This window comes from Burkholderia sp. BCC1993 (assembly GCF_905339865.1).
In the GTDB taxonomy this organism is placed as follows: Bacteria; Pseudomonadota; Gammaproteobacteria; order Burkholderiales; family Burkholderiaceae; genus Burkholderia.
In genome coordinates this window covers 283,201-339,518 of record NZ_CAJPGZ010000007.1, presented here as the reverse complement: position 1 = coordinate 339,518, position 56,318 = coordinate 283,201, and the positions used below count along the sequence as shown (strand labels likewise).

Annotated in this window: 55 protein-coding genes and 1 pseudogene (2 of these 56 only partly in view); 28 read left to right on the top strand and 28 right to left on the bottom strand. The window is 67.0% G+C overall.

The window, feature by feature from the left end:
- The 8 genes from trxA to U4Y91_RS14245 form a co-directional block, all read left to right on the top strand.
- On the top strand, nt 1-46 hold the end of the coding sequence (gene trxA / locus U4Y91_RS14280; protein ID WP_006402348.1) for a thioredoxin TrxA. It extends 281 nt beyond the left edge of the window; only the last 46 of its 327 coding nucleotides appear in the window; its start codon lies off the left edge, out of view; its stop codon occupies nt 44-46.
- Between the two features lie 195 nt (nt 47-241).
- Nucleotides 242-1,504 (top strand): transcription termination factor Rho, encoded by a 1,263-nt coding sequence (rho, locus tag U4Y91_RS14275; protein WP_006478662.1) that lies wholly within the window; start codon nt 242-244, stop codon nt 1,502-1,504.
- 132 nt (nt 1,505-1,636) lie between these two features.
- Entirely contained in the window at nt 1,637-2,137 is a 501-nt protein-coding gene (locus U4Y91_RS14270; protein WP_321805557.1) for a MerR family transcriptional regulator, read from the top strand.
- On the top strand, nt 2,134-3,690 hold the full coding sequence (locus tag U4Y91_RS14265; protein ID WP_321805556.1) for an MFS transporter: 1,557 nt from the start codon (nt 2,134-2,136) through the stop codon (nt 3,688-3,690). The genes U4Y91_RS14270 and U4Y91_RS14265 overlap by 4 nt, the downstream gene beginning before the upstream one ends.
- A gap of 38 nt (nt 3,691-3,728) precedes the next feature.
- Nucleotides 3,729-4,562 (top strand): M90 family metallopeptidase, encoded by an 834-nt coding sequence (locus tag U4Y91_RS14260; protein ID WP_321805555.1) that lies wholly within the window; start codon nt 3,729-3,731, stop codon nt 4,560-4,562.
- Nucleotides 4,563-4,719: 157 nt separating this feature from the next.
- Nucleotides 4,720-4,980 (top strand): type B 50S ribosomal protein L31, encoded by a 261-nt coding sequence (locus U4Y91_RS14255; protein WP_059233999.1) that lies wholly within the window; start codon nt 4,720-4,722, stop codon nt 4,978-4,980.
- A 225-nt stretch (nt 4,981-5,205) separates the two neighbouring features.
- On the top strand, nt 5,206-6,963 hold the full coding sequence (locus U4Y91_RS14250; RefSeq protein WP_321805554.1) for a glycosyltransferase family 39 protein: 1,758 nt from the start codon (nt 5,206-5,208) through the stop codon (nt 6,961-6,963).
- 2 nt (nt 6,964-6,965) lie between these two features.
- Nucleotides 6,966-8,330, top strand: coding sequence for an MATE family efflux transporter (locus U4Y91_RS14245; protein WP_321805553.1), 1,365 nt, complete (start codon nt 6,966-6,968; stop codon nt 8,328-8,330).
- A gap of 15 nt (nt 8,331-8,345) precedes the next feature.
- Here the strand turns inward: U4Y91_RS14245 and lipA are convergent, their stop codons facing one another.
- The 6 genes from lipA to U4Y91_RS14215 form a co-directional block, all read right to left on the bottom strand.
- Nucleotides 8,346-9,311: a lipoyl synthase gene (gene lipA / locus U4Y91_RS14240; RefSeq protein WP_321805552.1), complete on the bottom strand. Its 966-nt coding sequence runs from the start codon at nt 9,309-9,311 to the stop codon at nt 8,346-8,348.
- Between the two features lie 2 nt (nt 9,312-9,313).
- Nucleotides 9,314-10,429, bottom strand: a complete 1,116-nt coding sequence (locus U4Y91_RS14235; RefSeq protein WP_321805551.1) for an acetoin dehydrogenase dihydrolipoyllysine-residue acetyltransferase subunit — start codon at nt 10,427-10,429, stop codon at nt 9,314-9,316.
- 4 nt (nt 10,430-10,433) lie between these two features.
- A complete protein-coding gene (locus U4Y91_RS14230; RefSeq protein ID WP_321805550.1) occupies nt 10,434-11,438 on the bottom strand; it encodes an alpha-ketoacid dehydrogenase subunit beta in 1,005 nt (334 codons plus the stop codon).
- Nucleotides 11,439-11,508: 70 nt separating this feature from the next.
- On the bottom strand, nt 11,509-12,492 hold the full coding sequence (locus U4Y91_RS14225; RefSeq protein WP_321805549.1) for a thiamine pyrophosphate-dependent dehydrogenase E1 component subunit alpha: 984 nt from the start codon (nt 12,490-12,492) through the stop codon (nt 11,509-11,511).
- A 76-nt stretch (nt 12,493-12,568) separates the two neighbouring features.
- Nucleotides 12,569-13,345, bottom strand: a complete 777-nt coding sequence (locus U4Y91_RS14220; protein ID WP_321800982.1) for an SDR family NAD(P)-dependent oxidoreductase — start codon at nt 13,343-13,345, stop codon at nt 12,569-12,571.
- Between the two features lie 59 nt (nt 13,346-13,404).
- Nucleotides 13,405-14,463, bottom strand: a complete 1,059-nt coding sequence (locus tag U4Y91_RS14215; protein WP_321805548.1) for an ATP-NAD kinase family protein — start codon at nt 14,461-14,463, stop codon at nt 13,405-13,407.
- A gap of 523 nt (nt 14,464-14,986) precedes the next feature.
- Here U4Y91_RS14215 and U4Y91_RS14210 point away from each other — a divergent pair.
- Complete coding sequence (locus tag U4Y91_RS14210) at nt 14,987-16,918, top strand: sigma-54-dependent Fis family transcriptional regulator (RefSeq protein ID WP_321805547.1); 1,932 nt, start codon at nt 14,987-14,989, stop codon at nt 16,916-16,918.
- Nucleotides 16,919-16,964: 46 nt separating this feature from the next.
- On the opposite strand, the gene U4Y91_RS14205 is transcribed toward U4Y91_RS14210, so the two are convergent.
- Nucleotides 16,965-17,399, bottom strand: coding sequence for a carboxymuconolactone decarboxylase family protein (locus tag U4Y91_RS14205; RefSeq protein ID WP_321805546.1), 435 nt, complete (start codon nt 17,397-17,399; stop codon nt 16,965-16,967).
- On the bottom strand, nt 17,383-17,844 hold the full coding sequence (locus tag U4Y91_RS14200; protein WP_321805545.1) for a MerR family transcriptional regulator: 462 nt from the start codon (nt 17,842-17,844) through the stop codon (nt 17,383-17,385). Before U4Y91_RS14200 ends, U4Y91_RS14205 begins: the two co-directional genes overlap by 17 nt.
- 286 nt (nt 17,845-18,130) lie before the next feature.
- Here U4Y91_RS14200 and U4Y91_RS14195 point away from each other — a divergent pair, with 286 nt between their 5' ends.
- The 3 genes from U4Y91_RS14195 to U4Y91_RS14185 all read left to right on the top strand — a co-directional run bounded on the left by U4Y91_RS14195 (nt 18,131) and on the right by U4Y91_RS14185 (nt 20,271).
- Complete coding sequence (locus U4Y91_RS14195) at nt 18,131-18,772, top strand: ComEA family DNA-binding protein (protein ID WP_321805544.1); 642 nt, start codon at nt 18,131-18,133, stop codon at nt 18,770-18,772.
- A gap of 86 nt (nt 18,773-18,858) precedes the next feature.
- Entirely contained in the window at nt 18,859-19,290 is a 432-nt protein-coding gene (locus U4Y91_RS14190) for a YidB family protein (RefSeq protein ID WP_321805543.1), read from the top strand.
- A 381-nt stretch (nt 19,291-19,671) separates the two neighbouring features.
- Nucleotides 19,672-20,271 (top strand): DUF4189 domain-containing protein, encoded by a 600-nt coding sequence (locus tag U4Y91_RS14185; protein WP_321805542.1) that lies wholly within the window; start codon nt 19,672-19,674, stop codon nt 20,269-20,271.
- A 134-nt stretch (nt 20,272-20,405) separates the two neighbouring features.
- Here the strand turns inward: U4Y91_RS14185 and clpB are convergent, their stop codons facing one another.
- The gene (clpB, locus tag U4Y91_RS14180; protein WP_321805541.1) at nt 20,406-23,003 is read right to left on the bottom strand and encodes an ATP-dependent chaperone ClpB; all 2,598 of its coding nucleotides are present in this window, start codon (nt 23,001-23,003) and stop codon (nt 20,406-20,408) included.
- A 197-nt stretch (nt 23,004-23,200) separates the two neighbouring features.
- Complete coding sequence (locus U4Y91_RS14175) at nt 23,201-23,680, bottom strand: Rrf2 family transcriptional regulator (protein WP_415750459.1); 480 nt, start codon at nt 23,678-23,680, stop codon at nt 23,201-23,203.
- 266 nt (nt 23,681-23,946) lie between these two features.
- On the opposite strand from U4Y91_RS14175, the gene U4Y91_RS14170 reads away from it, so the two are divergent.
- Nucleotides 23,947-24,507, top strand: a complete 561-nt coding sequence (locus U4Y91_RS14170) for a group III truncated hemoglobin (RefSeq protein WP_321805540.1) — start codon at nt 23,947-23,949, stop codon at nt 24,505-24,507.
- Between the two features lie 69 nt (nt 24,508-24,576).
- Here the strand turns inward: U4Y91_RS14170 and U4Y91_RS14165 are convergent, their stop codons facing one another.
- From U4Y91_RS14165 to U4Y91_RS14140, 6 genes are all read right to left on the bottom strand, one after another.
- Entirely contained in the window at nt 24,577-25,053 is a 477-nt protein-coding gene (locus U4Y91_RS14165) for a molybdenum cofactor biosynthesis protein MoaE (RefSeq protein ID WP_321805583.1), read from the bottom strand.
- Between the two features lie 60 nt (nt 25,054-25,113).
- Nucleotides 25,114-25,371 carry a molybdopterin converting factor subunit 1 gene (gene moaD, locus U4Y91_RS14160; protein ID WP_321805539.1) on the bottom strand — a complete coding sequence of 86 codons (258 nt, stop codon included), beginning with the start codon at nt 25,369-25,371 and terminating at the stop codon, nt 25,114-25,116.
- Between the two features lie 19 nt (nt 25,372-25,390).
- Entirely contained in the window at nt 25,391-26,638 is a 1,248-nt protein-coding gene (glp, locus tag U4Y91_RS14155) for a gephyrin-like molybdotransferase Glp (RefSeq protein ID WP_321805538.1), read from the bottom strand.
- Nucleotides 26,639-26,927: 289 nt separating this feature from the next.
- Entirely contained in the window at nt 26,928-28,379 is a 1,452-nt protein-coding gene (gene thrC / locus U4Y91_RS14150) for a threonine synthase (protein ID WP_321805537.1), read from the bottom strand.
- Between the two features lie 14 nt (nt 28,380-28,393).
- Nucleotides 28,394-29,722, bottom strand: a complete 1,329-nt coding sequence (locus U4Y91_RS14145; RefSeq protein WP_321805536.1) for a homoserine dehydrogenase — start codon at nt 29,720-29,722, stop codon at nt 28,394-28,396.
- A 54-nt stretch (nt 29,723-29,776) separates the two neighbouring features.
- Nucleotides 29,777-31,015 (bottom strand): pyridoxal phosphate-dependent aminotransferase, encoded by a 1,239-nt coding sequence (locus tag U4Y91_RS14140; protein WP_257771374.1) that lies wholly within the window; start codon nt 31,013-31,015, stop codon nt 29,777-29,779.
- A 314-nt stretch (nt 31,016-31,329) separates the two neighbouring features.
- Here U4Y91_RS14140 and U4Y91_RS14135 point away from each other — a divergent pair, with 314 nt between their 5' ends.
- The 9 genes from U4Y91_RS14135 to U4Y91_RS14095 all read left to right on the top strand — a co-directional run bounded on the left by U4Y91_RS14135 (nt 31,330) and on the right by U4Y91_RS14095 (nt 39,711).
- Entirely contained in the window at nt 31,330-31,704 is a 375-nt protein-coding gene (locus U4Y91_RS14135; RefSeq protein WP_006754746.1) for an Mth938-like domain-containing protein, read from the top strand.
- A 135-nt stretch (nt 31,705-31,839) separates the two neighbouring features.
- The gene (locus tag U4Y91_RS14130) at nt 31,840-33,516 is read left to right on the top strand and encodes a glycosyltransferase family 39 protein (protein WP_321805535.1); all 1,677 of its coding nucleotides are present in this window, start codon (nt 31,840-31,842) and stop codon (nt 33,514-33,516) included.
- 13 nt (nt 33,517-33,529) lie between these two features.
- Nucleotides 33,530-33,901 carry an SMR family transporter gene (locus tag U4Y91_RS14125; protein ID WP_034188675.1) on the top strand — a complete coding sequence of 124 codons (372 nt, stop codon included), beginning with the start codon at nt 33,530-33,532 and terminating at the stop codon, nt 33,899-33,901.
- Between the two features lie 139 nt (nt 33,902-34,040).
- Nucleotides 34,041-35,192: a DegT/DnrJ/EryC1/StrS aminotransferase family protein gene (locus tag U4Y91_RS14120; RefSeq protein ID WP_321805534.1), complete on the top strand. Its 1,152-nt coding sequence runs from the start codon at nt 34,041-34,043 to the stop codon at nt 35,190-35,192.
- A 6-nt stretch (nt 35,193-35,198) separates the two neighbouring features.
- Nucleotides 35,199-36,236 (top strand): glycosyltransferase, encoded by a 1,038-nt coding sequence (locus U4Y91_RS14115; protein ID WP_321805533.1) that lies wholly within the window; start codon nt 35,199-35,201, stop codon nt 36,234-36,236.
- On the top strand, nt 36,233-37,180 hold the full coding sequence (locus tag U4Y91_RS14110) for a formyltransferase (RefSeq protein ID WP_321805532.1): 948 nt from the start codon (nt 36,233-36,235) through the stop codon (nt 37,178-37,180). The genes U4Y91_RS14115 and U4Y91_RS14110 overlap by 4 nt, the downstream gene beginning before the upstream one ends.
- Nucleotides 37,177-38,232 carry a bifunctional UDP-4-keto-pentose/UDP-xylose synthase gene (locus tag U4Y91_RS14105; protein WP_124486274.1) on the top strand — a complete coding sequence of 352 codons (1,056 nt, stop codon included), beginning with the start codon at nt 37,177-37,179 and terminating at the stop codon, nt 38,230-38,232. The genes U4Y91_RS14110 and U4Y91_RS14105 overlap by 4 nt, the downstream gene beginning before the upstream one ends.
- A 12-nt stretch (nt 38,233-38,244) precedes the next feature.
- On the top strand, nt 38,245-39,141 hold the full coding sequence (locus U4Y91_RS14100; RefSeq protein WP_321805531.1) for a polysaccharide deacetylase family protein: 897 nt from the start codon (nt 38,245-38,247) through the stop codon (nt 39,139-39,141).
- Between the two features lie 108 nt (nt 39,142-39,249).
- A complete protein-coding gene (locus U4Y91_RS14095; protein WP_006756046.1) occupies nt 39,250-39,711 on the top strand; it encodes a peroxiredoxin in 462 nt (153 codons plus the stop codon).
- 192 nt (nt 39,712-39,903) lie between these two features.
- Here U4Y91_RS14095 and U4Y91_RS14090 read toward each other — a convergent pair.
- A pseudogene (locus tag U4Y91_RS14090) lies at nt 39,904-40,097 on the bottom strand (hypothetical protein).
- On the opposite strand from U4Y91_RS14090, the gene U4Y91_RS14085 reads away from it, so the two are divergent.
- Both U4Y91_RS14085 and U4Y91_RS14080 read left to right on the top strand, forming a co-directional pair.
- A complete protein-coding gene (locus tag U4Y91_RS14085) occupies nt 40,047-41,855 on the top strand; it encodes a PhoH family protein (protein ID WP_321805530.1) in 1,809 nt (602 codons plus the stop codon). The pseudogene U4Y91_RS14090 and the gene U4Y91_RS14085 sit on opposite strands and share 51 nt — an antisense overlap.
- A 228-nt stretch (nt 41,856-42,083) precedes the next feature.
- Complete coding sequence (locus U4Y91_RS14080) at nt 42,084-43,142, top strand: C40 family peptidase (RefSeq protein ID WP_321805529.1); 1,059 nt, start codon at nt 42,084-42,086, stop codon at nt 43,140-43,142.
- Between the two features lie 120 nt (nt 43,143-43,262).
- Here the strand turns inward: U4Y91_RS14080 and U4Y91_RS14075 are convergent, their stop codons facing one another.
- The 10 genes from U4Y91_RS14075 to U4Y91_RS14030 all read right to left on the bottom strand — a co-directional run bounded on the left by U4Y91_RS14075 (nt 43,263) and on the right by U4Y91_RS14030 (nt 50,904).
- A complete protein-coding gene (locus U4Y91_RS14075; protein WP_321805528.1) occupies nt 43,263-44,273 on the bottom strand; it encodes an inorganic phosphate transporter in 1,011 nt (336 codons plus the stop codon).
- A gap of 10 nt (nt 44,274-44,283) precedes the next feature.
- A complete protein-coding gene (locus U4Y91_RS14070) occupies nt 44,284-44,910 on the bottom strand; it encodes a DUF47 domain-containing protein (protein WP_044847234.1) in 627 nt (208 codons plus the stop codon).
- 146 nt (nt 44,911-45,056) lie between these two features.
- Nucleotides 45,057-46,439, bottom strand: coding sequence for a replicative DNA helicase (locus U4Y91_RS14065; protein WP_044847233.1), 1,383 nt, complete (start codon nt 46,437-46,439; stop codon nt 45,057-45,059).
- Between the two features lie 135 nt (nt 46,440-46,574).
- Complete coding sequence (rplI, locus tag U4Y91_RS14060) at nt 46,575-47,027, bottom strand: 50S ribosomal protein L9 (RefSeq protein ID WP_124661891.1); 453 nt, start codon at nt 47,025-47,027, stop codon at nt 46,575-46,577.
- Between the two features lie 27 nt (nt 47,028-47,054).
- Nucleotides 47,055-47,330: a 30S ribosomal protein S18 gene (rpsR, locus tag U4Y91_RS14055; RefSeq protein WP_004193360.1), complete on the bottom strand. Its 276-nt coding sequence runs from the start codon at nt 47,328-47,330 to the stop codon at nt 47,055-47,057.
- A 4-nt stretch (nt 47,331-47,334) separates the two neighbouring features.
- Nucleotides 47,335-47,634 carry a primosomal replication protein N gene (gene priB, locus U4Y91_RS14050; protein WP_031399239.1) on the bottom strand — a complete coding sequence of 100 codons (300 nt, stop codon included), beginning with the start codon at nt 47,632-47,634 and terminating at the stop codon, nt 47,335-47,337.
- A gap of 40 nt (nt 47,635-47,674) precedes the next feature.
- Nucleotides 47,675-48,049 (bottom strand): 30S ribosomal protein S6, encoded by a 375-nt coding sequence (gene rpsF / locus U4Y91_RS14045; protein WP_006755436.1) that lies wholly within the window; start codon nt 48,047-48,049, stop codon nt 47,675-47,677.
- 241 nt (nt 48,050-48,290) lie between these two features.
- Nucleotides 48,291-49,199, bottom strand: coding sequence for a zf-HC2 domain-containing protein (locus U4Y91_RS14040; RefSeq protein ID WP_321805527.1), 909 nt, complete (start codon nt 49,197-49,199; stop codon nt 48,291-48,293).
- Entirely contained in the window at nt 49,189-49,830 is a 642-nt protein-coding gene (locus U4Y91_RS14035; RefSeq protein ID WP_321805526.1) for an RNA polymerase sigma factor, read from the bottom strand. Before U4Y91_RS14035 ends, U4Y91_RS14040 begins: the two co-directional genes overlap by 11 nt.
- 162 nt (nt 49,831-49,992) lie before the next feature.
- Complete coding sequence (locus tag U4Y91_RS14030; protein ID WP_321805525.1) at nt 49,993-50,904, bottom strand: LysR substrate-binding domain-containing protein; 912 nt, start codon at nt 50,902-50,904, stop codon at nt 49,993-49,995.
- A gap of 171 nt (nt 50,905-51,075) precedes the next feature.
- On the opposite strand from U4Y91_RS14030, the gene gcl reads away from it, so the two are divergent.
- The 4 genes from gcl to lysM all read left to right on the top strand — a co-directional run bounded on the left by gcl (nt 51,076) and on the right by lysM (nt 55,563).
- Nucleotides 51,076-52,851, top strand: coding sequence for a glyoxylate carboligase (gene gcl, locus U4Y91_RS14025; RefSeq protein WP_044843636.1), 1,776 nt, complete (start codon nt 51,076-51,078; stop codon nt 52,849-52,851).
- Nucleotides 52,852-52,895: 44 nt separating this feature from the next.
- Complete coding sequence (hyi, locus tag U4Y91_RS14020; protein ID WP_321805524.1) at nt 52,896-53,705, top strand: hydroxypyruvate isomerase; 810 nt, start codon at nt 52,896-52,898, stop codon at nt 53,703-53,705.
- 39 nt (nt 53,706-53,744) lie between these two features.
- A complete protein-coding gene (locus U4Y91_RS14015; RefSeq protein WP_044843638.1) occupies nt 53,745-54,638 on the top strand; it encodes a 2-hydroxy-3-oxopropionate reductase in 894 nt (297 codons plus the stop codon).
- Nucleotides 54,639-55,092: 454 nt separating this feature from the next.
- On the top strand, nt 55,093-55,563 hold the full coding sequence (gene lysM / locus U4Y91_RS14010) for a peptidoglycan-binding protein LysM (RefSeq protein WP_044843639.1): 471 nt from the start codon (nt 55,093-55,095) through the stop codon (nt 55,561-55,563).
- 209 nt (nt 55,564-55,772) lie between these two features.
- Here the strand turns inward: lysM and U4Y91_RS14005 are convergent, their stop codons facing one another.
- On the bottom strand, nt 55,773-56,318 hold the 3' portion of the coding sequence (locus tag U4Y91_RS14005; protein WP_321805523.1) for an asparaginase. Its footprint extends 477 nt past the window's final position; 546 of the gene's 1,023 nt are visible here — the last part of the coding sequence; its start codon lies beyond the right edge, outside the window; its stop codon occupies nt 55,773-55,775.

Genomic DNA, 56,318 nt, shown 5'->3' with positions numbered 1-56,318 from the left:
GCTGTCGAAGTCGCAACTCACCGCATTCCTGGACAGCCACCTGTAATACCGGCCGTTCCGCGGACGTGTTGTCAACCGACAACACGTCCGCCGTCAAGCCGCTGATCGGCCGCTCAGGCGCGAATCGGCGTATGCTAGAATCAAAAAACGTCTACAAGACGCATTAAGTCTCAGAGCGCCTCCGCTCGCCCCTCCTCCCTTATTTCTTTTCGTCGCTTCTCCTCCCTGGCGGGTTCTCCGTATGCATTTATCCGAGCTCAAGTCTCTGCACGTGTCCGAACTGATCGAAATGGCCAATGGCCTGGAGATCGAAAACGCGAACCGCCTGCGCAAGCAGGAGCTGATGTTCGCCATTCTCAAAAAGCGCGCCAAGACGGGAGAGACGATCTTCGGCGACGGTACGCTCGAAGTGCTGCCGGACGGCTTCGGCTTCCTGCGCTCGCCGGAAATGTCGTACCTCGCGAGCACCGACGACATCTACATCAGCCCGTCGCAGATCCGCCGCTTCAACCTGCACACCGGCGACACCATCGAAGGTGAAGTCCGCACGCCGAAGGACGGCGAGCGCTACTTCGCGCTGGTGAAGGTCGACAAAGTCAACGGGCAGCCGCCCGAGGCCTCGAAACACAAGATCATGTTCGAGAACCTCACGCCGCTGCACCCGAACAAGCCGCTGTCGCTCGAACGCGAAATGCGCGGCGAAGAAAACGTCACGGGCCGCATCATCGACATGATCGCGCCGATCGGCAAGGGCCAGCGCGGCCTGCTCGTCGCGTCGCCGAAGTCGGGCAAGACCGTGATGCTCCAGCACATCGCACACGCGATCAAGCAGAACCATCCGGACGTGATCCTGTTCGTGCTGCTGATCGACGAGCGCCCCGAAGAAGTGACCGAAATGCAGCGCTCGGTCGCCGGCGAAGTGATCGCATCGACGTTCGACGAACCGGCCACGCGTCACGTGCAGGTCGCCGAAATGGTGATCGAGAAGGCCAAGCGCCTCGTCGAAATGAAGCACGACGTCGTGATCCTGCTCGACTCGATCACGCGTCTCGCCCGCGCATACAACACCGTGATCCCGGCGTCGGGCAAGGTGCTGACGGGCGGTGTCGACGCGAACGCGCTGCAGCGCCCGAAGCGCTTCTTCGGTGCTGCGCGCAACATCGAGGAAGGCGGCTCGCTGACGATCATCGGCACCGCGCTGATCGAGACCGGCAGCCGCATGGACGACGTGATCTACGAAGAGTTCAAGGGCACCGGCAACATGGAAGTGCACCTCGAGCGCCGTCTCGCGGAAAAGCGCGTCTATCCGTCGATCAACCTGAACAAGTCGGGCACGCGCCGCGAAGAAATGCTGATCAAGCCCGAGATCCTGCAAAAGATCTGGGTGCTGCGCAAATTCATCCACGACATGGACGAAGTCGAGGCCATGGAATTCCTGCTCGACAAGATCCGCCAGACGAAGAGCAATTCCGAGTTCTTCGACCTGATGCGCCGCGGCGGCTGATCGCCCTCGCCCCGCACCGAACGGCCGCCCGCGCGTTTCGCCCGGCGGCCGTTTTTTCACCCCAACCTGTACGTGAACGTACAGGTTGATCTATAATCGCGCCATCGCCCCGACCGAAGCCCCGCCATCCCGATGCAGAACGACGCCTCCCCCTCGCTGCTGACCGTGAGCGACGCCGCGTCGCGGCTCGGCGTCACGCCGCGCACGCTGAAGTATTACGAAGAGCGCGGACTCGTCACGCCGTCGCGCAGCGGCGGCCGCTATCGCCTGTACGACGAAGCCGATCTCGAACGCTTCGCCCGCATCCTGCGGCTGCGCGCGCTCGGCTTTTCGCTGCACGGCATCACCGAGATGCTCAAGCGCCCGCTGGAAGAAACGGGAGACGGGCGGCGCCGCTATTCGGACGCATCGCTGCGCGACATCCGCGCGGGGCTCGCCGAACAGATCGACACGCTCGACCGGCGGATCGCGGCCGTCCAGCGCGAGTTGAAGGAAGCGGTCGCGCTGCGCAAGGAACTGCAGCACGACATCGACTACGTCGAACGGCGCCTCGCCGGCGAAAACCCCGACGCGCTGATCGCGCAACGGCAGGCCGAAGCCGGCACGCGGCGCACGCGCAAGGACCGGGAATGAACGTCGCGCCGGGTCGCTCGCCGCTCTGGAGCCGCGCGAACCTGCGCGCGGACCTGTTCCCGTGGGCGCTCGCGCTCGTCACCGGCATCGACTATTTCGACAACGCGGCCTTCTCGTTCTTCGCGGGCTACATCGCGGGCGGCGTCAACGCATCGCCCGACGAACTCGTGTGGTCGTCGAGCGCGTATGCGGTCACGGCCGTGCTCGGCATCCTGCAGCAGCAATGGTGGGTCGACCGGCTCGGGCATCGCCGCTACGTCGCCGGCTGCATGCTGATGTTCTCGTTCGGCGCGATCGCGGCCGCGCTCGCCGACACGTCGCTCGAACTCGCGTTCGCGCGCGGCTTCCAGGGCTATTTCATCGGCCCGATGATGGGTGCCTGCCGGATCCTGATCCAGATCAGCTTCAAACCGCAGGAGCGGCCGCCCGCCACGCGCGCATTCCTGATCATGATCCTGCTCGGCAGCGCGCTCGCGCCGATCGTCGGCGGGCTGCTCGTCGCGCATTCGACGTGGCGCACACTGTTCGCGTGCACCGCGCCCGCGGGCATCGCGTTCGCGATCCTCGCGCTGCTCACGCTGCCCGATTCGGGCAGGACACCCGACGACGAACGCGGCTCCGGGCATTTCTGGCCATACGTCGTGTTCGCGCTCGCGCAAGGCGCGCTGCAGATCGTGCTGCAGCAGGTGCACTACCAGCTCTACAGCGGCTCGCCGATGCTGATCCTGCTGACGATCGCCGGCCTCGGCGCGCTCGCGTGGTTCGCCTATCACCAGTGGAACCATCCGACGCCGCTCGTGCGGCTGCACGCGTTTCGCGAACGCACGTTCCAGGTCGGGCTGCTGCTGTACATGTTCTATTACTATGAGACGACGGGCTTCAGCTACCTGACCTCGCGCCTGCTCGAAGGCGGGCTCGGCTATCCGGTCGAGAACGCCGGGCGCCTGGTCGGCACGATGTCGCTGATCTCGGCCACCGCGCTGTTCGCCTACCTGCGCCATGCGAAGCGCGTCACGCACAAGAAGTGGTTCGTCGTGCCGGGGTTCGCGATCGCGATCACCGCCGCGCTGTGGATGACGCGGATGACGCCTCAGGTCGGCGAGGCCGCGCTGATCGTCCCGCTGCTGCTGCGCGGCCTGTTGCTGCTGTTCATCGTGCTGCCGGTCGCGAACCTGACGTTCCGCATCTTCGCGATCGACGAGTACACGCACGGCTACCGGCTGAAGAACATCGTGCGCCAATTGACGATCTCGTTCGCGACGTCGTCGGTGATCATCGTCGAGCAACACCGGCTGGCCCTGCACCAGACGCGGCTCGTCGAGCGCGCGAACGTGTTCGATCCGCTGTTCCAGCAGACCGTCGACGCGCTCACGCGCAGCTACGCGGCCGCCGGCCATGCGCTGAACGAAGCGCACGGCCTCGCGATCGCATCGATCGCGCGGATGGTCGCGCAACAGGCGTCGTTCCTTGCGTCGCTCGACGGTTTCTATTTCCTCGCGGGTGTCGCACTGGTCGGCGGCCTGTTCGCGGCATGGCAAAAAGAGATCGATTGAGTTAAAAGACAGGCTTTGGATTTCCCCGCGCTGCTTCCATGCTCTCGAAACTGACCCGCTGGTTCGACGACCGCCGCCGCGACCGCGCGCTGCGCAGCCATCCGATTCCTGATGCGCTGTGGCAGGACACCGTCGCACGCCTGCCGTTCCTCGATGCGCTGACGCCCGGCGACCTGGGCCGCCTGCGCGAGCTGACGAGCCTGTTCATCGCGAAGAAATCGTTTTCGACCGCGCACGGGCTCGAGCTGACCGACGAGATGATCGTCGCGATCGCCGCGCAGGCGTGCCTGCCCGTGCTGAATCTCGATCTGTCGCTGTACGACGGCTGGGTCGGCGTCGTGGTGTATCCGGGCGAATTCGTGATCCGCAAGACCGTGCAGGACGAGGACGGCGTCGTCCATGAAGTCGAGCAGGACGCGAGCGGCGAAGCGTGGGAAGGCGGGCCGGTGATCCTGTCGTGGGAAGACGCGCAGATGACGGACGGCCGCGACGCGTACAACGTCGTGATCCACGAGTTCGCGCACAAGATCGACATGGTCAACGGCGAGGCCGACGGGTATCCGCCCCTCTTTCGCCGCTGGCACGCGCCGCACCTCGACGCGCAGGCGTGGGCCGACGTGTTCGAGCACGCGTACGACCAGTTCTGCGCGCGCGTCGATGCGGTGCCGGATCGCGCGTGGGCGCGCTTCGAGCGCGACTCGCTGATCGATCCCTATGCGGCCGATCACCCGTCGGAGTTCTTCGCGGTGTGCAGCGAGGCGCTGTTCGTGCGGCCGCGCGCATTCGAGTCCGAATTTCCGGAACTCTACCGGCTGCTCGCCCGCTACTACCGGCAGGATCCGGCCGGTACCGGCGCCCTCGACGCACGATGAAAATTATTCGTCAACCGTCTGATTTTCTGGCATAATCCCCGTTTTTCGACCTTAGGCAAGTGGCTCGCGCCGGGCTTGACGTCCGCTGATCCGCGCAATTTGCGCGATCTGGCACGGCAAGCGGCGGGTTGGCTACCGCTCTCACCAAGGAAAGACCATGAAAGAAGGCATCCACCCGAATTACCGCGAAGTCGTCTTCCAAGACATGTCGAACGGCTTCAAGTTCATCACGCGCTCGACGATCCAGACGCGTGAAAACATCGAACTCGACGGCAAGACCTACCCGCTCGCCAAGATCGAAGTGTCGTCGGAATCGCACTCGTTCTACACGGGTCAGCAAAAGATCATGGACACGGCAGGCCGTGTCGAGAAGTTCAAGAACAAGTTCGGCGTTCGCGCCAACGGCAAGGCGAAGTAAGCTTCGCACCGTTCCGGTGGTTGCAATGCACCGGTACCGCACGAAAGGGCAGCCCAGGCTGCCCTTTTTTGTCGCCGCTCGCCGGGACAACACCACACGGCGGCCGATACCGGGCAATCGTCTGACGCGCAACGGCCGGCACGTCTACAATGCCGGATGCTCGAATCCGGCGCCGTCGGCGCATGACCGCACCGGCCGCCCGCCCATAACAAATCGCTCATCTGCATGAAGCCTGTCGTTCGTCTCACCGCCTCCGCCACGCGCGCGCTGCCGCGCTGGCTGCTGCTCACGCTCTGCCTCGTCTACGCGGCGTTCGGCCTGTTCGGCCGCGACCCGTGGAAGAACGAGGACGCGGCGGGCTTCGGCGTGATGTGGACGATGGCCACCGGCGGCTGGCACGACTGGCTGCTGCCGAATCTCGTCGGCAAGTTCATCACGACCGACGGACCGCTCGGCTACTGGCTCGGCGCGCTGTCGATCCGCGCGCTGGCGCCGTGGGTCGACGCGAGCAACGCGTCGCGCGTCGACACGGGCGTGCTGTTCTGCGTCGCGTGCGCGTTCGTCTGGTACGCCGCCTACCTGCTCGGCCGGCGTGCCGAGGTCCAGCCGTTCAAGTACGCATTCGGCGGCGAGCCGGAGCCGCGCGACTACGGCCGCACGCTCGCCGACGGCGCGCTGCTGGTCCTCGTCGCGTGCTTCGGGCTGGCGGAGCGCGGCCACGAAACGACGCCGCAGCTCGCGCAGTTCGCGTGGATCGCGATGTTCGTGTACGGCATCGTGCGCGGCATCGACAAGCCGATGCAGGGCGCGCTGTGGTGGGGCGTCGCGATCGGCCTCGTCGCACTGTCCGGCAACCCGGTGCTGGTCGTCGCGCTGCTCGCCGGCACGGCCGCGCTGTGGCTCGTCACGCCGGAGATGCGCAACCTGCGCCTGCCGCTGATCGGCCTGCCGCTCGCGGCCGCGATCTTCGCGCTGTGGCCGCTCACCGCCTTCCAGGCGGCGCCCGACGACGCCGCGTGGTTCTTCAACCAGTGGATCCACGGCAGCCTGATGCGCTTCTCGGGCCCGCCGACCGCGGTGCTCGCCTATGCGGCGAAGAACCTGCCGCTGTTCACGTGGCCCGCGTGGCCGCTCGCGATCTGGTCCTGGTGGAGCTGGGCCGGCATGCGCCGCCGCGCGCACATCGCGATTCCACTGTCGGTCGTGGTGCCGCTCGTCGCGCTCGTGATCCTGCAGAGCCAGCAGTCGAACCGCATGTACATGCTGTTGCTGCCGCCGCTCGCGGTGCTCGCCACCTTCGCGCTGCCGACCCTCAAGCGCGGCGCGATCAACGCGTTCGACTGGTTCGCGGTGCTGAGCTTCACGATCCTCGGCACCTTCGTGTGGCTCGTGTGGCTCGCGTCGCTCACCGGCTTCCCGCATCCGCTCGCGCGCAACCTCGCGCGCCTCGTGCCGGGCTATGAACCGCACTTCAAGATCCTGTCGTTCATCTGCGCGGTGATCGTCACCGTGTGCTGGTGCCTGCTCGCGCGCTGGCGCATCTCGCGCCAGCCGAAGGTGCTGTGGCGCAGCGTCGTGCTGTCGGGTGCGGGCACCACGCTGATGTGGGTGCTGCTGATGACGCTGTGGCTGCCGATCGTCAACTACGGCCGGACCTACAGCGACGTCGCGCAACAGATCGCGTCGCACCTGCCGAAAGACTATGAGTGCATCTCGCCGGTGCGGCTCGGCGATGCGCAGATCGCGACCTTCGCGTACTTCGGCGACATGCACTTCGAATTCTCGGGCGACTGCGACGTGATCCTGCGCCAGGACCGCTCCGACTTCGGCGAGCCGAGCGCGATGTCGCAGTACGTGTGGCGTCTCGTGTGGGAAGGCCGCCGCGTGGCCGACCGCGACGAGCGCTTCCGCCTGTACGAGCGCATCGAGCGGCCGGCGGCGCCCGTCAAGCGCCGTGGCCCGCGCCACCGGGCGGTCGATTGACGATGTTCGCCGACATCCGCCGGATCGTCGGCCTCGCGTGGCCGGTGCTCGTCGGCCAGCTCGCGATCATCGCGTTCGGCGTGATCGACACGGCGATGGTCGGCCGCTACTCGGCCACCGACCTGGCCGCGCTCGGGCTCGGTTCGTCGATCTACGTATCGGTCTACATCGGGATGACGGGCATCCTGTCCGCGCTGCAGCCGATCACCGGGCAGTTGTACGGCGCGCGGCGTTACGCCGAGATCGGCGAGGAAGTCCGCCAGGCGCTGTGGCTCGCGCTGATGCTCGCGGTGCCCGGCTTCCTGCTGCTGCATTTTCCCGAACCGCTGCTGCACATCGCCCACGCGCCGCCCGCGTTGCACGACCGCACGGTCGATTACCTGCGAATCCTGTCGTACGGCCTGCCGGCGAGCCTCGTGTTCCGGATCTACAACGCGCTGACCAACGCGGCCGGCAAGCCGCGCCTCGCGATGATCCTGCAGGTCGGCGCGCTGCTGCTCAAGTTTCCGCTCAACGTGTGGTTCATCTTCGGCGGGCTCGGCGTGCCGGCCCTCGGCGGCCCCGGTTGCGGGCTCGCCAGTACGCTGATCAACTGGGCGCTCGCGCTGATCGGCTTCACGCTGCTCGCGAAGCTCGACGTGTTCTCGCCGCTTTCGATCTTCTCGCGCTTTTGCTGGCCCGTCTGGGCGCGCCAGAAGGCGATCCTGAAGCTCGGCGTGCCGATGGGTCTGTCGTACCTGATCGAGGTCACGTCGTACACGTGCATGGCGCTCTTCATCGCGCAGTTCGGCACGACGACGCTCGCCGGCCACCAGATCGCCGGCAACATCGGCGCGGTGCTGTACATGACGCCGCTGTCGATCGGGGTCGCGGCGTCGACGCTGGTGGCCCGCGCACTCGGTGCCGGCCGCCCGGACGAGGCGCGGCTGCTCGGCCGGCACAGCGTGATGCTCGCGTGCGGGATCGCGGCCGCGTACGGCGTGCTCGTGTTCACGCTGCGTCCGCTGATCGTCAGCGGCTACACGCCGAATCCGGCCGTGGCCGCCGCCGCGCTGCCGCTGGTCGCGATCGTCACCTGCTACCACTTCTTCGACGCGCTGCAGATCACGTCCGCCTTCGTGCTGCGCGCGTACAAGGTCGCGGTCGTGCCGACCGTGATCTATGCGGTCGCGTTGTGGGGCGTCGGACTCGGCGGCGGCTACGTGCTCGGCTTCGACGTCGGCGGCCTCGCCCCCGCCTGGCTGACCGGCGCGCGCGGCTTCTGGTTCGCGAACACGATCAGCCTGATGCTGGCGGGCGCGGGCCTCGCGCTCTACCTGCGCCACGTCAGCCGCGCGCAACCGGCCGTCGGCGCATACAGCGCATGACGCACGGCGCACGGCCTACGCGTCCTCCAGCACGTCGGCCGCGTGGTACGAGGACCGCACGAGCGGTCCGGCAACGACTTCCCTGAAACCGAGCGTCAGCCCCTCGTCGCGCCACGCGGCGAACGCATCGGGGCTCACGTAGCGTCGCACCGGCAGATGGTGCGCGGACGGCGCGAGATACTGGCCGAGCGTCAGCACGTCGACCTCGTGCGCGCGCAGGTCGCACAGCGTGTCCCGCACCTCGTCGTCGCACTCGCCGAGCCCGAGCATCAAGCCCGATTTCGTCACGAGCGTCGGCCGCGCGGCCTTCGCCTGCGCGAGCAGTTCGAGCGAGCCGCGATAGTCGGCGCCCGGCCGCGCCGCCCGATACAGCGACGGCACCGTCTCGATGTTGTGATTGAACACGTCCGGCCACGCCGACGACAACGCATCGAGCGCACGCGCGACGCGGCCGCGGAAATCGGGCGTCAGCACCTCGACGCCGATGCCCGGCACGCTCGCGCGCACCGCCGCGATGCAGGCGGCGAAATGCGCGGCGCCGCCGTCGCGCAGGTCGTCGCGATCGACCGACGTGATCACGACGTAGCGCAGCCCGAGCGCCGCGACCGCGGCGGCGAGCCGCGCGGGCTCGTCGGGATCGAGCGGCTCGGGACGGCCGTGCGCGACGTCGCAGAACGGGCAGCGCCGCGTGCACAGCCCGCCCATGATCATGAAGGTCGCGGTGCGCTGCCCGAAGCATTCGCCGATGTTCGGGCACATGGCCTCCTCGCAGACGGAATGCAGCCGATGCTCGCGCAGCACGGCCGCCATGTCGGCGACCGCCCCGCTCATCATCGGCCGCGCCCGCAGCCACGGCGGCTTCGGCAGCGCCGCGCCGCCCGCGGGCTCGACGCGCACCGGAATGCGCGCGAGCTTGTCGCGGCTGCGCGCGCCCGGCTGGCCGAGCGCGGTGAGGCTGGGTCGTTCGAGCGCGGCGGTCATCGTCAGTCTCCGAGAAATGCGACGATCAGGCGGTTCACGTCGGCAGCCGCCTCCATCTGCACCATGTGGCCGCTGCCGGCGATCACCTCGGCCCGCACGCCGTCCGGCAAGCCCTGCGCGTGCTGCGCCGGAATCACCTGGTCGCGCTCGCCCCAGATCACGAGCGTGCGCGGCGCGAGCGACCCGACGCGGTCGCGGAACACGCGCCGCTGGGCCGCACCGTCGAACGCGGCGCTCGCGATCTTCTCCAGCGCGGCCTGCACGCCTTCGAGCCGCTTGTACTTGACGAGGTCCTCGACCAGTTGCCGCGTGACGAGCGCGTTGTCCGCGAACAGCGCGCCGAGGTGCGGCTTCAGCGTGTTGCGGCTGTTGCCGGCGACGAAGCCGTCGATGTAATCGCGGTTGATGTCGGCGCCGAGCCCCGCACTCGCGATTAGCGTCAGCGATGCGACGCGCTCCGGCGCGCTGTCGGCCAACGTCATCGCCACCGCGCCGCCCATCGAATGGCCGATCAGGTGCGCGCGCTCGATGTGCTGCGCATCGAGCAGCGCGAGCACCGCGTCGGCCAGTTCGTCGAGGCTGCCGGTGTCGACTGCCTTGCCCGACTCGCCATGCCCCGGCAGATCGAGCGCCCAGACGGGCCGGTGCGCGGCGAGCTCCGCGTGGTTGAACAGCCAGTTGTTGAGGTCGCCGCCGAAGCCGTGGATCAGCACGGCGGGCGTTCCCGAACCGTCGCCGAGCTTCAGGAACCGGACCGTGCGTCCGCCGATCTGCGCCTTCTCGGGCTGCGGGCCGGCCGCGTCGTCGGCGGCCGCGGCCGGCACGAAATCGCGCTGGAATTCGGCGATCGCCGCGTCGATGTCGGCATCGCTCGCCTCGGCCGCGGCCACCACACCGAGCAGCGCACCGACCGGCAGCGTCTCGCCCTCCTGCGCGACCTGCCGGCGCAGCGTGCCGTCGAACGCGCACTCGACGCCCGACGAAATCTTGTCGGTCTCGACGTCGAGCACTTCGTCGCCCTTCGTCACGCGCTCGCCGATCGCCTTCAGCCAGCCGTTGACCTGCCCCTGCTCCATCGACAGCCCCCACTTGGGCATCGTGATCATGTGAATCGACATCGTGTCAGCTCCTGGTCTTGAGTACCGCCTGCGCGATCGCGTCGGCGGACGGGATGTAAAGGTCTTCCAGCACGCCGGCGAACGGCGCGGGCGTATGCGGCGCGGTGACGAGCTCGATCGGCGCCTTGAGCGTTCGGAACGCGCGTTGTGCGACGAGCGCGGCGATGTCGGTCGCGATCGAGCAGCGCGGGTTCGCTTCATCGACCACCACCACCCGCCCGGTGCGCGTCGCGCTTTCGAGGATCGTTTCCTCGTCGAGCGGCGATGTCGTGCGCAGGTCGATCACGTCGACGTGAATGCCGTCCTTCGCGAGCTTCGCGGCCGCGTCGGTCGCGAGATGCACCATCCGGCCGTACGTGACGATCGTCGCGTCGTCGCCTTCGCGCACGACGTTCGCCTCGCCGAACGGAATCGCATAGGACTCCTCGGGCACGTCGCCTTCGCGCGTGTAGAGCAGCTTGTGTTCGAGGAAGATCACCGGATCGTTGTCGCGGATCGACTGGATCAGCAGCCCCTTCGCGTCGTACGGCGTCGACGGACACACGACCTTCAGCCCCGGAATGTGCGTAAACAGCGACGTGAGCATCTGCGAATGCTGCGCGGCCGCGCGCAGGCCCGCGCCGTACATCGCGCGGATCACGACCGGCGTCACGGCCTTGCCGCCGAACATGTAGCGGAATTTCGCGGCCTGGTTGAAGATCTGGTCGAAGCACACGCCCATGAAATCGATGAACATCAGCTCCGCGACGGGCCGCATCCCGCATGCGGCCGCGCCGACCGCCCCGCCGATGTAGCCGCCTTCCGACAGCGGCGTATCGAGCACGCGGCCCGGAAACTTGTGAAACAGCCCCTTCGTTACGCCGAGCACGCCGCCCCATGCGTCGTCCTCGCCCGGCGCACCCGCGCCGCCCGCATTGTCCTCGCCCATCACGATCACGCTGTCGTCGCGCGCCATTTCCTGCGCGAGCGCCTCGTTGATCGCCTGCGAATAAGTGATCTTCCTTGCCATGTCTGTCTCCTGGGATATTCGGTTCGCCGTGCCGGCTGCGCCGGCCGCTGGCGGCTGCGTCAGATCGCGCTCACGGGTACGACACGTACACGTCGGTCAGCAGGTCGGCCGCGTCGGGCAGCGGCGCGGCCTTCGCCTGCGCGACCGCATCGTCGATCAGCGCCTTCACCTGCGCATCGACCGCGCGCAGATCGTCGGTCGTCAGCACCTCGGCACGCACGACGCGCGCTTCGAAATGCTTAAGGCAGTCCTTCTCGTCGCGCAGCTTCTGCACTTCGCCCGGCGCGCGGTAGGTCTGCGCATCGCCTTCGAAATGGCCGAAGTAGCGCGTGAACTTCACCTCGACGAGCGTCGGGCCGCCGCCGTTGCGCGCGCGCGCGACGGCTTCGCCGAGCGCCTCGTGCACCGCGAAGAAGTCGAAGCCGTCGACGATCACGCCCGGCATCCCGAAGCCGTTCGCGCGATCGGCGATGTTGTCGGTCGCGACCGACCAGCTCGACGACGTCGCTTCCGCGTAGCCGTTGTTCTCGGCCACGAAGATCGCCGGCAACCGCCACACCGACGCGAGGTTCATCGATTCGAAGATCACGCCCTGGTTCGACGCGCCGTCGCCGAAGAAGCACACGCCGACACCGCCGGTCTTCTTGTGCTTGGCCGCGAGCGCCGCGCCGCACACGAGCGGGCCGCCCGCGCCGACGATCCCGTTCGCGCCGAGCATCCCCATCGCCAGGTCGGCGATGTGCATCGAGCCGCCCTTGCCGTGGCAGACGCCCGTCTTCTTGCCGTAGATCTCGGCCATCATCCCGTGCACGTCGACGCCTTTCGCGATGCAGTGGCCGTGCCCGCGGTGCGTGGTGGCGACGTAGTCCGAAAGTCCGAGATGCAGCATCGTGCCGACCGCAGAGGCCTCCTCGCCCGCGTACAGGTGAACGAAGCCGGGGATTTCGCCGGTCGCGAACTCGACGTGCAGGCGCTCCTCGAATTCGCGGATCGTGCGCATCAGCCGGTAGGCGTCCAGCAGCGTGTCCCTGCTGAGCTGTGTCGAAACGGTCATGTGTGTCTCCTGGATAGGTCTGACTGCGAATGCCGCCGCGGCAACGCCCCGGCGACGGATTGCACGGCGTGCGCCGTCAATGGAACGTGAAGCCGCCGTCGACGTTCACGGCCTGGCCCGTCACGTTGTCCATCGTCGCGAAGAACAGCGCGAGCCGGCCCATGTCTTCCGGCGTCTGCGCGCGGCCCTGCGGGATCAGCGTCAACTGGTGCCGCTGCCACGATTCCTCGACCGATTCGCCGTCGGTCTTCCATTCGTCGGACAGCCGGTCCCACATGTAGGTACGGACGATGCCGGGGCAGATCGCGTTGACGGTCACCCCGTCGCGCGCGAGCTCCTTCGCGAGCGCGTTGGTGAAGCCGACGACCGCGAATTTCGATGCGCTGTAATGCGCGAGATTCGGAAAGCCTTCCTTGCCCGCGATCGATGCGACGTTGATGATCCGGCCGCGCCCCTGCGCCTTCAGATGCGGGAGCGCCGCGCGGCAACCGAGGAACGTGCCCTTCGCATTCACGTCCATCACGAAATCCCAGTCGCGCTCGGTCAGCGCCTCGACCGGATGGATGCTGATCACGCCCGCGCAATTCACGAGGATGTCGAGCCGGCCCAGTTCGGCGCGCGCCTGCGCGACCATCGCGTCGACCTGCGCGGCCTGAGTGACGTCGACCTTCGCGATCGCCGCGCGGCGGCCGAGCGCGCGCACCTCGCGGGCGGTCGCGTCGAGTGCGTCGTCGAGCAGATCGGCCAGCAGGATGTCGGCGCCCGCGCCGGCGAGCGTCAGTGCAATGCCGCGGCCGATGCCGCGCGCGCCGCCGGTCACGATGGCGACCTGTCCTTCGAGCGGGTTTGTCATGGCGATGTCTCCTTGATGATCGTTATGAATGTCGAAATGCCGTTCGGGACGGCGAATGCTCAACCGCGCCACGCGCCGGCATCGCGCAACAACTGCCGCGACGACGCGTAACGCAGCGTGCGGCCGACATCGACCGTCAGCGGCCCGCGCCAGTCGAGCGCGATCTCGTAGCGGTCGCCGCGCGCGACCTCGATCTCGCGCTCGCCGTCGAACGCGAGCGTGCCGTGCTCGAACGGGATCGTCTGCCACGCATTCGGCTCGAGCCGCTCGCAGCTGCGCATCACGACGCGATCGACGCGGCCGGGTGCGATCGGCGCGACGAGCGGCGTGCCGGCGGTCTTGCCGTCGGCGGCGAAGCGCATCGCCAGCCCGTGCGGCGCGCTGCGCTCGAGCGGTGCCCACGCGCCGCCGAGCGCGGACAGGCCGATGCCGTCCGGCTCCGCAAACGTCAGGTAGAGCGTGTCGATGTCGTCGGGCCCCGAGATCGCGCGCGCACCGATGAAGCGCTGGCGGGCCGCGCACACGTCGACGAGCGCGATCTCCTCGCGCCCCGCGTTCGCACCCGCCGCGCAGCGCACGACGAGCCGCTTGTTGCGCGTGAACGCGACCTCCGCCGGCACAGCGCCGGTCGCGGCGAGTCCTGCCGCGACGCCCGCGACGGTCGCTTCGCGATGTTCGGGAAACGCATTGTTGGTGCCGGTGGACAGCGCGACGAGCGGCGTCGCGCCGCAATGCGCAGCGACTGCGCGATGCGTGCCGTCGCCGCCGAGCACGACGATCAGCGCGACTTCCATCCGGCGCATGTAGGCGGCACCGGCCTGCGTGTCGGCGACGGTGTCCGAGATCGGCAGGTCGACGAATTCGACGTCGGGCCAGCGCTCGTGCGGCGCGACCGCGCGATGCGTATCGAGCGCACGCATCAGCAGCGTCGCGATGCCCGTCTTGTCGCGCAAGGTCAGCACGCGCTCGACGCCCATCGCACCGAGGCCGGCGAGCAGGCGCACGACCATGTTGGCCTTTTCCGCCGTCGGGAATACGGATGCATGCGTCGTCAGGCGGCGAATGTCGCGCCCCGATGCGGGGTTCGCGATCACGCCGACGGTCACGGGCGTCGTCACGGGCTTGTCTCCATCCAGTGGACCGGCGCTCGCGCGCCGGCCTTGCATGTGTCGTCCGCCGTCATCGAGGGCAGCGGATCGTCGTCGCCGACGCGATTGCGCCGGCTTGCCCGTGACATCTGCAAGTGGCGTGCCACCGTGTGTGCAATGACCGCGAAACCCGCGTGCGAACTGGCTCGGCCGGTACGCCTGGCATCGGCATCTGCTGCCGCGACCGCCCGACGCCCCGCGAAACCGTCCGTGCGTCTCACGCGGTCGATCTCCCGACGCGCCGGTTTCGGCGCCTTCATCCGGGCTGCGATTTCGCCGGCAAGCCACGCGGATCGCGGCGCGGCGCGCACCGCCGTGCGCCGGCCCACCGTCGCGCGCGGCCTGCCCGCGCGTCTCAGCCGCACGAGACCGGCTGAGATACCGCTGAGACGAACGTCTCACGCCGCGCGCGTGCTGCGATGCAATGTGATCCGCGCAAGCGGATGTGCTACAAGAACATCGAATTCCCCGCAGTCCGGAACCGGAGCCGATCATGCCCTATGCCGTCCCCCAGGCCCAGCACGCCGACCGTGTGCTCGGCGCGCTCGCCGGACGCCTGCCCGCGCCGGCCGATTCCGCGCGTCTGGTGTCGTCGTGGCAGCGCTCGCTCGAGCGCTACGCGCTCGACCCGGCGTCGTCGATCGGCCCGCGCGTGCTGACCGCGGCCGAGCTTCGCGAGGTGCGCGACAAGGAGGAGGCCTTCCTGCGCGCATCGGGCCAGTGCCTGACGCGCCTGCACGACATGATTCGCGTCGCCGACTACTGCGTGATGCTGACCGACGCGCACGGCGTGACGATCGACTACCGGATCGACCGCGAACGCCGCAACGACTTCCGTCATGCGGGGCTGCACATCGGCTCGTGCTGGTCGGAAAGCGAGGAAGGCACCTGCGGCGTCGCGAGCGTGCTGACCGATCTCGCGCCGATCACCGTGCACAAGACCGACCACTTCCGCGCGGCGTTCACCACACTCACCTGCAGCGCGGCCCCGATCTTCGCGCCGGGCGGCGAACTGATCGGCGTGCTCGATGCGTCGGCCGTCCAGTCGCCGGACGGCCGCGACAGCCAGCGTCTCGTGTACCAGCTCGTGCGGCAGAGCGCGGCGCTGATCGAGGATGGCTACTTCGTGCACAGCACCGCGCAGCACTGGATATTGTTCGGGCATCCGAATCGTCACTACGTCGAGGCGCAGCCCGAATGGCTGATCGCGTTCGACGAATGCGGCAATATCGTCGCCGCGAACCGGACGGCGCGCGACGCGCTGCCGGCGCTGCGCGAACCGCGCCATATCGACGAGATCTTCGATGCGACCGAGATGCCGCTGCGCGACGCCGCGCGGCTCGATGCGATCGTCGCGCTGCGGCTGCGCGCGACCGGCGCCCCGCTCTACGCGCGGCTGCGCGCGCCGCTACGGCGCGCCGGCCGCGAAACCGGCACGGCACGGGCCGCCCCGGCATCGCGCCGCCCCGGCACCGCGCAGCGCCACGTCGGCGCGCTGACGCCGTTCCTGCACAGCAGCGACGCGCGCGTCGCGCAGCAGGCCGAACTCGCGCTGCGGGTCGCGAGCAAGCGGCTGCCGATTCTCGTGCTCGGTGAAACCGGTGCGGGCAAGGAAGTGTTCGCCCGCGCGATCCACGACGCCGGTGCGCGACGCGCACGGCCGTTCGTCGCAGTCAACTGCGGCGCGCTGCCCGAGGCGCTGATCGAAAGCGAGCTGTTCGGCTATGCGGCCGGTGCGTTCACCGGTGCGCGCAAGCACGGCGCGCGCGGCAAGATCGCGCTCGCCGACGGCGGCACGCTGTTCCTCGACGAAATCGGCGACATGCCGCTCACGCTGCAGACGCGCCTGCTGCGCGTGCTCGCCGACGGCGAGGTCGTGCCGCTCGGCAGCGATACGCCCGTGCGCGTCGATCTCGACGTGATCTGCGCGACGCACCGCGATCTCGCACAGATGGTGGCCGACGGCACGTTCCGCGAGGATCTGTACTACCGGCTGAGCGGCGCGACGTTCGAACTGCCGCCGCTGCGCGAGCGCGCGGACGTGTGCGACGTGATCGCCGCGGTGTTCGCCGAGGAAGCGCAGGCGACCGGCCACGTGCTCACGCTCGACGCGACGCTCGCCGAGCAGCTCGCCGCGTATCCGTGGCCCGGCAACGTGCGGCAGCTGCGCAACGTGCTGCGCTATGCGTGCGCGGTGTGCGACGCCGCACGCGTGACGCGGCGCGACCTGCCTGCCGATCTCGCCGCGCAGCTCGGCGCCGGCCCGGCCGGCACGCTGCCGGACGACGAACGCGGCCGCATCGTCGCGGCGCTCACCGCGCATCGCTGGCGGCCGGACGCTGCCGCGCAGGCGCTCGGCATCTCGCGCGCGACGCTGTACCGGCGGATCGCGAAACACCGGATCGTCGCGCCGCACCGCATCTGAAGCATCTGATGCATCCGGTTCATCTGACGCACCGGCACGCGTCGCATCACGCGGCGTGCGCGACCGCTTCGGTCGTGCCGCCGTCCCGGCCGGCCGCTTCATCGCGCCGCGTGAACACCTCGTGTGCGGCGAACAACGCATTGAGCGCGGCCGGAAACCCTGCATAAACGGCCATCTGAATGAACACCTCGACGATCTCGTCGCGGGTGCAGCCGACGTTCAGCGCAGCCTCGATATGCACCTTCAGCTGCGGCTGCGCGTTGCCGAGCGCGGCCAGCGCCGCGATCGTCGCGATTTCGCGCGACTTCAGGTCGAGCTGCGGCCGGCTGTAGATGTCGCCGAACGGAAATTCGATCACCATCCGGCCGAAATCCGGCGCGATCGACGCGAGCGCGGCGATCACGCGCTCGCCCGCTTCGCCGTCGATTTCCTTCAGCTTGTCCCAGCCCCGCGCATAGCGGTCGTCAACGCGTTGTTCCATGGTGTCCGTCCTGTTCCGATAAAGAGTGAGAAGGGTTCGCCCGTCGTTCCGTCTCGCGTTCCTGCGTCTCGTAGTACGTGATCTTGTCGCTGATCGCGTCGAGGCTCGCCTGCAGCTCCGCGATATGCGCGCGCACCGCGTCGCGATGCGCGACCAGCAAGTGCCGCCGCGCACCGAACGTCGACTCGCCTTGCGCACGCAGCGCCGCGAACTGCTGCATCTGTGCGATCGGCATGCCGGTCGCCTTCAGGCGCATCACGAAGTCCAGCCAGTCAAGGTCGGCCGGCGCGTAGAGCCGGTGCCCGGCCGCCGTGCGCGAAATCGCGCGCAGCAGGCCGGCCTGCTCGTAATACCGCAGCGTATGCGTCGACACGCCGGTCAGTTCGGCGACTTGGCCGATCGTGAGCGGACCGGCGGCGGAAGGTCTGGATACGGTTTTCGACATGGCAGGAACAAGGTTAGGAGTTAGAGTTCACTCTAAGTCAAGCGTTGTCGAACGGCCAAGTACAACAATTTGGAATCACCGCCGCGGACACCGTAAAGAATGGTCAAAACCGCCGCCCGGCGCGGCTTTCGGTCTTTACAGCGACGCAAGCCTTCAGCAAGATTCGGTCAGCCTGTCTCAAAAAGGGCACGCATTTGTCCTATGCTTAACGGCGACGCCCGGCCAGGTCTCGCCCCGCCGTCCGTTGCAACAGCCATTCATCCGTCAGAACCAGGGAGCCTTTGCCATGCTGAAAAAGCTGCTGATGCTGTTCGTCGCGCTATCGCTGTCGCTTGCCGCCGGCCTCGCCGCGGCCGTCGAAGTCAACACGGCCGACCAGACCGCGCTCGAATCGGTGAAGGGCCTCGGCCCCGTGAAGTCGAAGGCGATCATCGACGAACGCACCAAGAACGGCCCGTTCAAGGACGCGGACGATCTCGCGAACCGCGTGAAGGGTCTCGGCACGAAGTCGGTCGGGCATCTCGAGGAAAACGGCCTGACGATCGGCGGCTCGTCGACGCCGCCGAAGGGCGTGAAGCTGTCGAAGCCGGCCGCGACGACCTCGGCGACGACCTCGTCGGCCACGTCGACCACGTCGACCACGTCGGCCACGACGTCGGCAGGCAGCGCTCCGACGTCGACGACCGCGACGGCCGGCACGACGGCGACCGCACCTGCACCGGCCTCGAGCGCTCCGGAAGCGGCGACCAAGCCGGCCAAGAGCAAGCGCGCATCGAAGAAGGACAAGGCGGCCGCAGCCGCGGCGGCATCCGCCGACGCGGGCGCGAGCGCGCCGGCCGCAGCGTCGTCCACGAAGGCGACGAAGGGTTCGAAGAAGAAGAGCAAGAAGGACAAGGCAGCCTCCGCCGCCGCGGCGTCGGGCGCCTGATGTGCGCCGCGTGCGCGATGGCGTGCGCGCGGCATTCGATCAACGGGCGCCGTCGTCACGGCGCCCTTTTCAGTAAAGGTGAAACCATGGGTCTCCTCGATATCGTTGGCGGTCTGCTCGGCGGCCAGGCCGGCGGCAACTCGCAAAGCGCGCTGATCGCGACCGCGCTCGAATTCATCAACAACCAGCCGGGCGGGCTGAACGGCCTGATCGAGAAGTTTCAGAAAGGCGGCGCCGGCGAGGTGATCGGCTCGTGGGTCGGCACCGGCGAAAACCAGCCGATCTCGCCCGACACGTTGCAGAACGTGCTCGGCTCGGACGTCGTCGGTTCGCTCGCCAGCAAGATCGGCATCGATCCGGGCCAGGCCTCGTCGATCCTCGCGCAGGTGCTGCCGCACGTCGTCAACAGCGCGACGCCGAACGGCGAAGTGCCGGCCGGCGGCCAGATCGACACGTCGAACGTGCTCGGCACGCTCACGCAGCTCGCCGGCATGTTCGGCGGCAACAAGCAAGCTTAAGCGCTGCACCGCGCTATCGCGCGGCATGGGAAATGCAGTCGTCGAGCCTCGCCAGCAGCTTCACTGGGCTTGAAACTCGCTGCGAAGCAGCCGAGGACGACTGAACCGGGCGGCGAGGCCGATCTTCCGACATCGCCGCCCGGGCCCGATGCGTGTCCGGTGTATCCGCACCAGTTGCAATTGATGGTCCGTCGCGCGCTGGGACGGGGCGCCGCCGCATGATCTTGTTCAACCTAGGTCGCTGAAGCTCGGATCATGATTGGCATAATCCCCATAATTAGTTAGCAATCCTTTCCACATGGTCGAATGACTGGCGCAGCGCACAGATCGTGCCCCCAGGCATCGACACACCTGGAGGGGCAATGTAGATGGAGATCGGGCATGAGCAAGTATTTGCCAATATCGTTTCTGCTGTTGTTTGGCTCAATCGCGGCACCCGTATATGCGCAGATGGGGATGGCGCCGGGGGGCGGGATGATGCAGTTTCCGGGGTGTCCGCCGGGACTGGCGCCAGGGCAACCGGGATGTGGCGGACAAATCGACGACGACGCTCCCCCTTCGCGCCGTACCGGCCCGACCAACCCTTCCGGGCCCAACCACGGGGATGGCTGGCTTCGTTATGAAACCGGCAGATGGGAGGAGAGCTATGGCGCATATGCTGACAACGGATATGGCGCAAAAGGAGCCGGCGGCAGATCCGAGGACAGTAGAAACGCCGTTGCCGCAAGAAAAGAAGCATTACGCGATTGCGGACAGCCAGATTGCAAGATCAAGGTTGAAGTGCGCAATGGATGCTGGGCGGTGGCATGGGGGAAACGAAATGCATATTACGTTGGGATCGAGGATGTCGACATGAGTCCGGCCGACCCGAAAACGCTAGGTTTGAAAGCGGTCGAAAGCAAAGCGCTAGGCATGTGCAAAAAAGCAGGGGATGTGAATTGCGAAGTCAGAAACACCTCTTGCAGCCTGCCGTCTCCGTGAGTGGGCGCCAGGCCTGCGAATGACGATGCCGAAGTCGTCGTGACATAAAAAAACACCCCGCCGAGGCGCGCCTCGGCGGGGTGTCTGCTGTTGCGCGGGCCCGGCATCGCTGCGCCGAGCCTGACGCATTCGCTTTAGTGCACGACGCGGTCGAACACGAACTGGCCGTCGTTGATGTCGACCGGGATCACGTCCTTCGGACCGAAGCGGCCCGCGAGAATCAGCTTCGCGACCGGGTTCTCGATCTCCTGCTGGATCGCGCGCTTCAGCGGCCGTGCGCCGAACAGCGGATCGTAGCCGACCTTCCCGATCTGTTCGAGCGCCGCCGGCGACACGTCGAGCGCCATGTCCAGCTTCGCGAGCCGGTCGTGCAGGCGCGCCAGCTGGATCTTCGCGATCGACTCGATGTTGCTGCGATCGAGCGCGTGGAACACGACGACGTCGTCGATCCGGTTCAGGAACTCGGGACGGAAGTGCTGCTTCACTTCGAGCCACACGGCGTCCTTGATCTCTTCCTGCGGCGAACCCGTCATCGCCTGGATCACCTGCGAGCCGAGGTTCGACGTCATCACGATCACCGTGTTCTTGAAGTCGACCGTACGCCCCTGCCCGTCGGTCATGCGGCCGTCGTCGAGCACCTGCAGCAGCACGTTGAACACGTCCGGATGCGCCTTCTCGATCTCGTCGAGCAGGATCACGCTGTACGGCTTGCGGCGCACGGCTTCCGTCAGGTAGCCGCCTTCCTCGTAGCCGACGTAGCCCGGCGGCGCGCCGATCAGCCGCGCGACGCTGTGCTTCTCCATGAACTCGCTCATGTCGATGCGGATCAGGTGCTCTTCGGAATCGAACAGGAACGACGCCAGCGCCTTGCACAGCTCGGTCTTGCCGACCCCCGTCGGGCCGAGGAACAGGAACGAGCCGTACGGACGGTTCGGATCGGCGAGACCCGCGCGCGAACGACGGATCGCATCCGCGACCGCGCTGATCGCCTCGTCCTGGCCGACCACGCGCTCGTGCAGCTTTTCCTCGATGTGCAGCAGCTTCTCGCGTTCGCCCTGCATCATCCGCGACACCGGAATCCCGGTTGCGCGCGACACGACTTCCGCGATTTCTTCCGCGCCGACCTGCGTGCGCAGCAGACGCGGACGCGTCGGGTTGTGCTGCTCCTGCTCTTCGGCCTGCGTGACCTGCTTCAGTCGCGACTCGAGTTGCGGCAGCTTGCCGTACTGCAGCTCGGCGACCTTCTCCAGCTTGCCTTCCCGCTGCAGACGCGCGATGTCGGCGCGCACCTTCTCGATCTCTTCCTTGAGCTGCGCGCTGCCTTGCACCGCGGCCTTCTCGGCGGTCCAGATCTCTTCCAGGTCAGCATATTCGCGACCAAGACGCTCGATCTCTTCCTCGATCAGCTGCAGGCGCTTCTGCGACGCTTCGTCCTGCTCCTTCTTCACGGCCTCGCGCTCGATCTTCAGCTGGATCAGACGACGATCGAGCTTGTCCATCTCTTCGGGCTTCGAATCGATTTCCATCTTGATCTTCGACGCAGCCTCGTCGATCAGGTCGATTGCCTTGTCCGGCAGGAAACGATCGGTGATGTAGCGGTGCGACAGCTCGGCCGCGGCGACGATCGCCGGGTCGGTGATGTCGACGCCGTGGTGCAGTTCGTACTTCTCCTGCAGCCCGCGCAGGATCGCGATCGTCGCCTCGACGCTCGGCTCGTCGACGAGCACCTTCTGGAAGCGGCGCTCGAGCGCGGCATCCTTCTCGATGTACTTGCGGTATTCGTCGAGCGTGGTCGCGCCGATGCAGTGCAGCTCGCCGCGCGACAGCGCCGGCTTCAGCATGTTGCCCGCGTCCATCGCACCTTCGGCCTTGCCGGCACCGACCATCGTGTGGATCTCGTCGATGAACACGATCGTCTGGCCTTCGTCCTTCGCGATGTCGTTGAGCACGGCCTTCAGGCGCTCCTCGAACTCGCCGCGGTACTTCGCGCCGGCGAGCAGCGCGGCCATGTCGAGCGACAGCACGCGCTTGCCCTTCAGCGTCTCGGGCACTTCGCCGTTGACGATCCGCTGCGCGAGCCCTTCGACGATCGCGGTCTTGCCGACGCCCGGCTCGCCGATCAGCACCGGGTTGTTCTTGGTGCGGCGCTGCAGGATCTGGATCGAACGGCGGATTTCGTCGTCGCGGCCGATCACCGGATCGAGCTTGCCCGCGCGGGCGCGCTCGGTCAGGTCGACCGTGTATTTCTTCAGCGCCTCGCGCTGGCTTTCCGCGTCCTGGCTGTGCACCTGCGAGCCGCCGCGCACCGCGGCGATCGCGGCTTCGAGCGCCTTGCGCGTGAGGCCGTGCTGGCGGGCCAGCTTGCCGGCTTCGCCCTTGTCGTCGGACACGGCGAGCAGGAACATCTCGCTCGCAATGAACGTGTCGTTGAGCTTCTGCGCTTCCTTGTCGGCCTGGTTCAGCAGCCCGGCCAGCTCCCGGCCGATCTGGATGTCGCCACCCGTGCCCGTCACTTGCGGCAGGCGCGAAATGGCTTCGTTCAGCGCGCCTTGCAGCGCCTGCACGTGAACGCCCGCGCGCGACATCAGCGAGCGGGCGGAGCCGTCCTGCTGCGCGACCAGCGCCGCCAGCACGTGAACGGGTTCGATGTATTGATTGTCGCGGCCCGCCGCGAGGCTTTGCGCGTCCGCGAGTGCTTCCTGGAACTTGGTGGTGAGCTTGTCGATTCTCATTTGGTGAGACCTCCAATTTTTCGATTAACACCAAGATGAGGATGGTTATACGGGTTTCAAGCGAAATTCGGGTTGATTCAACGCAAAAATCGCCGGGCGGCGACGCTGCGGCCTGCGGGCGGGCCGCAGCGCGGACGGCGGGGATGGCGCCCGCGTGTCAGTCGCCCCTCGACGACGATTCGGCGTCCGCCGGCGCGTCATCCCCCGGACGGCTCGGCGCGCACCAGCGCGATCGGACGAATGCCCAGCAGCGCGGCGAGCGGCGACGCGGACACGGTCAGCTCGCCGAGCGTGTGGCGGTCGAGCTCGGCGAAGAATGCGTCGCGCGCGGCCGCCAGCACGCCCTTCAGGCGGCACTGCGGCTCGATCACGCAGCCGCGCGGCTCGTCGCCGTCGGCCACGAAGCAGCCGACCAGCGCGAAATCGTTCTCGGTCGCGCGCACCACCTGGCCGACCGTCAGCTTCAGCGATTCTGGGAACAGCCGCAGCCCGCCGTTGCGGCCGCGCACGGTATCGACCCAGCCGAGCTCGCCGAGCTGCTGCACGACTTTCATCAGATGGTTCTTCGAGATGCCGTAGGCGTCCGAGATCTCCTGGATCGTCGCGAGCCCCTCGCCGCGCACGGCGAGGTACAGCATGACGCGCAGCGAGTAGTCGGTGTAGTCGGTGAGTCTCATGAGCAGATACGGAAAATCGTCGATCGTGCCCCGCTCAGGCGAAGCGGGTCGATCCGAACGCGCGCCGGGGCGGCTATCGAGGCCACTAACGACGCCGGGTTGCCGGGACGGCCTGCGCGCAATAAGATGCATAACATCTACGCATTTTTCAGGCAGGGGTGGACGCTATTTTGCGTCAAAATTCCGTCGGCGTCCTGCGCGTTGCCCACGCTGCCGTTCCGCCGACACGTCACCGATGCCCTGAATTTCCCGGCCCTTTTTTTGCCATGACCGCCCTGCCCGCCTCGCCCGATACCGCCCCGGCCCGCCTGCGCGACGCCGAACCGACCGAAGACAACATCCGCGACCTCGTGTACGCGTTCTACGACCGCGTGCGCGCCGATCCACTGCTCGGCCCCGTGTTCGACGCGAAGCTGGACGGCCGCTGGGACGACCATCTGCCGAAGATGGTGAGCTTCTGGTCGAGCCTCGTGCTCGGCACCAAGGGCTATCGCGGCAACGTGCAGCAGGCGCACCAGCCGCTCGACGGGATCGAGCCCGCGCATTTCAGCCGCTGGCTGTCGCTGTTCCTGAAGACCGTCGAGGGGCGCTACACGCCGCCCGCGGCCATCCGCTTCATGGAGCCCGCGCTGCGGATCGCGCAGAGCCTGCAGTTGAGCCGCTTCGGCTGGGATTACCCGATTCCGCCCGAGCAGCAGGCGCTGCTCGACGCGATCGCGCCGCGCCGCCGCGACACGGGCGACGATCCGCATGCGCTGCCGTCACGCGCCCGCGGCGAGCCGTTTCCGACGAGGATCATCGGACGCGGCACGGATCCGGACGCCTGACACGACGATGCGCAGCGCTCGAACCCTCGAGTGCCTGCGGCACATCGCCGCACGACGCGAACGCCGCGCTCAACGCGGCGTGTTGCCCGATTCGACGCCCCAGCGCGCGAGCGCCGCATCGTCGGTACTGCGGGCATCGACCCAGCGCTCGCCGTCCGGCGTCGTTTCCTTCTTCCAGAACGGCGCCTCGGTCTTCAGGTAGTCCATCACGAATTCGCATGACGCGAACGCGTCGCCGCGATGCGACGCGACCGTCGCGACCATCACGATCTGGTCGAGCGGCAGCAGCCGGCCGACGCGATGCACGATCGCGACGTCGATCCCGGGCCAGCGCCGGCCGGCCTCGGCGGCGATCTTCTCGAGCGCCTTCTCGGTCATCCCCGGATAGTGCTCGAGCTCCATCGCGGCGACCGAATCGCCTTCGTTCAGGTCGCGCACGGTGCCGACGAAGCACGCGATCGCGCCGATCTTCGGGTTGCGCGCGCGTAATGCCGCGACTTCGGCGTTCAGGTCGAAATCGTCGGTCTGGACTCGTATCGTTGCCATCATCTGCCTCTGTCGACCAGAGTTAGCGCTTCAGCGCTCTACTCTGGTCCCATGCAAAGCTCAACCGCCCGTCACCGGCGGAAAAAACGCGACCTCGCAACCGTCGGTGAGCCGCGTATCGGGATCGGTCATCTCGTGATTGCATGCCATGCGCAACGCGCGCCCTTCGGCGAGCGTCTCGGCCCACGCGCCGCCGCGCAGGCGCAGCCAGGCGCGCACGTCGCCGACGGTCGTCACGCCGTCCGGCACGTCGGCCTGCTCGCCGGACACGCCCAGCGCCTCGCGCACGCTGGCAAAGAATTTCAGCTGAATCTTCATAGGTCGGGAAGCCGTCGTATTACGACAGCAGTTCGGAAAACGGAATGAAACGCACGGTCTCGCCCGCGCTGATCGCGTGCTGCGGCGGATTGTCGATCAGGCCGTCGCCCCAGACCGTCGATGTCAGCACCGCCGAGCTCTGGTTCGGGAACAGGTCGAGGCCGCCGGCCGCGTTGACGCGCGCGCGCAGGAATTCGTTGCGCCGGTCGCCCTTGCCTTGCGAGAAGTCCGCGCGCAGCGACAGCGCGCGCGGCGCGACGTCGCGCACGCCGGACAGGCGCAGCAGGAACGGCCGCACGAACAGCAGGAACGTGACGAAGCTCGACACGGGGTTGCCCGGCAGCCCGATGAAATGCGCGTCGGGACGCGCGTCGCCGCGGCGCACCGCGCCGAACGCGAGCGGCTTGCCCGGCTTCATCGCGATCTGCCACAGCGCGAGCCGCCCTTCGGCCTCGACAGCCGGCTTCACGTGATCCTCGTCGCCGACCGATACGCCGCCGCTCGTCAGGATCACGTCGTGATCGCGCGCGGCCTCGCGCAGCGTGTCGCGGGTCGCGGCGAGCGAGTCGGGCACGATCCCGTAGTCGGTCACGTGGCAGCCGAGCCGCTCCAGCAGCCCGCGCAGCGTGAAGCGGTTCGAGTTGTAGATCGCGCCGGGCTTCAACGGCTCGCCCGGCACCGTCAGTTCGTCGCCGGTGAAGAACACCGCGACGCGAATCCGCCGCGCAACCGACAGCTGCGCGCAGCCGACCGACGCGGCCAGCCCGAGCGCCTGCGGCGTGAGCCGCGTGCCGGCCGGCAGGATCACAGAACCCTGGCGGATGTCCGCGCCCTGCGCGGTGATCCATTCACCGGCCTTCGGCGTGTGCAGGATCTCGACCGCGTCGCCGTCGGCCGCCGTCTGCTCCTGCATCACGACGGCGTCGGCGCCGGCCGGCACCGTCGCGCCGGTGAAGATCCGCGCGGCCGTGCCCGCCGCGAGCGGCGCGGCCGGATGGCCGGCCGGAATCCGCTGCGACACCGGCAGGCGCCGCTCGCCGTGCAGCAGGTCGGCGACGCGCACCGCGTAGCCGTCCATCGCGCTCGTATGCATCGGCGGCACGTCGAGCGGCGAGCTCACGTCGGCCGCCAGCACGCGGCCGAGCGCATCGAGCGTGGCGACGGTTTCGGCGCCGGGCAGCGGCTTCGCGGCTTCGAGCAGCGCGGCGAGCGCTTCGGCGGTCGACAGCATCGGCGCGCGCGGCGCCGCGGGATTCGGGTTCGACATCGATGGAATCGGGGAAACGTTGGAGTCAATACGTCATTGTAGCGACGCCGTCGCGCCCACGCGCGATATGCCGGACATGCGGCAACTGTGATCGGCGCGAACGCGCGGCACTGGCACTTGTTTCGATTCGCGCGCCGTCGGCCGACGCGCCCGGGCGTGGCCGCCGCCCAACCAAAACAAAACGGCCGGAACCCCGATCCGTGCGACGAATCGGCATTCCGGCCGTCCTGCGCCGCCGGGCTTGCGACCCCGCGGCACGGTGCTATCCCGGTACTACCCCAATGCTACGTTACGCGCCCGTATGCGCGACGATGAAGTCCTTCACCTGCTGCGCGTCGGCCTTCACGACCTCGAAACGCTGCGGCAGCGCCTCGAGCCCGTCGAATGCGGCCGGCCGCTCGGCCTCGCGATCGAGCGCTTCGCGGATCGTCTCGCCGAACTTGATCGGCTGGGCCGTCTCGAGCACGACCATCGGCACGCCCGCGTCAAGATGCTCGCGCGCGACCTTCACGCCGTCGGCCGTGTGCGTATCGATCATCGTGTCGTAGCGCGAGAACACGTCGCGGATCGTCGCGATACGGTCCGTGTGGCTGCTGCGGCCCGACACGAAGCCGAATTCGGCCACGCGCGCGAAATCGCCGCTCGCCGCGAGATCGAAACCGCCCTTCTCCTCGACGTCGCGGAACAGCTGCATCACGCGGGCCGGATCGCGGCCGAGCAGGTCGAACACGAAGCGCTCGAAGTTCGACGCCTTCGAGATGTCCATGCTCGGGCTGCTCGTGTGATAGGTGTTTTCCGCGCTGCGCACGCGGTATGCGCCGGTGCGGAAGAACTCGTCGAGCACGTCGTTCTCGTTGGTCGCGACCACGAGCTTCGCGATCGGCAGGCCCATCATCCGCGCGATGTGACCCGCGCAGACGTTGCCGAAGTTGCCCGACGGCACCGTAAACGACACGCGCTCGTCGTTCGACGCCGTCGCCGCGAAATAGCCCTTGAAGTAGTACACGACCTGCGCGACGACGCGCGCCCAGTTGATCGAGTTGACCGTGCCGATCTTCTGCTGCGCCTTGAACGCGTGATCGTTCGAGACGGCCTTCACGATGTCCTGGCAGTCGTCGAACACGCCTTCGACCGCAAGGTTGAAGATGTTCGGATCCTGCAGGCTGAACATCTGGGCGGTCTGGAACGCGCTCATCTTCTTGTGCGGCGACAGCATGAACACGCGCACGCCTGCCTTGCCGCGCATCGCGTACTCGGCCGCGCTGCCCGTGTCGCCCGACGTCGCGCCGAGGATGTTCAGCGCTTCGCCGTGCTTCGCGAGCGTGTACTCGAACAGGTTGCCGAGCAGCTGCATCGCCATGTCCTTGAACGCGAGCGTCGGGCCGTTCGACAGTTCGAGCAGCGACAGCGCCGCGCCGCTCTCGGTGCCGAGCGTCTTCAGCGGCGTGATGTCGGACGCGTTCTCGCCGTGGCGCGTGTTGCTGTATACGGCGGCCGTATAGGTGCGGCGCGTGATCGCGCGCAGGTCGTCGGCCGGCACGTCGTCGCAGAACTTCGACAGGATCTCGAACGCGAGATCCGCGTACGGCAGCGTGCGCCAGCGCGCGAGTTCGTCGGCCGACACCTGCGGGTATTCGGCCGGCAGGTACAGCCCGCCGTCCTTCGCGAGGCCGCCGAGCAGGATGTCGGAGAACGTGTGGCGCTCGCCGATGCCGGCGCCGCGCGTGGAGATGTAGTTCATGTCGTTCCTGGTCCTCAGTTCAGCGCTTCCATGCGCAGCTTCGTCACCTTCGAGACCACCGTCGCGAGGCTCTCGATCTGCGCGATCGCCGCGTTCACGTGCTTCTCGAGCGTCTCGTGCGTGATCAGGATGATGTCGGTTTCGCCGTTCGCGTCGTCGACCTGCTCCGATTCCTTCTGCAGCAGCGCGTCGATCGAGATGCCCGTGGCGGCGAGGATGCGCGTGATGTCCGCGAGCACGCCGGTCTGGTCGGCCACGCGCAGGCGCAGGTAGTAGCCGCTCGTCACTTCCTCGATCGGCAGGATCGGCGTGTTCGACAGGCTGTCCGGCTGGAACGCGAGATGCGGCACGCGATGCTCGGGATCGGCCGTGTGCAGGCGCGTGACGTCGACGAGATCCGCGACGACCGCCGACGCGGTCGGTTCCGCGCCCGCGCCCTTGCCGTAGTACAGCGTCGTGCCGACCGCGTCGCCGTGCACGACGACCGCGTTCATCGCGCCCTCGACGTTCGCGAGCAGGCGCTTCTCCGGAATCAGCGTCGGGTGCACGCGCAGTTCAATGCCCTTTTCGGCGCGGCGCGTGATGCCGAGCAGCTTGATCCGGTAGCCGAGCTCTTCCGCGTAGCGGATGTCGGTCGCGTCGAGCTTGCTGATGCCTTCGACGTAGGCACGGTCGAACTGGACCGGCACGCCGAACGCGATCGCGCTCATGATGGTCGCCTTGTGCGCGGCGTCGACGCCTTCGATGTCGAAGGTCGGATCGGCTTCCGCATAGCCGAGCTCCTGCGCGGCCTTCAGCGCGGTCGCGAAGTCGAGGCCGCGGTCGCGCATTTCCGACAGGATGTAGTTCGTCGTGCCGTTGATGATGCCGGCGATGTACTGGATACGGTTCGCGGTCAGGCCTTCGCGCAGCGCCTTGATGATCGGGATGCCGCCGGCGACGGCCGCCTCGAACGCGACCATCACGCCCTTCTCGCGCGCGGCCTCGAAGATCTCGGTGCCGTGCACCGCGAGCAGCGCCTTGTTCGCCGTCACGACGTGCTTGCCGTTCGCGATCGCGCGCAGCACGAGCTCGCGTGCGATGCCCGTGCCGCCGATCATCTCGGCGATGATCGAGATCGACGGATCGTCGACGACCGCGTTGAAATCGTCGGTGATCTGCACGGCGCCGGCGTTACCGCCGAGCGCGGCCTGCGCCTTGGCCGGATTGCGCACGGCAATGCGCGCGATCTCGATGCCGCGCCCCGCGCGTCGCTTGATTTCTTCCTGGTTGCGGTGCAGCACCGTGAAGGTGCCGCTGCCGACGGTGCCGAAGCCCAACAGGCCAACTTTGATCGGTTCCATGCTGCGTGTGATCGATGAGTAAGAATTGAATGAATGCCCGGGGACGCTGTCCGCTCAGACCGAATGACGCTTGCGGTAGCCGTCGAGGAAGCGCGCGATCCGGTTGATCGAATCGGTCAGGTCGTCGAGGTTCGGCAGGAAGACCACGCGGAAGTGATCCGGCGCGCCCCAGTTGAAGCCCGTCCCCTGCACGAGCAGCACGCGTTCCTCGAGCAACAGGTCGAGGATGAACTGCTGGTCGTTCTGGATCGGATAAAGCTTCGGATCGAGGCGCGGGAACATGTACAGCGCGGCCTGCGGCTTCACGCAGGTCACGCCGGGAATCGACGTGAGCATGTCGTACGCGAGCTCGCGCTGCTTGAAGAGGCGCCCGCTCGGCACGATCAGCTCGTTGATGCTCTGGTAGCCGCCGAGCGCGGTCTGGATCGCGAACTGCCCGGGCACGTTCGCGCACAGGCGCATCGACGACAGGATCCCGAGGCCTTCCAGGTAATCCTTCGCGCGCCGGCGGTTGTCGCCGCCGAGGCCCGACACGGCCATCCAGCCCGCGCGGTAGCCGCACGAGCGATAGCTTTTCGACAGGCTGTTGAACGTGACGGTGATCACGTCTTCCGACAGCGAGCCCAGCGCCGTGTGCTCGAGCCCGTCGTAGACGATCTTGTCGTAGACCTCGTCGGCGAACACGATCAGCCCGTGCTGACGCGCGATCTCGAGCAGCTCGAGCAGCAATTCGTCGGAATAAAGCGCGCCGGTCGGGTTGTTCGGGTTGATCACGACGATCGCCTTGGTGTTCGGCGTGATCTTGCGGCGGATGTCGTCGAGGTCGGGCATCCACGCGTTCTGCTCGTCGCACACGTAGTGCACGGGCGTGCCGCCCGACAGGCTCACGGCGGCCGTCCACAGCGGGTAGTCGGGCGCCGGCAGCAGCACTTCGTCGCCGTCGTTCAGCAGCGCCTGGGTCGCCATCACGATCAGTTCGGACGCGCCGTTGCCGATGTAGATGTCGTCGAGGCCGACGCCCACGACACCCTTTTCCTGCGTGTAGTGCATCACGGCCTTGCGGGCCGAGAACACGCCCTTCGAATCCGAATAGCCGGACGACGCCGGCAGGTTGCGGATCATGTCCTGAATGATTTCGTCCGGCGCGTCGAAACCGAACGGCGCGAGGTTGCCGATGTTCAGCTTGATGATGCGGTGGCCTTCTTCCTCGAGGCGCTTCGCGTGCTCGAGCACCGGGCCACGGATGTCGTAGCAGACGTTGAGCAGCTTGTTCGACTTCTGAATCGGTTTCACGACGACACGGTTCCTGGGTTGGCCTTGCGGCCGGGGACGGGATCAAAACTGGAAAGCGGCTGGTCGATGCGCGCTGTCTAGACTGGGGAAAATGCGGGCAGTCGGACGCGGCTTGTGGCGACGCACGATGCAAGTGGCGCCCGGGGGCGACCAAAAAGTTATAATTTAGCGGATTTTGGCCAACTTTCGCAATGCACCATGGCCGCTCCGGGCCCGCGCCGTCAGGCGTCCCGCGTGCGGCGGTCGCGAAACGGCCGCCCGGGCCCGTGCGGCCCTTGCCAGACCCTCCCTCCACGGAACCGCGGAATACCGATTTGAAACTGCACCAGGACACGAGCGGCGCGCTCAACACCGTCACCGGCTACGGCCCCGATTATGTCGACGTCAACCTCCAACGCCACGAAGGGAGCGTCATCGTGCTGCCCGGCGCACCGGTGCGGGACTGGCCCGTGTCGTCGTTCGACGCGCTCGCGCCCGAGCATTTCGCGATGCTGCTCGACCCGGCCCCCGAACTCGTGATCTTCGGCAGCGGCGCGCGGCTGCGCTTCCCGCACCCGCGCCTCGTGGCCGCGCTGACGGCCAAGCGGATCGGCGTCGAGACGATGGATTTCCAGGCCGCCTGCCGAACTTACAACATCCTGATGGCCGAGGGCCGCAAAGTGGCCGCCGCGCTCTTAATTGAACGTTAATCCCCGATGCGGTAAAACTCGGGCCGGCACACCGGGTCGATCCCCGGATCAACACGCGGATCGGCAACCGGCAAGCCGGCCGCCGCCGGCGCAACCCGCCGGCGGCGCTTACAACAACCAACAGGCTGAAAATTCATGAACGATACGCCGTCGAGGCTACCGCTCAATCGCATCACGCTCGTCCTCCTGCTCGTCGCGCTCGCGATCGTCTGGTTCGCGCCGCTCGGGCTGCGCCACCTGATCCCGAGCGACGAAGGCCGCTACGCGGAAATGGCGCGGGAAATGTTCGTCACCGGCGACTGGATCACGCCGCGCTACAACGGCTACAAGTATTTCGAGAAGCCGCCGCTGCAGACCTGGCTGAACGCGCTGACGTTCGCCTGGTTCGGCATCGGCGAATGGCAGGCGCGCCTGTACACGGGCCTCGCCAGCTTCGCCGGCGTCCTGCTGGTCGGCTTCACGGGCGCGCGCCTGTTCAACCCGCTGTCCGGCTTGCTCGCGGCCATCGTGCTCGCGTGCTCGCCGTACTGGAACCTGATGGGCCACTTCAACGCGCTCGACATGGGGCTCGCGTTCTGGATGGCACTGTCGCTCTGCTCGCTGCTGCTCGCGCAGCGGCCCGGGCTGCCGGCGGGCGCGGTGCGCGGCTGGATGTGGGCGTGCTGGGCCGCGATGGCGTTCGCCGTGCTGTCCAAGGGCCTCGTCGGCCTGATCCTGCCCGGCGCCGTGCTGGTGCTCTATACGCTGATCGCCCGCGACTGGGCACTGTGGAAGCGGCTCTACCTGGTCAGCGGCCTCGTGATCTTCTTCGCGATCGTCACGCCGTGGTTCGTGCTCGTCCAGCAGCGCAACCCCGAGTTCTTCAATTTCTTCTTCATCGTCCAGCAGTTCCGCCGCTACCTGACCCCGGAACAGAACCGCCCGGGCCCGCTCTACTATTTCGTGCCGGTGCTGCTGGTCGGCTTCCTGCCGTGGCTGTCGGTCGCGTGGCAGAGCATCCGCCACGCGCTGCGCATGCCGCGCCAGCCGAACGGCTTCTCGCCGATGCTCGTGCTGCTGATCTGGAGCGCGTTCATCTTCCTGTTCTTCAGCACGTCGCACTCGAAGCTGATCTCGTACGTGCTGCCGGTCGCGCCGGCGCTCGCGCTGATCATCGGCGCGTACCTGCCGCTGATGAGCGCCGACCGGTTCCGCCGTCACCTGCTCGGCTACCTCGTGTTCTTCGTCGTCGCGGCGTTCGGGATCATCTTCCTCGCGTACCAGGGCGACGCCCGCACGCCGAACGCGCTGTACCGTGCGTTCCAGGTGTGGCTGTACGCGGGCCTCGCGGTCGCGGGCGCGCTGACGCTCGCGGCCGCCTGGCTGAACCGCCGCGTGGGCGTCGCGGCCGCGATCACCGCGTTCGGCGCCGCGTGGCTCGCGTTCGGCACGATCGGCGGCACCGGTCACGACGAATTCGGCCGCTACAGCTCGGGCGCGCTGCTCGCGCCCGCCGTGCGCGCCGAACTGGCGAAGCTGCCGCCCGACACGCCGTTCTACTCGATCGAGATGCTCGATCACACGTTCCCGTTCTATATGGGCCACACGACGATCATGGTCCAGCGCCAGGACGAGCTCGCATTCGGCATCTCGGTCGAGCCGGACAAGTGGGTCCCGACCGTCGACCAATGGATCGAACGCTGGAAGCAGGACACCCATGCGCTCGCGATCATGCCGCCCGGCCAGTACGACACGCTGGTCAGGCAAGGCGTGCCGATGCGCGTGATCGCGCGCGACAACCGCCGCGTGATCGTCGAGAAACCGCAATCGTAAGGACGCCCGCCGCATGAATCCCGTTTCGTTCGTCTGCATCATCACCGGCGTGATGCTCAACGCCTGTGCGCAACTTCTGCTGAAAGCCGGCGTCAACGCCGTTGGACACTTCGAATTCAGCCGTGCGAACATCCTGCCGGTCGGCCTGAAGATCGCGACCCAGCTGCCGATCATCGGCGGCCTCGGCTGCTACGTGCTGAGCGTCGTCGTCTGGATTCTCGGGCTGTCGCGCGTCGACGTGTCGATCGCCTACCCAATGCTGTCGCTCGGCTACGTGGTCAACGCGTTCGCCGCCTGGTACCTGTTCGGCGAAGTGCTGTCGGTCCAGCGGCTCGTCGGCATCGGCATCATCCTGATCGGCGTGCTCGTGCTCGCGCGCAGTTGAGCGCGTCCGGCCGGCCCGGCGGGCATTAAGCGTCCGCCTACAAAAAATCACGGTACGAATCCGGCAACCGGTGTTTAATGCCGGTTTCGGGCCGGATCGCCCGACCCCTTTATTACACGCCATTACAGGCTAAGTGTTCATGAGCCAGACTACCGCTCCGTTCCTGCCGTTCACCCGCCCCGAGATCGATGAGGAAACCATCCAGGGCGTCGTCGACGTGCTGCGCTCGGGCTGGATCACCACCGGCCCGCAGAGCCAGAAGTTCGAAGCCGCGCTGTCCGAGTACTGCGGCGGCCGTCCGGTCCGTGCGTTCAATTCGGGCACCTGCACGCTCGAGATCGGCCTGCGCATCGCGGGCGTCGGCCCCGGCGACGAGGTGATCACGACGCCGGCGTCGTGGGTGTCGACCAGCAACGTGATCCTCGAGACGGGCGCGACGCCCGTGTTCGCCGACATCGACCCCGTCACGCGCAACATCGACCTCGACAAGCTCGAGCAGGCGATCACGCCGCGCACGAAGGCGCTCATCCCGGTCTACCTGGCCGGCCTGCCGGTCGACATGGACCGCCTGTACGCGATTGCCCGCGCGCGCAACCTGCGCGTGATCGAGGACGCCGCGCAGGCGCTCGGCTCGACGTGGCAAGGCAAGCGCATCGGCGCGATCGGCGACATCGTGTCGTTCAGCTTCCACGCGAACAAGAACCTGACGACGATCGAGGGCGGCGCGCTCGTGCTGAACAACGAGGACGAGGCGACGCTCGCGCAGAAGTACCGGCTGCAGGGCATCACGCGCACCGGCTTCGACGGGATGGACTGCGACGTGCTCGGCGGCAAGTACAACCTGACCGACGTCGCCGCGCGCGTCGGCCTCGGCCAGCTGCCGCACCTCGAGCGCTTCACCGCGCAGCGCCGCGCACTCGCGCGCGCGTATTTCGCCGCGCTCGACGGCGGCCCGGCCGTGCAGCTCGGGCTCGGCCTGCCCGTCGCCGATTTCGAGAACAGCAACTGGCACATGTTCCAGGTCACGCTGCCGCTCGACCGGCTGTCGATCTCGCGCGCCGATTTCATGGCGCAGATGAAGGAGCGCGGGATCGGCACGGGCGTCCACTACCCGGCCATCCATCTTTTCACGCTGTATCGTGCACGCGGCTTCAAGGAGGGCATGTTCCCCCACGCCGAACGATACGGCGCATCGACCGTCACGCTGCCGCTCTTCACGCAGATGACGGAAGACGACGTGCGTCGCGTGGCCGACGCCATCAACCAGATTTGCGAACAATACGGAAAATAAGCGTACATGAATCACCTTGAAGCACGCGCCGGGCATCCGGGGGCCGGCCATCCGGGCGCCGCGAACCCGGAGGTATCGGTCATCATCCCCGTGTACAACGAGGAAGACGGCCTGGCTGCGCTGTTCGCGCGGCTCTACCCGGCACTCGACGCACTCGGCACGTCGTACGAAGTGATCCTGATCAACGACGGCAGCCGCGACCGCTCGGCCGCGATGCTGGCGGACCAGTTCCACGTGCGCCCCGACACGACGCGCGTCGTGCTGCTCAACGGCAACTACGGTCAGCACATGGCGATCCTCGCCGGCTTCGCGCAGTCGCGCGGCGAGATCGTCCTCACGCTCGACGCCGACCTGCAGAACCCGCCCGAGGAAATCGGCAAGCTGATCGCGAAGATGCGCGAGGGCTACGACTACGTCGGCTCGATCCGCAAGCAGCGTCAGGACAGCCTGTGGCGTCGCAAGGCATCGCAGATGATGAACCGGCTGCGCGAGCGCATCACGCGGATCAAGATGACCGACCAGGGCTGCATGCTGCGCGCGTACAGCCGCCGCATCATCGACACGATCAACGTGTGCGGCGAAGTCAACACGTTCATCCCCGCGCTGGCCTACACGTTCGCGCAGAAACCGACCGAAATAGAGGTCGCGCACGAGGAACGCTTCGCGGGCGAGTCGAAGTACTCGCTGTACAGCCTGATCCGGCTGAACTTCGACCTCGTGACGGGCTTCTCGGTCGTGCCGCTGCAGTGGCTGTCGTTCATCGGCGTGATCCTGTCGCTCGGCTCCGCCGCGCTGTTCGTGCTGCTGCTCGTGCGCCGCTTCATCGTCGGCGCGGAAGTGCAAGGCGTGTTCACGCTGTTCGCGATCACGTTCTTCCTGCTCGGCGTGATCATCTTCGCGCTCGGCCTGCTCGGCGAATACGTCGGCCGCATCTACCAGCAGGTGCGTGCACGGCCGCGCTACCTGATCCAGGCCGTGCTCGAACAGCACGACGGCATGCCGGCAGTGCCGGCTCCCGCGAGCCGCACGGGGACGTCGCAATGAAGCCGCGCGCCGTCGTCTTCGCGTATCACAACGTCGGCGTGCGCTGCCTGCAGGTGCTGCTGGCACGCGGCGTCGACGTCGCGCTCGTCGTCACGCACGAGGACAACCCGAACGAGAACATCTGGTTCGGCAGCGTCGCATCGGTGGCCGCCGAGCACGGGATCCCGGTCGTTACGCCGGCCGACCCCGCCGATCCGGCACTGCGCCGCGCGATATCCGACGCGCAGCCCGAGTTCATCTTCTCGTTCTACTACCGCCACATGCTGCCGGTGGACCTGCTCGCGATCGCGCCGCGCGGCGCGTACAACATGCACGGTTCGCTGCTGCCGAAATACCGGGGTCGGGTACCGACCAACTGGGCCGTGCTGAACGGCGAAACGGAAACCGGCGCGACGCTGCACGAGATGGCCGCGAAGCCCGATGCGGGCGCGATCATCGGCCAGACCGCCGTGCCGATCCTGCCGGACGACACGGCCGCGCAAGTGTTCGACAAGGTGACGGTCGCCGCCGAGCAGACGCTCTGGCGCGTGCTGCCCGCGCTGCTCGCGGGCGAGGCGCCGCATCTGCCGAACGAGCTTGCGAGCGGCAGCTACTACGGCGGGCGCAAGCCGGAGGACGGCCGCGTCGACTGGTCGAAGCCGGCCGCGCAGGTCTACAACCTGGTACGCGCGGTCGCGCCCCCGTATCCGGGCGCGTTCACCGACGTCGCCGGCACGCGTTTCGTGATCGCCCGCGCGCGCCTCGCGGCGCCCGGCAGCGCGCTCGCCGCGGCCGCAGCGGATTTGCCGCCCGGCCTGCACGTAAGCGATAATGCGCTATTCGGCGTCTGCGGCGACAGCCGCGCCCTATCCATTCTCGAGCTGTGGCAGCAGCGCGACGGCAGCGAAACCGTCGTGACGCCCGCGGAATTCGCGCAGTTCATTCATTCTTCCCGTCATTCATGAAAGCAAAAAAAGTCCTGATCCTGGGTGTGAACGGCTTCATCGGCCATCACCTGTCGAAGCGCATTCTTGAAACCACCGATTGGGAAGTGTTCGGCATGGACATGCAGACCGATCGGCTTGGCGACCTCGTCAACCACGAGCGGATGCACTTCTTCGAAGGCGACATCACGATCAACAAGGAGTGGGTCGAGTATCACGTGAAGAAGTGCGACGTGATCCTGCCGCTCGTCGCGATCGCGACGCCCGCGACCTACGTCCAGCAGCCGCTGCGCGTGTTCGAGCTCGACTTCGAGGCGAACCTGCCGATCGTGCGTTCGGCCGTCAAGTACGGCAAGCACCTCGTGTTCCCGTCGACCTCCGAGGTCTACGGCATGTGCTCGGACGAGCAGTTCGACCCGGACGCGTCGGCGCTCACCTACGGCCCGATCAACAAGCCGCGCTGGATCTACGCATGCTCGAAGCAGCTGATGGACCGCGTGATCTGGGGCTACGGGATGGAAGGCCTGAACTTCACGCTGTTCCGTCCGTTCAACTGGATCGGCCCGGGCCTCGACTCGATCTACACGCCGAAGGAAGGCAGCTCGCGCGTCGTCACGCAGTTCCTCGGCCACATCGTGCGCGGCGAGAACATCAGCCTCGTCGACGGCGGCTCGCAGAAGCGCGCGTTCACCGACATCGACGACGGCATCAGCGCGCTGATGAAGATCATCGACAACAAGAACGGCGTCGCATCGGGCAAGATCTACAACATCGGGAATCCGAAGAATAATTTCTCGGTTCGCGAACTCGCGCACAAGATGCTCGAACTGGCCGCCGAATATCCGGAATACGCCGGCTCCGCGAAGCAGGTGCAACTCGTCGAAACGACGTCGGGCGCCTACTACGGCAATGGCTACCAGGACGTGCAGAACCGCGTGCCGAAGATCGACAACACGATGCAGGAGCTCGCCTGGGCGCCGCAATCGACGTTCGACGACGCGCTGCGCAAGATCTTCGAAGCGTATCGCGGCCATGTCGCCGATGCGCGTGCGCTGGTCGAGCAGCAGAACTGACGGGACGCTCGCTTGGCTCGTATCGTCCTCAAGATCGACGTCGACACGCTGCGCGGCACGCGCGAAGGCGTGCCGAACCTCGCGCGCATCTTCGACCGCTTCAGCGCGCGCGCGACCTTCCTCTTCAGCCTCGGGCCCGATCACACGGGCTGGGCGCTGCGGCGCGTGTTCCGCCCGGGCTTCCTGAAGAAGGTGTCGCGCACGTCGGTGGTCGAGCACTACGGCGTGAAGCAGCTGATGTACGGCGTGCTGCTGCCGGGCCCCGACATCGGCCGCCGCGCGATCGCCGACATGCGCGCGATCCACGAGGCCGGCTTCGAATGCGGGATCCATACGTGGGATCACGTGTACTGGCAGGACAACGTGCGCGTGCGCGATCGCGACTGGACCGCGCGTGAAATGCAGAAAAGCCACGCGCGCTTCGTCGACGTCTTCGGCGCGCCGCCCGTCACGCACGGCGCGGCCGGCTGGCAGATGAACGACTCCGCGTTCGAGCAGATCGACGCATGGGGGATGCGCTACGCATCCGACGGCCGCGGCCATTCGCCGTATCTGCCCGTGGTCGGCGGCCGCACGCTGTCGCACGTGCAGATGCCGACCACACTGCCGACACTCGACGAAGTGCTCGGCATCGACGGCATCGACACGCACAACGTCGCCGCGCACATCCTGAAGTTCACGGAAGCCAATCCGCACGACCAGGTGTTCACGCTGCATGCGGAACTGGAAGGCCAGAAGCTCGCGCCGGTATTCGAGCAGCTGCTCGCCGGCTGGCGCGCACAGGGCCATACGTTTGCGACGATGGGCGACTACCACGCGACGCTGGACCGCGACTCGCTGCCATCGTACCCTGTCACGTGGGGCGAGATTCCCGGCCGCTCCGGCGAGCTGATCGTCCAGCCCGACTGAGTTCGCGCGCGCCCGCGCCGCCTGCCCTGCCCTTGCGGCGTGCCGCCGCGACGCCCCGCCGAACCGCGCCGCCCGAGCGGCGCCTTTCCATAACAACAGGAGAAACACGTGTCCGTCGAAGTTGACCGTCAAGTTCCCGATTTCACCGCACCGGCGACGGGCGGCGACATTTCGCTGTCCGACCTCAAGGGCAAGAAGCTCGTCCTGTATTTCTATCCGAAGGACAACACGCCGGGCTGCACGACCGAGGGCCTGCAGTTCCGCGATCTCTATCCGAAGTTCAAGAAGGCCGGTGCCGAAGTCATCGGCGTGTCGCGCGACAGCCTGCGCTCGCATGATAATTTCAAGGCGAAGCTCGAACTGCCGTTCCCGCTGATTTCCGATGCCGACGAGGCGCTGTGCGCGCTGTTCGATGTCATCAAGATGAAGAAAATGTATGGCAAGGAAGTGCGCGGAATCGAGCGTTCGACGTTCCTGATCGACGCCGACGGCGTGCTTCGCCAGGCATGGCGCGGCATCAAGGTGCCCGGTCACGTGGACGACGTGCTAAGTGCTGTACAAGCGCTTTGAGCCGCGTTATATTGGGCCGCAATGAATGCCAGTTCGCTCCATATTTCTCGTAGCTGCGCCGGTGCCCGTTGCGATGCTTTCCGGCACCTGACGCGCATCACGACGGTATCAGCCAGCCGCATGTCCCGGTCCACGGGGCAGCGGCTTTTTTTATGGACTGCACGCCGGCTCTCGGTCCGGCCCCTCACCCCGTCAAGGAGCTGATCGACACTTAGGCGAACCGGCTAGACGAAATTCCTGTGCGCCACCGCGCGCAAACTGCATGCACCTTCCACGTCACGCAGGATGCGATCAGCGGCGCACGCCATGCGACACGATTCCTCCCGAGGGACACCATGCCTTTGCCTACTGCCCCCAGCAAGCTCGGCAGCCTGCTGCCGCCCGATGAATACAAGGCGAAAGCGCGGCCCGCGAAAGCCGCGAAGAAATCCGCCGAAGGGGACGCATCCACAGCCGGAGAATATGGCCCGGCCAGCGTGGCCCAACCGATGATCGAAGCCGCGAACACGGCCGCGCCGCTGCGCGCCGTCGCGGCGTCGACGCAAGAAGCCGCGGGCACGCCTGCACGCGGTCGCAAGACCAAACAGACCGCGGCACTCCTGCAGCCGATGCCGGCACCGGCCGAAGCGGCGCCCGCCGCACCGGTCGTGGCACGCCACGACAAGCCTGCCGCCGGGAAACCGGCCGCGGCACCCGCACGCGATGCCGGCGCCGCGACGAAGTCGCGCAGCCGCAAGCCGGCCGAAGCCGAACTGCAGAAGCTGTTCGTGCTCGACACCAACGTGCTGATGCACGACCCGAGCAGCCTCTTCCGCTTCGAGGAACACGACGTCTATCTGCCGATGATGACGCTCGAGGAACTCGACAACCACAAGAAGGGGATGTCCGAAGTCGCGCGCAACGCGCGCCAGGTGAGCCGCACGCTCGACGCGCTGGTCGCCGACGGCGGCCCGATCTCCGACGGCATTCCGCTGTCGCGTCTCGGCAGCCGCGAGGCGCTCGGCCGCCTCTACTTCCAGACCAAGCTCGCGGACATCGCACCGGTCGAAGGCCTGCCCGTAGGCAAGGCCGACAACCAGATCCTCGGCGTCGTGCGCGCGCTGCAGCGCGACCGGCCGGACCGCCAGGTCGTGCTGGTGTCGAAAGACATCAACATGCGGATCAAGGCGCATGCGCTCGGCCTGCCCGCGGAAGACTACTTCAACGACCAGGTCCTCGAGGACAAGGATCTCCTCTATAGCGGCGTGCGCGAATTGCCGCAGGACTTCTGGACGAAACACGCGAAGGGAATGGAGAGCTGGCAGGACACGAAGACGGGCACCACGTACTACCGCGTGACGGGCCCGCTCTGCGGGTCGATGCTCGTCAACGAGTTCGTCTATCTCGAGCCGCAGAACGGCGAGCCGACGTTCCATGCGATCGTGCGCGAGCTGAACGGCAAGACGGCGCTGCTGCAGACGCTGCGCGACTACAGCCATCACAAGAACAACGTGTGGGGCATCACCGCGCGCAACCGCGAGCAGAACTTCGCGCTGAACCTGCTGATGAACCCCGAGATCGACTTCGTCACGCTGCTCGGCCAGGCCGGCACCGGCAAGACGCTCGTCGCGCTCGCGGCCGGCCTCGCGCAGGTGCTCGACGACAAGCGCTACAACGAGATCATCGTGACGCGCGCGACCGTGCCCGTCGGCGAGGACATCGGTTTCCTGCCCGGCACCGAGGAAGAGAAGATGCAGCCGTGGATGGGTGCATTCGACGACAACCTCGAGGTGCTGCAGAAGACCGACGACGCAGCCGGCGAATGGGGCCGTGCGGCGACGCAGGAGCTGATCCGTTCGCGCCTGAAGGTGAAGAGCATGAACTTCATGCGCGGCCGCACGTTCGTCGACAAGTACCTGATCATCGACGAAGCGCAGAACCTGACGCCGAAACAGATGAAGACGCTCGTGACGCGCGCGGGCCCCGGCACGAAGATCGTGTGCCTCGGCAACATCGCGCAGATCGACACGCCTTACCTGACCGAAGGCAGCTCGGGCCTGACCTACGTCGTCGACCGCTTCAAGGGCTGGGGCCACAGCGGCCACGTGACGCTCGCGCGCGGCGAACGCTCGCGGCTCGCCGACTACGCGTCGGACATCCTGTAACGCGATACGCCGGCCTCCGACGCCACGCGGCGCTCCGTTCTCCGGAGCGCCGTTTTTATTTTTGGGGTCGAAATCGTTGGTCATGCTTCGTTACGCAACAACCTCACTTACGCGCGAAACTTCAAGTAAATTCTCAGGAATGGTTGCCTAAGCCCCGCCGGTACGTCTACCATCGGGTCTGTCTGTTGTCATACGATTCGCGAGCGCGCCGCGCTCGTCCGCCTTGTCATGCTTCGAATCTGGGTTCCCGTCGCCGTCGTTTCACTGCTCGCGGCCTGCTCCAGCGTGCCGCCGCAGTCGGCCTCGCGCACCTCCGGCATGAAGATTACGACGCCGCGCGCCTTCCCGGCCCCCGCCAATTTCCCGAAATTCGTCGACCACAGCGTCGGCCAGGAAGAGATCTCGATCCAGGCGATGAGCCTCGTCGGCGTGCCGTACCGCTGGGGCGGCAACACGCCGACGAGCGGCTTCGACTGCAGCGGCCTGGTGCGCTATGTGATCGGCCGCGCGGCCGACGTGGACCTGCCGCGCACGACCGCCGACATGAGCAGCCGCGGCGTGTCGATCGACCCCGACCAGGTCGCGCCGGGCGACCTGATCTTCTTCAATACGACCGGACGCCCGCATTCGCACGTCGGCATCTATGTCGGCAAGCTGCGCTTCGTCAACGCGCCGTCGACCGGCGGCACCGTGCGGCTCGACTACCTGACGAACCCGTACTGGGCCAAGCGCTTCGACGGCATTCGCCGCGTCGCGTCGCCGCGCGGTGCACCGGCGCCGTTCGATGCGCCGACCTACGAGGCTCGGCGCGATACGCCGGCGGCCGCACCGGCCCCGGTCGTCGCTGCCGCCGCGCCGCGGCAGCCGGCCTATGCGTCGTCGCAAGCCGGCGCGGCTCCGTCGCCAGCGCCGGTCGTGCAAGCGGCATCGGTCGCATCGACCGCGGCGGTTGCCCCGGCAGCCGCCGCGCCCGCCGATCCGTACGAACCGCCGCCGCCGCGCGTGCTGGCAGCCCGGCAGCAGACAACGTCCGCGAACGGCGACATGACCGCCATGACGGCGAACGCCGCCGCGACAGAGACCGGCACGCAGATTCCGACGACGGCACTGACGGCCGCCCAGGCTGCCGCGTTCGATGCGGAGCCGCCGCCTGCGGCCGCCGCGCCGTCGCCGCGCGACATCGAGCCCGTGCAGGTGCTGCGGGCGTCGACGCAATCCGCGCCGGTCAGCCCGCGCGCCGGCACCGCGGACGATCCGATCGCCGGCTTCGCGAACGGCAGTTACTGATCCGGAGCATCCCCGGCGGCGGCCCCGCCGTGCGCCGCCCCTTTCCCGACCGCCAAAGAAAATGCGCCGCAACCTTTCGGTTGGCGGCGCATTTCGCGTGTCGACCCGGCAGCGTCGATATCAGAAGATCTGGTGCCCGAGCCACCATCCGCCGGCCGCGAACAGCGCGGCCGCCGGCAGCGTCAGCACCCACGCCCAGACGATGTTGCCGGCGACACCCCAGCGGACGGCCGACAGCTTCTGCGTGGCGCCGACACCGACGATCGCACCGGTGATCGTGTGCGTGGTCGACACGGGAATGCCGAGGAACGACGCGATGAACAGCGTGATCGCGCCGCCGCTTTCGGCACAGAAACCGCCGACCGGCTTGAGCTTCGTGATCTTCTGGCCCATCGTGCGCACGATGCGCCAGCCGCCGAACAGCGTGCCGAGCCCCATCGACAGGTAGCACGCGCCGATCACCCACGCGGGCGGCGCATCGGACGTCGCCGACGCATAGCCCGACGCGATCAGCAGCATCCAGATGATGCCGATCGTCTTCTGTGCGTCGTTGCCGCCGTGGCCCAGGCTGTACAGGCCGGCCGACAGCAGCTGGAGCCGCCGGAAGCGCCGGTCGACCTTGCTCGGTGGGGTGCGGAAATACAGCCACGACACGCCGAGCATGAACAGCGAGCCGAGGATGAAGCCGAGCAGCGGCGAAATGAAGATGAACGCAATCGTCTTCAGCAGCCCGTCGATGTTCAGCGAGCTCCAGCCCGACTTTGCGAGCGCTGCGCCGACGAGGCCGCCGATCAGCGCGTGCGACGAGCTCGACGGAATCCCGTAGTACCACGTGATCACGTTCCAGCCGATCGCGCCGACCAGCGCGCCGAACACGACATAGTGATCGACGATCTCGGGATCGATCGTGCCTTTACCGACAGTCTGCGCGACTTTCAGGTGGAAGATGAAATACGCGATGACGTTGAACGCGGCCGCGAACACCACGGCCTGCTGGGGCTTCAGCACCCCGGTCGACACGACGGTGGCGATCGAGTTCGCCGCGTCGTGGAAGCCGTTCATGAAGTCGAATACGAGCGCGACGAGCACCAGCGTCGCGACCATCCATAGGGCGAGTTGTATCGAATGCATCGTGGTCCGCTCAGGCGTTTTCCAGCACGATGCCTTCGATGATGTTCGCGACGTCCTCGCACTTGTCGGTGATCTCTTCGAGCAGTTCGTAGATCGCCTTCAGCTTGATGAGCGTCTTCACGTCGTCTTCCTCGCGGAACAGCTTCGACATCGCCGCGCGCAGCACGCGATCGGCCTCCGACTCCCAGCGGTCGATCTCCTCGCACTGCTTGAGGATCTGCGCCGACTGCTTCATGTCGGACAGCAATCCGACGGCCTGCTGCACGTGCTGTGCCGACTGCGTGACGATGTGCGCGAGCTGGCTCGCCTCGGACGTGACGGACTGCACGTCGTACAGCGACACGGCCGTCGCGACGTCTTCCATCAGGTCGAGGATGTCGTCCATCGTCGTGATCAGCTTGTGGATCTCGTCGCGATCGAGCGGCGTGATGAAGGTCTTGTGCAGCAGATCGATCGCTTCATGCGTCAGCTTGTCAGCGGCCTTCTCGGCGGTCTGCACGTTTTGCTTGTGAATCTCGGCGTCGGCGAGATTGTCGATCAGCAGTTCGAGCTCGCGGCCACCGGAAACGATGTGCTTCGCGTGCGCGTTGAAGAGTTCAAAGAACTTGCCCTCGGTGGGCATGAATCGACCGAACATGGGATTCCTGAGAGATTGTCAAACGACTGTCACGAAAACGGGCGATATTGTACCGTTTTCGGTTGCGACGCGACGCGCGCATATGCGCGCGCCGGGATTGGATACAACGCTTGGTGAAATAACGGTTTACAACCGGCGTAGAAGTGTTACTCGCCGTAGAAGTTCTGCGCCCCTGCAAAGTTGTCGAACTTCGTGTATTGACCCAGGAACGTGAGCCGAACGGGCCCGATCGGGCCGTTACGCTGCTTGCCGATGATGATTTCGGCCGTGCCCTTGTCCGGGCTGTCCGGGTTGTAGACCTCGTCACGGTAGATGAACAGGATCACGTCCGCGTCCTGTTCGATTGCACCCGATTCACGCAAATCCGACATCACCGGACGCTTGTTCGGACGCTGCTCCAGCCCGCGGTTCAGCTGCGACAGCGCGATCACCGGCACGTCCAGCTCCTTTGCCAGACTCTTCAGCGATCGCGAGATTTCGGAGATTTCGGTCGCACGGTTCTCGCCCTGCGACGAACCCGACATCAGCTGCAGGTAGTCGACGATGATCAGGCCGAGCTTGCCGCACTGACGTGCGAGACGCCGCGCGCGCGAGCGCAATTCCATCGGGTTCAGGCCGCCCGTCTCGTCGATGAAGAGCTGCGCCTCGCTCATCTTCTGCACCGCGTGCGTCAGCTTCGGCCAGTCCTCGTCCGTCAGCCGGCCGGTACGCATCCGGTGCTGGTCGAGCCGGCCGATCGAGCCGAGCATACGCATCACGAGCTGGGTGCCCGGCATTTCCATCGAGAACACCGCCACCGGCAGCCCGTACTCGACGGCGACGTATTCGCCGATGTTCATGGAAAAGGCCGTTTTTCCCATTGACGGTCTTCCGGCCACGATGATCAGTTCGCCGCCGTGCATCCCGGACGTCATCCGGTCGAGGTCGACGAAGCCCGTCGGCGTGCCCGTGACGTCACTCGGGTTCGCGGTGTGATACAGCGTGTCGATGCGCTCGACGACCTGCGTGAGCAGCGGCCCGATCTCGAGGAAGCCCTGGTTGCCGCGCGCGCCCTCTTCGGCGATCGAGAACACCTTCGACTCGGCCTCGTCGAGCAGCTGCCGAACTTCCTTGCCCTGCGGATTGAACGCGTCGGCCGAGATTTCGTCGGCGACCGACACGAGCCGGCGCAGCACCGCACGGTCGCGCACGATTTCCGCGTAGCGGCGGATGTTCGCGGCGCTCGGCGTGTTCTGCGCGAGTGCGTTCAGGTAGGCGAGGCCGCCCACGTCGTCGGCCTTGCCGGACGTGGTCAGCGCTTCGTACACGGTCACGACGTCGGCCGGGCGCGTCGACGCGATCAGCCGGCCGATGTGCTCGTAGATGATCCGGTGATCGTAGCGATAGAAGTCGCCCTGCGACAGGAAGTCGGCAATCCGGTCCCATGCCGCGTTGTCGAGCAACAGGCCGCCGAGCACCGACTGCTCGGCTTCGACCGAATGCGGCGGGACTTTCAGCGATTCGATTTGAGGATCTTGCGGCGCGTTCATGGGTTGGGATTATCGCGAATAGATCGCAGCAGCGCTACCGCTCCGGCGATCGGGCAATAAAAAAGGCAGGCCCCGGTTGCCCGGGCGCCTGCCCTTGTCCGGACGGCGGAAGCCGCCCGGAAAGCTTGCGTACGCTTACGCGTGGTCGCCGATCACGTTGATCGTGACGTCGACGACGACGTCCGTGTGCAGCGCGACCTGAACGACGTGCTCGCCGATCATCTTCAGCGGGCCTTCCGGCATGCGAACTTGCAGCTTCTCGACTTCGAAACCTGCCTTCTTCAGCAGTTCCGCGACGTCGCCGTTCGTGACCGAGCCGAACAGACGGCCGTCGACGCCCGACTTCTGCGTGATTTCGAACGACTGGCCGTTCAGCTTCTCGCCGACTGCCTGCGATGCTGCCAGCTTTTCAGCGGCGATCTTTTCGAGTTCAGCGCGGCGAACTTCGAATTCGGCGATCGCTTCCTTCGTTGCACGGCGAGCCTTGCGGTTCGGGATCAGGAAGTTGCGAGCGTAACCGTCCTTGACCTTGACGATATCGCCGAGGTTGCCCAGATTGGCGACTTTTTCCAACAGAATGATTTGCATTCGAATTCTCCTTATGGCGTCGCCGAGTTACGCCTTGTGCTGATCGGTGTACGGCAGCAGCGCGAGGAAACGCGCACGCTTGATTGCCGTGTCGAGCTGACGCTGATAGTGCGCCTTCGTACCCGTCAGACGAGCCGGCGTGATCTTGCCGTTTTCGCCGATGAAGTCCTTCAGCGTTTCCGTGTCCTTGTAGTCGATCTGCTCGACGCCGGCAGCCGTGAAACGGCAGAACTTCTTGCGCTTGAAGAGCGGGTTTTGTTGCTGACGACGCTTGTCGAATTTCTTACCAGTCGGGCGGGCCATGATTTCAGTCCTTTCCTATGTCCTGCAATGCAGTGATGTGAAACACCAAGGTTCTCGCGTTGCGGCTCTTCTTTGCCAGGAAGCCCGTGAACAGCGTTTCGACGCCCATTTCACGACGCTCCAGCTTGCCGCTCGCCTCACCGGCCGCCACCGCCTCGATCGTCATTTCGACCTGACGGGGAATGCCTGCTTCGACGACTTCCGTGCGGTGATGCAACGTGGCGCTTGCGATCGGAACACCCGCCGGCGTATATCGCACCGGTGCGCGTTCGACGACGCTCGCCGTCAATTGCAACCTGTTCACGTGAGTGACGCGCTCCTTGATGGCTTAATGAGTGACGAACTTAAGCCTGCGCTTCGGTCGGCTGAGCTGCAGCCGCCTTCTTGGCTTCTTCGCGCTGAACTTCCTTCATCATCGGCGACGGGCCGGTCTCGGCCTTCTTCATCTTGACGATGAGGTGGCGCAGCACGGCGTCGTTGAACTTGAACGCGTGTTCGAGTTCGTCGAGCGTCGTCTGGTCGCACTCGATGTTCATGCAGACGTAGTGAGCCTTCGCGAGTTTCTCGATCATGTAGGCCAGCTGGCGACGGCCCCAGTCTTCGACACGGTGGATCTGGCCGCCGTGCGTCGTGATCGTGGTCTTGTAACGCTCGATCATTGCGGGCACTTGCTCGCTCTGATCGGGGTGCACGATGAATACGATTTCGTAATGACGCATTACACACTCCTTGTGGATTAAAGCCACCCGGGCGTCTGAACCGGTGTAGCAAGTGAGAAGCCGAAGATTCTAACCCGGATACGGGGCGCATGCAACACCGATCGACGATTTCCGACCGGATTCGGCCATGTTTTCAACGACTTGAATGGCGCTGGCGGCTGAAACAGCTGGCGGCGCGACCGTTCAGAAATGGGGGCGGAGTGTCGGGCGCGCGCTTGCGGGCCGGCGACGCGGCCCGCCGTCACTCGACGCGCGCCCCGCCCAGCCGCGCGTCGAGCGCCGTCCTGAACGCGGCCAGCGCCGACGGCTCTGCGTCGGTCACGGCCCACCACGTCATGCCGGCCGCATCCCAGCGATCGAGCGCGTAGCCCTGCGATACGGTCGCGTACGGCGCGGCGTCCCGCCCTTCTCCGGCCGGCCGCACGTACACGTCGATCACGTGCTGCCGGTAGCGGTAGACGAGCACCGCGACTCGCCGGCGCCCGACGTAGTCGAGGCGGCCGCCGGCGAGCGGGAAGCCGCTGGCCGACAGATCCTCGACCGGCGGCGCATAGTCGAGCCGGCCGTTGAACCACGGCTTGACGGTATGCCGGTCGGTCGAGATCACGTCGATGTCGCGCGCCGACAGGCCGGCCCGCACATGGCTTGCCACCAGTTCGTCGACCGTCTGGCCGGTTGCGGCGTGCCGGGCGGACAGCGCCATCCCGGCCGCCGCCGCGAGCGCGACCATCAGCGCCACGCCCCAGCCGAGTCCGGGCAGCGCAGCAACACGCGGCCCCGGCCCCGCCGACGCCGGGCGACCTGCTCCGTCGCGCCCGGCCAGCCACGCGAACCAGCGGCGACCGGTCGGCCGAGGCTGGGCCCGCGGCCGCGCCGCCGCGTCGTCCGGCGCCGGTTCCGCGCGGGCCTGGCCGCGGGCGTTCGCGCCGGCCGCCGCCGGCAGCGCCGCGAGGATGCTCGCGCGCAGCGCCTCCGGCGCGCGGTGATAATCGGCCTGCCGCACGGCGCGCCCGAGCGCGACGATCCGCTCGCGTTCGCGGCGGCACGCGTCGCAGCCTTCGACATGCCGCTGGACGCGCAACGCATCGGGCGCCGACAGCTCGCGGTCGACGTCCGCGTCCAGCAATGCGCGCGCTTCGTTACAGTCCATCGATCGCCTCCGATGCGGTTCCGCTTGCCGACGCACGTCCCGGCGCGGGTTCGGGTGCCGGCGCCTGCGTGCCGGCCAGCAGCGCGGCGAGCCGACGCCGGCCGCGCGCGAGTCGCGACATCACGGTGCCGACCGGTACGTCGGCGATCGCCGCGATCTCGCGATAGCTCAGATCCTCCATCTCGCGCAGCACCAGCACCTCGCGGTATTCAGGCGGCAGCTTCGCGAGCGCCGCGTTCACCAGCCGAACGTTCTCGCCGCGCAACAGGTGCGTGAGCGGATCCTCGGTCGCCGGCTGCCAGTCGTCCGGCACCTCCGTGTCGTCGAGCGTGTCGGGCAGCGCGACCTCGTGCGCGTGGGTGCGGCGGCGCCACTCGGTGTACCAGGTGTGGCGCACGATCGTCAGCAGCCATGGCCGCGCGTTGTCGCCGCGGCACGAGTCGACGAAGCGCAGCGCGCGCATGCACGCGTCCTGGACGACATCGTCCGCGTCGCCCGCATTGCCGCTCAGCCAGCGCGCGAGGTTGTACGCGGCGTCGAGATGCGGCAGCACGAGCACGCGAAACCGTTCGCCGCGCGCGACCGCGTCGTCCTCCGCCCGTTCGTCGACCGCCTGTCCGGCTTGCCCCACATGACCTCCCTGGTCCCGGCGGCCGAAGCCGCGCCCGTTGCGCGTCCGGTGCCCGGACAGACCGGCGGCGGGCGCTCTCGATGACCTTACCGCCGCTGCGTCGAGTTTATTCCCGCACGAAGCCGGTGATGCGCAAAAAAATGCCGGAAACCGCCGCGCCCGTTACGGCGTGCTGTTCCAGTAGCCGGGACGCGCATACGCTTCGCGCAGGTAGTCGATGAAGTAGCGCACGCGCGCGGGCACGTAGCGCTGCTGCGGATAGACCGCGAGGATGTCGTAGTCCGGCAGCGCGTATTCGTCGAGCACCGTCTCGAGTTCGCCCGTTTCGAGCTGCGCGGCGATTTCCCAGGTCGAGCGCCAGCCGAGCCCCAGGCTTTCCGCGACCCAGCGATGCAGCAGCTCGCCGTCGTTGCAGTCGAGATTGCCGGCCACCCGCATCGTCACGATCTTGCCGTGGCGCTGGAAATACCAGCCGCGGTTCTGGCCGCCCTGCAGGTTGAACGCGAGACAGTTGTGCTTCAGCAGGTCGTCGAGCGACTTCGGCCGGCCGTGCTTGCGGAAATACGCGGGCGTGCCGCACACGACGCGCCGGTTCGACGCGAGCTTCACCGCGACGAAGTTCGGATCGACCGAGCCGCCGATCCGGATCGACAGGTCGTAGCCTTCGCGCACGAGATCGACGACGCGGTCGGTCAGGTTGAACGACAGCTGCATTTCCGGCTTGTCGACGAGGAAACCGGGCGCGTGCGGCGCGACGTGCTTGCGGCCGAACGCGGCCGGCGCGGACACGATCAGGTGCCCGCTGACCGCGCGCCGGCCGGCGGCCAGCTCGTTCTCGGCCTGGTCCCATTCGGACAGCAGCCCGCGGCAGCGCTCGAGGAACGCGGCGCCCGCCTCGCTGACCACCAGCCGGCGCGTCGAGCGGTACATCAGCTTCACGCCGAGGCGCTTCTCGAGCGCGTCGATGCGCCGCCCGAGCACCACCGGCGACACGCCCTCCTCGAGCGCGGCCGCCGCGAGGCTGCCCGCGTCCGCGACCCGCACGAACGTCTCGATCTGCTTGAAACGATCCATTTCCCGTCTCCGTCCCGGCTCCGACACCGGCGGGAAGCCCCGTCCGGCCGTCATTCCATACTTTTAGTTTCGAAATAAGCGACTTCGGCTGATCTTATCAAACCTTTCTTGCGTCCCTAAAGTGTTCCCAACAGACCGATTCGCAAGATCCAACTATCCAAGGAGACATTCATGGCCAAGATGAGAGCCGTCGACGCAGCCGTACTCGTGCTCGAGAAGGAAGGCATCCAGACCGCGTTCGGCGTGCCGGGCGCAGCAATCAACCCGTTCTATTCCGCGATGCGCAAGTCGGGCGGCATCAGCCACGTGCTGGCGCGCCACGTCGAAGGCGCGTCGCACATGGCCGAAGGCTTCACGCGTGCCGCACCGGGCAACATCGGCGTGTGCATCGGCACGTCGGGCCCCGCCGGCACCGACATGATCACCGGCCTCTACTCGGCATCGGCCGACTCGATTCCGATCCTCGCGATCACGGGCCAGGCGCCGCGTGCGCGCCTGTACAAGGAAGACTTCCAGGCCGTCGACATCGAGTCGATCGCGAAGCCGGTCACGAAGTGGGCTGTCACCGTGCGCGAGCCGGCGCTCGTGCCGCGCGTGTTCCAGCAGGCGTTCCACCTGATGCGCTCGGGCCGTCCGGGCCCGGTGCTGGTCGACCTGCCGATCGACGTGCAGCTCGCCGAAATCGAATTCGACATCGACACGTACGAACCGCTGCCGGTCTACAAGCCCGCGGCGACCCGCGCGCAGATCGAGAAGGCGCTCGCGATGCTCAACGACGCGGACAAGCCGCTGATCGTGTCGGGCGGCGGCGTGCTCAACGCGGCGGCCGAAGACCTGCTCGTGCAGTTCGCCGAAACGATCGGCGTGCCGGTGATCCCGACGCTGATGTCGTGGGGCGCGATTCCGGATGACCACCCGCTGATGGCCGGCATGGTCGGCCTGCAGACGTCGCACCGCTACGGCAACGCGACGATGCTCGCGTCCGACTTCGTGCTCGGCATCGGCAACCGCTGGGCGAACCGCCACACCGGTAGCGTCGAGGTCTACACGAAGGGCCGCAAGTTCGTGCACGTCGACATCGAACCGACCCAGATCGGCCGCGTGTTCGGCCCGGATCTCGGCATCGTGTCCGACGCGAAGGCCGCACTCGAGCTGTTCGTCGCCGTCGCGCAGGAATGGAAGGCCGCCGGCAAGCTGAAGGACCGCAGCGCGTGGGTGTCCGAGTGCCAGGAACGCAAGCGCACGCTGCAGCGCAAGACCCACTTCGACAACGTGCCGGTCAAGCCGCAGCGCGTGTACGAAGAGATGAACAAGGTGTTCGGCCGCGATACGTGTTACGTCAGCACGATCGGCCTGTCGCAGATCGCCGCCGCGCAGTTCCTGCACGTGTTCAAGGCACGCAACTGGATCAACTGCGGCCAGGCCGGCCCGCTCGGCTGGACGATCCCCGCCGCGCTCGGCGTGCGTGCGGCCGACCCGCGCCGTCCGATCGTCGCGTTGTCCGGCGACTACGACTTCCAGTTCATGATCGAGGAACTGGCCGCCGGCGCGCAATTCAAGCTGCCGTACGTGCACGTCGTCGTGAACAACTCGTACCTCGGCCTGATCCGCCAGGCGCAGCGCGCGTTCGACATGGACTACTGCGTGCAGCTCGCGTTCGACAACGTCAACGCACCGGAGCTGAACGGCTATGGCGTCGATCACGTGGCGGTGGCCGAAGGCCTCGGCTGCAAGGCGCTGCGCGTGTTCAAGCCGGAAGAGATCGAGCCGGCGCTGCGTCAGGCGCAAACGCTCGCCGAAGAATTCAGCGTGCCGGTGGTCGTCGAAGTGATCCTCGAGCGCGTGACGAACATCTCGATGGGCACCGAAATCGACGCGATCAACGAGTTCGAGGAACTCGCCGAGAAGGCCGAGCACGCGCCGACCGCGATCTCGATGCTCGACTGATCCGCACGCCATTTTTTGACTGACCGACCGAAGAGGCTTAGCTCATGCCGAAGTTTGCTGCAAACCTGACCATGCTGTTCAACGAAGTGCCGTTCCTCGACCGCTTCAAGGCGGCCGCGGACGCGGGCTTCGACGCCGTCGAGTTCCTGTTCCCGTACCCGTACGCGAAAGAGGAACTCGCCGAGCGGCTCGAGACGTACCGCCTGCGACTCGTGCTGCACAACCTGCCGGCCGGCAACTGGGACCAGGGCGAGCGCGGCATCGCGTGCCTGCCCGATCGGGTCGGCGAGTTCCAGGAAGGTGTCGGCCGTGCGATCGAGTACGCGAAGGCGCTGAAGGTGCCGCAGCTGAACTGCCTCGTCGGCATCCCGTCGGCGAGCACCGCGCGCGACAAGACCTTCGTCACGATCGTCGACAACCTGCGATTCGCCGCCGACGCACTGAAGCGCGAAGGCATCCGCCTGCTGGTCGAGCCGTGCAACAGCTTCGACATCCCGGGCTTCGCGCTGAACCGCTCGTCCGAAGGGCTCGACGTGATCCGCGCGGTCGGCTCGGACAACCTGTTCCTGCAGTACGACATCTATCACATGCAGCGCATGGAAGGCGAACTGGCCGCGACGATCGAACGCAACCTCGCATCGATCGGCCACGTGCAACTCGCGGACAACCCGGGCCGCAACGAGCCGGGGACGGGCGAGATCAACTACGCGTTCCTGTTCGCGCTGCTCGACCGGCTCGGCTATGCCGGCTACGTCGGCTGCGAATACAAGCCCCGCACCGCCACGACGGAAGGGCTCGGCTGGCTGCAAAGCGTTGCCGGCTGCGCACCGGGCTCGGCGCGTCGCGCCGCCTGAGATCCGCTCTTCCCTTTCGCCCCTATAGGAGACTTTCACATGGCAACCATCGGTTTCATCGGCCTCGGCATCATGGGCGCGCACATGGCGCGCAACCTGCTCAAGGGCGATCATCAGCTCGTCGTGAACGGTGCGTTCCCGATCCCCGACGACCTGCGCGCCAGCGCGAAGGTCGTCGCGAACTCGACCGAAGTCGCGCAGAACGCCGACATCATCATCGCGATGGTGCCGGACACGCCCGACGTGCGTAACGTGCTGTTCGCCGACGACGGCGTCGCGAAGGGCCTGAGCGCCGGCAAGCTCGTGATCGACATGAGCTCGATCTCGCCGCTCGACACGCAGGAGTTCGCGAAGCAGATCAACGCGCTCGGCTGCGACTACCTCGACGCGCCGGTGTCCGGCGGCGAAGTCGGTGCGCGCGAAGCGACGCTGACGATCATGGTCGGCGGCCCGGAGAAGGCCTTCGAGCGCGCGAAGCCGCTGTTCGAGAAGATGGGCAAGAACATCACGCTCGTCGGCGAGAACGGCGCGGGCCAGACCTGCAAGGTCGCGAACCAGATCATCGTCGCGCTGAACATCGAGGCGGTCGGCGAAGCGCTGCTGTTCGCCGCACGCTCGGGCGCCGATCCGGAGCGCGTGCGCCAGGCGCTGATGGGCGGCTTCGCCGCCTCGCGCATCCTCGAAGTGCACGGCGCGCGCATGACCAAGCGCACGTTCGATCCGGGCTTCCGCATCGAGCTGCACCAGAAGGACCTGAACCTCGCGCTCGACGGCGCACGCAAGCTCGGCCTCGCACTGCCGCACACGGCGAGCGCGCAGCAGCTGTTCAGCGTGTGCGCATCGCACGGCGGCAAGGCATGGGATCACTCGGCACTCGTGCGTGCGCTCGAGATCATGTCGAACTTCGAGATCGGCCAGACGCCGGCCGCGTAACGCGGACGCAACGACGCGCGTTTCGCTGCAACGGCGAACGCGCGACGAACACATGCGACGCGGCCGTGGCCGGTCGCATCGATGCGCGGCGGGGCGCATCACGGTGGGGCGCCCCGCCGCGTATCGCCGAAACGCGTGCGCGACGGGGCGAAAAACGCCGCTCTGGGCTGAGAGCGGCGTGGTGGGGTCCGCAGCGGCACCCGGCGGCGCCGGGGAAGCCTTGGTCGGTCAGACGTCGTCGTCGGGTGTCCGCCTGTCGGATTTCGCGTATTACATTTCTTTACGTTCAAGCGTGCGATTTTTCATGCAATCGTCGCGCTGAACGCCTACACTTTCGCCACGCCTTTCGAGAAAACCGCCGCGCTTGCGTTCACTTCGGTGAGCGCGCCCAGCGCGGTGTTTTTTTCGCCACTTCACGGCGCGTTTTCTTTTCAACCACCTAGGGAGTGCAGCGATGGGTCTTCTTTCGTTTATCAAAGAGGCGGGTGAAAAACTGTTGGGTCACGCTGACGCGCAAGCAGCGGAAGATCCGAATGCCGCGAACCAGACCGCGGCCGATGCGATCAAGAACTACATCGGCACGCAAGGTCTCGACACGTCGAACCTGAGCGTCGCGTTCGACGGCGCATCGCGCACCGTCACGCTGTCGGGCAGCGTCGCCGATCTCGACACGAAGGCGAAGGTCAAGGTCGCGGCCGGCAACGTGCAAGGCGTCGCGGGCGTCAACGACGACGACCTGCAGCCGGACGATCAGGAAGTTCAGTACCACGACGTGAAGCCGGGCGACACGCTGTCGGCGATCGCCAAGGAAGTGTACGGCGACGCGAACAAGTACCCGGCGATCTTCGAGGCGAACAAGCCGATGCTGTCGAGCCCGGACCGGATCTATCCGGGCCAGAAGCTCGTGATTCCGCCGCAGTCCTGAGCATTCGCGCGGCACTGACGCAAAAAAGCAGGCCAACGGCCTGCTCGGACTGCTGACGAACCCCACGCTTTTCGGAGCGTGGGGTTTCGTCTTTTTGGCATCAGGGTTGCAGGCTCGCAGCGGGCGAGCAGTCGAATCTGCTGCGCAAACCGTTCACGAGGCGCTGTTTTTTCATGCACGCCGCACGCCGCCCGATCGGCGGCCAGCGGTCACAGCGTGTCGAATGCGCGTTGCAGCGCGTCGCGCCCGTGAATCCCGTTCGCGAGCGCGAGCATCAGCAGCACGCGTGCCTTGAACGGGCTCAGCGACCCGGCGCTCACGAAACCGAGCGCGTCGTCGTTCGCAGCGCCGTTGCGCATCACGTGCCCCGAGCCGACGCGCGACGCGCGCACCACGGCGACGCCCGCCTTCACCGCATCGGCGAGTGCCGCCTGCAGCGTCGCGTGGATCGACCCGTTGCCGGTGCCCGCGACGACGAGGCCGCGCACGCCGGCCGCGACGAGCGCGTCGACGGCCGTGCGCGTCACGCCCGCATAGCTCGCGACGACTTCGACCGGCGGCCACGCCGCGGCGATCGCCAGTCGCGCATCGCGCGAGCGCGTCACGCGGCGCGCGAATTCGACGCGGCCGTCCTGCACCCAGCCGAGCGCGCCCAGTTCCGGCGACTGGAATGCGTCGACCGCGTAGGTGCTCGTCTTCACGACGTCGCGCGCGCCGTGGATCCGGTTGTTGAACGCGACGAGCACGCCCTGCCC

Coding starts and splice junctions, on each gene's coding strand:
- rpsF (WP_006755436.1), bottom strand. CDS start 48,049: ATGCGTCATTACGAAATCGTATTCATCGTGCACCCCGATCAGAGCGAG.
- U4Y91_RS14185 (WP_321805542.1), top strand. CDS start 19,672: ATGAGCAAGTATTTGCCAATATCGTTTCTGCTGTTGTTTGGCTCAATC.
- rho (WP_006478662.1), top strand. CDS start 242: ATGCATTTATCCGAGCTCAAGTCTCTGCACGTGTCCGAACTGATCGAA.
- U4Y91_RS14190 (WP_321805543.1), top strand. CDS start 18,859: ATGGGTCTCCTCGATATCGTTGGCGGTCTGCTCGGCGGCCAGGCCGGC.
- U4Y91_RS14145 (WP_321805536.1), bottom strand. CDS start 29,722: ATGGAACCGATCAAAGTTGGCCTGTTGGGCTTCGGCACCGTCGGCAGC.
- U4Y91_RS14220 (WP_321800982.1), bottom strand. CDS start 13,345: ATGACAAACCCGCTCGAAGGACAGGTCGCCATCGTGACCGGCGGCGCG.
- U4Y91_RS14115 (WP_321805533.1), top strand. CDS start 35,199: ATGAATCACCTTGAAGCACGCGCCGGGCATCCGGGGGCCGGCCATCCG.
- thrC (WP_321805537.1), bottom strand. CDS start 28,379: ATGAACTACATCTCCACGCGCGGCGCCGGCATCGGCGAGCGCCACACG.
- U4Y91_RS14070 (WP_044847234.1), bottom strand. CDS start 44,910: ATGTTCGGTCGATTCATGCCCACCGAGGGCAAGTTCTTTGAACTCTTC.
- U4Y91_RS14225 (WP_321805549.1), bottom strand. CDS start 12,492: ATGACCGTTTCGACACAGCTCAGCAGGGACACGCTGCTGGACGCCTAC.
- U4Y91_RS14230 (WP_321805550.1), bottom strand. CDS start 11,438: ATGGCAAGGAAGATCACTTATTCGCAGGCGATCAACGAGGCGCTCGCG.
- U4Y91_RS14205 (WP_321805546.1), bottom strand. CDS start 17,399: ATGGAACAACGCGTTGACGACCGCTATGCGCGGGGCTGGGACAAGCTG.
- gcl (WP_044843636.1), top strand. CDS start 51,076: ATGGCCAAGATGAGAGCCGTCGACGCAGCCGTACTCGTGCTCGAGAAG.
- U4Y91_RS14210 (WP_321805547.1), top strand. CDS start 14,987: ATGCCCTATGCCGTCCCCCAGGCCCAGCACGCCGACCGTGTGCTCGGC.
- U4Y91_RS14105 (WP_124486274.1), top strand. CDS start 37,177: ATGAAAGCAAAAAAAGTCCTGATCCTGGGTGTGAACGGCTTCATCGGC.
- U4Y91_RS14255 (WP_059233999.1), top strand. CDS start 4,720: ATGAAAGAAGGCATCCACCCGAATTACCGCGAAGTCGTCTTCCAAGAC.
- U4Y91_RS14270 (WP_321805557.1), top strand. CDS start 1,637: ATGCAGAACGACGCCTCCCCCTCGCTGCTGACCGTGAGCGACGCCGCG.
- U4Y91_RS14260 (WP_321805555.1), top strand. CDS start 3,729: ATGCTCTCGAAACTGACCCGCTGGTTCGACGACCGCCGCCGCGACCGC.
- rplI (WP_124661891.1), bottom strand. CDS start 47,027: ATGCAAATCATTCTGTTGGAAAAAGTCGCCAATCTGGGCAACCTCGGC.
- U4Y91_RS14075 (WP_321805528.1), bottom strand. CDS start 44,273: ATGCATTCGATACAACTCGCCCTATGGATGGTCGCGACGCTGGTGCTC.
- U4Y91_RS14195 (WP_321805544.1), top strand. CDS start 18,131: ATGCTGAAAAAGCTGCTGATGCTGTTCGTCGCGCTATCGCTGTCGCTT.
- moaD (WP_321805539.1), bottom strand. CDS start 25,371: ATGAAGATTCAGCTGAAATTCTTTGCCAGCGTGCGCGAGGCGCTGGGC.
- U4Y91_RS14040 (WP_321805527.1), bottom strand. CDS start 49,199: ATGGACTGTAACGAAGCGCGCGCATTGCTGGACGCGGACGTCGACCGC.
- U4Y91_RS14200 (WP_321805545.1), bottom strand. CDS start 17,844: ATGTCGAAAACCGTATCCAGACCTTCCGCCGCCGGTCCGCTCACGATC.
- lipA (WP_321805552.1), bottom strand. CDS start 9,311: ATGACCGCCGCGCTCGAACGACCCAGCCTCACCGCGCTCGGCCAGCCG.
- U4Y91_RS14085 (WP_321805530.1), top strand. CDS start 40,047: ATGCCTTTGCCTACTGCCCCCAGCAAGCTCGGCAGCCTGCTGCCGCCC.
- U4Y91_RS14065 (WP_044847233.1), bottom strand. CDS start 46,439: ATGAACGCGCCGCAAGATCCTCAAATCGAATCGCTGAAAGTCCCGCCG.
- U4Y91_RS14235 (WP_321805551.1), bottom strand. CDS start 10,429: ATGTCGATTCACATGATCACGATGCCCAAGTGGGGGCTGTCGATGGAG.
- U4Y91_RS14120 (WP_321805534.1), top strand. CDS start 34,041: ATGAGCCAGACTACCGCTCCGTTCCTGCCGTTCACCCGCCCCGAGATC.
- clpB (WP_321805541.1), bottom strand. CDS start 23,003: ATGAGAATCGACAAGCTCACCACCAAGTTCCAGGAAGCACTCGCGGAC.
- U4Y91_RS14030 (WP_321805525.1), bottom strand. CDS start 50,904: ATGGATCGTTTCAAGCAGATCGAGACGTTCGTGCGGGTCGCGGACGCG.
- glp (WP_321805538.1), bottom strand. CDS start 26,638: ATGTCGAACCCGAATCCCGCGGCGCCGCGCGCGCCGATGCTGTCGACC.
- U4Y91_RS14250 (WP_321805554.1), top strand. CDS start 5,206: ATGAAGCCTGTCGTTCGTCTCACCGCCTCCGCCACGCGCGCGCTGCCG.
- rpsR (WP_004193360.1), bottom strand. CDS start 47,330: ATGGCCCGCCCGACTGGTAAGAAATTCGACAAGCGTCGTCAGCAACAA.
- U4Y91_RS14175 (WP_415750459.1), bottom strand. CDS start 23,680: ATGAGACTCACCGACTACACCGACTACTCGCTGCGCGTCATGCTGTAC.
- U4Y91_RS14130 (WP_321805535.1), top strand. CDS start 31,840: ATGAACGATACGCCGTCGAGGCTACCGCTCAATCGCATCACGCTCGTC.
- U4Y91_RS14080 (WP_321805529.1), top strand. CDS start 42,084: ATGCTTCGAATCTGGGTTCCCGTCGCCGTCGTTTCACTGCTCGCGGCC.
- U4Y91_RS14125 (WP_034188675.1), top strand. CDS start 33,530: ATGAATCCCGTTTCGTTCGTCTGCATCATCACCGGCGTGATGCTCAAC.
- U4Y91_RS14110 (WP_321805532.1), top strand. CDS start 36,233: ATGAAGCCGCGCGCCGTCGTCTTCGCGTATCACAACGTCGGCGTGCGC.
- U4Y91_RS14170 (WP_321805540.1), top strand. CDS start 23,947: ATGACCGCCCTGCCCGCCTCGCCCGATACCGCCCCGGCCCGCCTGCGC.
- U4Y91_RS14165 (WP_321805583.1), bottom strand. CDS start 25,053: ATGGCAACGATACGAGTCCAGACCGACGATTTCGACCTGAACGCCGAA.
- U4Y91_RS14015 (WP_044843638.1), top strand. CDS start 53,745: ATGGCAACCATCGGTTTCATCGGCCTCGGCATCATGGGCGCGCACATG.
- U4Y91_RS14245 (WP_321805553.1), top strand. CDS start 6,966: ATGTTCGCCGACATCCGCCGGATCGTCGGCCTCGCGTGGCCGGTGCTC.
- U4Y91_RS14265 (WP_321805556.1), top strand. CDS start 2,134: ATGAACGTCGCGCCGGGTCGCTCGCCGCTCTGGAGCCGCGCGAACCTG.
- lysM (WP_044843639.1), top strand. CDS start 55,093: ATGGGTCTTCTTTCGTTTATCAAAGAGGCGGGTGAAAAACTGTTGGGT.
- hyi (WP_321805524.1), top strand. CDS start 52,896: ATGCCGAAGTTTGCTGCAAACCTGACCATGCTGTTCAACGAAGTGCCG.